Here is a 57,671-nt window from a genome sequence, read left to right as displayed (position 1 = left end):
GCGGCCAAGCACGGTACGGACGGACCGGATCCTTACGGCACGCCGTTTTATCAGCGGGTAAGACGTTGGGTGGAGTGGTGCGTACGCCGACGCAAGACAGTGATCGTGCTGACCCTGCTGTTGTTTATCGGCTCGGTGGCGCTGTTCCGTTTTGTCCCGCAGCAATTCTTCCCGGCCTCCGGGCGGCTGGAATTGATGGTCGACCTGAAACTGGCCGAAGGTGCGTCTTTGAGTAACACCGCCGAGCAGGTCAAGCGTTTTGAGGCGCTGCTCAAGGACCACGCGGGTATCGATAACTACGTGGCCTACGTCGGCACCGGATCGCCGCGCTTCTACCTGCCGCTTGACCAGCAATTACCCGCGGCCAGCTTTGCCCAGGTTGTGGTGTTGGCCAAGACCATCGAGGAACGTGAAAGCCTGCGCACCTGGCTGATCGAAACCCTCAACGAGCAATTCCCGGCGCTGCGTTCACGGGTCACGCGCCTGGAAAACGGTCCACCCGTAGGCTATCCGGTACAGTTCCGGGTCACCGGCGAACACATCGAAGAGGTGCGGGCGCTGGCACGTAAAGTCGCGGCCAGGGTTCGGGAAAATGCCCATGTGGTCAACGTGCACCTGGATTGGGAAGAGCCCAGCAAGATTGTTTACCTCAATATCGATCAGGACCGTGCACGGGCCTTGGGCGTGAGCACCGCCAACCTGTCGACATTCCTCCAGAGCTCTTTGACCGGCTCCAGCGTCAGCCAATACCGGGAGGACAACGAGTTGATCGAAATCCTCCTGCGCGGCACCGTGCATGAGCGCACCGAACTGTCGCTGCTGCCGAGCCTGGCGGTGCCGACGGATAACGGAAAAAGTATTGCGTTGTCACAAATTGCGACCCTCGAATACGGCTTTGAGGAAGGCATCATCTGGCACCGCAATCGCCTGCCGACCGTGACCGTGCGCGCCGATATCTACGGTAAGGAACAACCGGCGACGCTGGTGCAGCAGATCCTGCCGACATTGGAAGATGTACGCGCCGAACTGCCGGATGGCTACTTGCTGGAAGTGGGCGGCACGGTCGAGGATTCCGCGCGCGGGCAGAACTCGGTCAAGGCCGGCGTGCCGCTGTTTATCGTGGTCGTGCTGACCTTGTTGACGCTGCAACTGCGCAGTTTCTCGCGCACGATCATGGTGTTCCTGACAGCGCCATTGGGCTTGATCGGAGTGACCCTGTTTCTCCTGATATTCCGCCAGCCTTTCGGCTTTGTCGCCATGCTGGGGACCATCGCGCTGTCGGGGATGATCATGCGTAACTCGGTGATCCTGGTGGATCAGATCGAGCAGGACATCAAGGCCGGACTGGCGCCGTGGCAGGCGATTATCGAAGCCACCGTGCGTCGCTTTCGCCCGATTGTGCTGACAGCCCTCGCGGCGGTGCTGGCAATGATTCCATTGTCGCGCAGTGTGTTCTTCGGGCCGATGGCCGTGGCGATCATGGGCGGCTTGATTGTGGCGACAGCGTTGACGTTGCTGTTCCTGCCGGCGTTGTATGCGGCGTGGTTCAAGGTCAAGAAAGACGTGGTGTAGCCAGAGAGAAGGCTTGCCCTGTGGCGAGGGGGTTTATCCCCCGTTGGGCTGCGCAGCAGCCCTCAAACCTGCCATCCCGGTTTGACTGGACGAACGGGGGGAGGCCTTTTTGGGGCTGCTGCGCAGCCCAACGGGGGATAAACCCCCTCGCCACAGGACAAGCCCACTACCACGGGGCGGTGTTCGGCACGCGACTTTACTTAGCTGAGCGGCATTACCCTGATTTCAGCCGCGTTGTACGAGGTGCTAGTGCACGCCTACAGCGCCCCGAAGACCTTCTTCGCCAGACTGGTCGCGGCCGCCGCCGGGTTCTGGCGAATGCTTTCTTCCTGCTTGGCAATCATCTCGAACAGGCCATCCAGGGCTTTCTCGGTCACGTAGCTTTCGATGTTGGCGCTGTTCTTGTCGACCACGCCCAGGGCCGCTGCTTGCCCTGCGAAACCGTTGTACTGCTGGGCCAGGCCGATCTTGTCGGTGGAGGCCTTGACGATAGGCAGGAATTTGGCGCGAATCTGCTCACGGCTGCTCTTGTTCAAATACTGGGTCGCCGAGTCCTGACCGCCGCTGAGGATACCTTTGGCATCCGTCACGCTCATGTTTTTGACCGCGTTCACGAGGATTGGCTGGGCTTGGGTCACGGCCGATTCCGCGGCCTGGTTCATGCTGTTTTCGAGCTGCGTGACCTGATCGCCCATGCCGAGCATTTTCATTTTGCCGGCAACTTTGCCCAGCTTGCCCGGCAGTTCGATTTTTACCTGCGGGTTATTGCTGAAACCACCGGGTGTCCCCAGTTGCTTGACGGCAATCTGTGCGCCTTGGGTCAGTGCGTCTTTGAGGCCGCCGGTGGCGTCGCCTTGGGACAGGTCGCCAAGGGATAGGGCCATGGCGTTGGCGCCAAGCAGCAGGCCGGCGCAGAGCGCGGTGAGGCGAAGAGAGTTACGGAGCATGGACGCTTCCTCAGGTGGGTGAAACAGGGATTTGAAGGGTTCAGCGGGCGACAGCGTCAACGCGCAGGCGCAGCGGTTGTTGATCCTGGCCGTTCAACTGCACGGCATGGCGCTCGGTGGTGATAAACATGAGTTTGCCATCCAGCTCGATGCGCGCGCTGACCGAATAGGTATGGCCAGGCTTGACCTGGGCTGGGTCGTAGCTCAGGTGAAACGGCAATGGCACCTGGCCTTTGATCGGGCCTTTCTGCTCGGCCAGGGTCACGGCGGGAGCGTCCGCCAGGGACACGTCCTGCAAGCTGACGCTTAGGGTGGCGGTCGGCGGCAGCGCGATGCGTTGCAGATAGAACACTTCGCCATCAAGGCTGGCTTTAGGGGCAGGTTGCATGGATTGGCAAGCTCCGAGCAGGGCAGTCAGGCCCAGGAGAATGATTTTTTTCATGGTGCAGCTCCTTGTCAACGGCGCCAGAAATAGCCTGGCGCCAGGTTCAATCTAGTGGGTTTCTTCAGCCGGGCCCGGTTGTTCGGCCGCGCCATCAACGCGGTGCAGGGCTACTTGGCGAATCGACAGGCGAATATCAGCCGGCAACACACGCTTGGCAGCGCCTTCGGCCAGTTCGCCGAGCAAGTCGTGATAACTCAATTTGCCGGCTTCATCACGCCGCAACACATCTTGTTCCAGCAACGTCTGAATAAAATGTCGGAAAAGGCTCTTGTCAAAAAACTCCGGTGCGTTGAGGCCATGCAAGATCGACAGGCGCTGGGCCATGATCGTACACAGGTCTTCCAGTTCCTCGGCGCTGATGCTGTTCTGGCCGCTGTTGAGTAGCAGCGAGATGGCCATATAGAAACGCTGCAGGGTCTGGGCGATGCTCTTGGACAGCAGGGTCAGCAACACGAAGTGGCGCGAACTTGGTGCCGGGCGCAGGAACAGGTTTTTTTCGAAGCGCAGCAGACCTTGTTCGACAAAGGCCTCCAGCCATTGGTCGATGACGTTGTCCAGCTCTTCCAGCGACCAGCGGATAAACAGCTCCGATTGCAGGTACGGGTAGAGCGCGTGGGTGTAGCGCAGAATCTGCTCGCGGCTCATGCGCGAGGTGCTTTGGAAGAAACTGGCCAACAGCGCCGGCAGGGCGAAGATATGCAGCACGTTGTTGCGGTAGTAGGTCATCAGGACGGCGTTCTGCTCGTCCAGGTACAGAATCTTGCCCAACGCGTCGCTCTGCTCCGACAGCAGGTTCATGTCCTTGACGTGTTTGATCAGCGCCAAGCCGTCACCCTCGGGCAACGTGGTATGGGGCGAGTAGGGCACGCGACGCAACAGCGTCAGGTACAGTTCAAGTTGGCGCGCCATGGCCTGTTCATCCAGCGCCAGGCGCGTGGTCGACAGCAACGCCAGGGCCACCAGGTTGACCGGGTTGATGGCCGCCGCTTCGTTCAAGTGGCGCGCCACCTGCTCGCCGAGGCGGTTGGTGGTTTCGTTGAGCCAGGCCGGCTTGTAGTTGGGCCCCAGCTCCTGGGTGCGCCAGTCCGGTTGCTCCTGATCCAGGAACTGCGCCAACTTGATCGGTTCGCCGAAGTTGACCGCGACCTGACCAAAGCGCTGCTTGAGCGCGCCGATGACTTTGAAGATGTCGAAGATCGACTCCTTCTTTTTGCTCGCGCCCCGCAACTCGCCAAGGTAGGTACGGCCTTCGAGGACGCGCTCATAGCCGATGTACACCGGCACGAACACGATAGGCATGCGCGAGGAACGCAGGAAGCTGCGCAGGGTGATCGCCAGCATTCCGGTTTTCGGTTGCAGCATGCGCCCGGTGCGCGAGCGCCCACCTTCGACGAAATACTCCACCGGGAAGCCCTTGGTAAACAAGGTGTGCAGGTATTCGTTGAACACCGAGGTGTACAGCGGATTGCCCTTGAATGTGCGCCGCATGAAAAATGCCCCGCCACGGCGCAGCAGGCTGCCGATCAGCGGCATGTTGAGGTTGATCCCGGCGGCGATGTGCGGCGGGGTCAGGCCGTTCTTGAACAGCAGATAGGAGAGCAACAGGTAGTCGATATGGCTGCGATGGCAGGGCACGTAGATCACCTCGTAACCCTGGGCGACCTTTTGCACACCTTCGATGTTGTTGACCTTGATCCCGTCGTAGATCTTGTTCCAGAACCAGCTCAGCACCACTTCCAGGAAACGGATCGCGGTGTAGGTGTAGTCCGAGGCAATTTCGTTGCCGTAACGCAGGGCCTGGGCCTTGGCTTTTTCCGGGGCGATATTTTCCCGTTCGGCTTCGTCGAGGATCGCCTGACGCACCAATGGCATATTCACCAGGCCCTTCACCAGGTTGCGTCGGTGAGACAGGTCGGGGCCGATCACCGCGGTTTTCAGGTTGCGAAAGTGAACCCGCAGGATGCGTTGGGCCATGCGTACGGTGCGTTCGTGGCCTTTATTGTGCTCGATCAATTCGCGCAGGTTGATTGGCGCGGAGAATTGCACGCGGGTCTTGCGCCCCAGGATCAGGATGCTCAGCAGTCGACGCAGACGCCCGGTGACCGCCCAGCTATCGGCGAACAGCAGCTTCCAGGGGCTCGATTCGCTGGCGGGCGACTGGCCCCAGAACACGCTGACCGGAATGATTTGTGCATTCTCTTCGACGCGGTCGGTCAAGGCGTTGACCAGCCGCGTCAGGGTTGGCGGCGCGCCGCGCTTGTCCTGGCGACCAAGCCAATCCGGGTCGGGCGTGAGGTAAAAGAACGCCGCGGGCTCCAGCAACGGACCAACCGAAACGGGCAGCACCGGGCGTGGCAAGCCGGCCTTGGTGCATTCGGTGTCGACCACGGCCAATTCAGTCAGGGAAGGCGATTGCAGAACGTAAAACACCGGCCGGCTGCGGTCGAGATTCAGGGTAAGGGACGATTGGTTGATCGTCTCGGAGCGAACCCAGAGGTACAACAGTCGGCGCAAGGTGCCAAACACCAGACGGCGGAACGGGGAGCGGGTCATAGGCGTGCTGCTTCAGGTGGAAAAAACCGAGCGGGCGCTCGGGTGGGTAGTGTGCCGTATTCATCGAAAATCGGCAAAAAAGCGCCGAAGTAAACTTGAGTTGAAGGTTTTTGAGCCTGTCATATACTCGGCAGTTCAATTGCACTGACTCAACAATAAAATGCAAGTGGGAGTAAACCGATGACAACGCGCGAGACCGGCAATGTGAAGTGGTTCAACGACGCCAAGGGTTATGGCTTTATCCAGCGGGAAGACGGCAAGGATGTATTTGTGCACTACCGCGCCATTCGTGGTGAAGGGCATCGCTCTTTGGTCGAGGGCCAGCAGGTGGAGTACGCTGTGGTGAGCGGCGAGAAGGGCTTGCAGGCCGAGGATGTAGTGGGCCTGTAGACAGCCGCACCGTTTTATCAATGTGGGAGCGGCGGTGCGACGGTTCGACTTGCTCGCGATGCAGGCACCTCGGTGTATCAGTCACACCTGGGTGATGCTATCGCGAGCAACCCCGCTCCCACACTGACGGTGTTGGGTCAGGCGGTTTTCCAGGTGATCTGCTCTTCACCGTCTTCGCTGATACGAATCCAGGTGTCGGCGTTTTCTTCACCTTCTGCCTCGACCCAGCTGCCCGGCGCGCAACGCACTTCAACGTTCAGCGCGGCAAAGGCTGCGCGGGCGCAGGCGATGTCGTCGTCCCACGGGGTCCGGTCACTTTCCAGGAACAGGCTGTTCCATTTGCCGACGGCTTTGGGCAGCCAGGTGACCGGCACGTCGCCCGCCTTGCATTTGTAGGTCTGGCCTTTCTGCACCCAGTCGGTGCAAGGACCCAGCGCGGCGCCCAGCCAGGCGGCGATGGCCTTGTAGTCGACGTCGGCGTCTTTGAGGTAAATCTCGATATCAGGTTGGCGCATGGATATTCCGGTGGAGCCCTGAGGCTCGAAAAGAGGTTATTGAAGCACGAAATAATCGTAGCGCATCGACACGGTGACCCGCAGCGGTTGGGCATGCTCGATGACCTCGGTCCGCCGTTCAGCACTGGCGCGCCAGCCGTGGGGCGTCATCGCCAGCAGGTTGGCGCGGTCCTTGGGATCGGCCAGGCTGAGGGTGAACTCGAGGATTTCGCTGTGTTGCAGGCTCATGCCGTCCGGCACCAGGGCCAGGTGTTTGTCGTCAGTGTACTCACGCACTTCGTCGTACAGGCGCTCGCGCAGTTCCATCAGGTGGCCGCTGGTCGGCCCGACCTTCATCAAGCCTCCTCCGGGGCTGAGCAGGCGCTTGGCTTCCTGCCAGTCCAGCGGGCTGAATACGCTGGCAAGAAACTGGCAGCTCGCATCGGCCAATGGCACACGGGCCATGCTGGCGATCAACCAGGTCAGCGCCGGGTTGCGTTTGCAGGCGCGCTTGACCGCTTCCCGGGAAATATCCAGGGCATAGCCATCGGCGCGGGGCAGGGCATCGGCGATTTGCGCGGTGTAGTAACCCTCGCCGCAACCGATGTCCAGCCAACGTTGGGGTGCGCGTTCAGCGGCCAGTTCCGCCAGGCGCCTGGCCACTGGCGCGTAGTGCCCGGCGTTGAGGAAGTCGCGACGCGCTTGCACCATGGCCAGGTTATCGCCCGGGTCGCGGCTGTTCTTGTGCTGCACCGGCAACAGGTTCAGATAACCCTGGCGCGCCCGGTCGAAACGGTGCCCGGCCGGGCAGGCCACGCCATTCTCCACTGCGTTCAGCGGCGCACTGCAAAGGGGACAGGCGAGCATCAGGCGAGCAACTTGATCAGGGTCTGGTAATAGATTTCGGTCAGCACATCGAGGTCGCTGGCGAGGATGCGCTCGTTGACCTGGTGGATGGTCGCGTTGACCGGCCCCAACTCAACCACCTGGGTGCCGAGGGTAGCGATGAAACGTCCGTCGGAGGTGCCGCCGCTGGTGGATGCCTGGGTCTCGCGCCCGGTGATCGCCTTGATGCTGGCTGATACCGCATCCAGCAACGCGCCCGGTTCGGTGAGGAACGGCAGGCCCGACAACGCCCACTCCACGTGCCAGTCCAGGCCGTGTTTGTCGAGAATCGCCGCGACCCGCTGCTGCAGGCCTTCGACGCTGGACTCGGTGGAGAAGCGGAAGTTGAATACCGCCGTCAGCTCACCGGGGATCACGTTGGTGGCGCCGGTGCCGGAGTTGAGATTGGAAATCTGGAAACTGGTCGGCGGGAAGAAGGCGTTGCCATCGTCCCAATGCTCGGCGGCCAGCTCGGCCAGCGCCGGGGCGGCCAGGTGAATCGGGTTTTTCGCCAGGTGCGGATAAGCCACATGACCTTGCACGCCGCGCACGCTCAAGGTGGCGCCGAGGGAACCACGACGCCCGTTTTTCACCACATCGCCCACCAGGCTGGTGCTCGATGGTTCGCCGACGATGCACCAGTCCAGCCGTTCCTTGCGCGCCGCCAGACGTTCGATCACCGCCTTGGTGCCATGGTGCGCTGGACCTTCCTCGTCGCTGGTGATCAGGAAGGCCACCGAGCCTTTGTGGTCCGGGTAATCTTTCACGAAGCGTTCTGAAGCCACCAGCATCGCGGCCAGGCTGCCTTTCATGTCCGCCGCGCCACGGCCGCAGAGCATGCCGTGTTCGTCGATCAACGCATCGAATGGATCGTTCTGCCAGGCCTGTACCGGACCGGTCGGGACCACATCGGTGTGGCCGGCGAAACACAGGACCGGGCCTGCGTGTTTGCCGTGGGTGGCCCAGAAGTTGTCTACCTCTTCGATGCGCATCGGCTCAAGCTTGAAGCCGGCGTCGCCCAGGCGCTGCATCATCAGCTTCTGGCAATCGGCATCGATCGGCGTCACCGACGGGCGGCGGATCAGGTCGATGGCGAGTTGGAGGGTCGGCGAAAGGTCGGCATGGGCCGTCATGGGGAAACTCCGGAAATCGAGGCGGCAACAGTTCTAACTGTAGGAGCGAGCTTGCTCGCGAAAAACGCAAGAGCGTCGCGTTCATTCAGGATGCTCGCATAATCGTTGACGATCTTCGCGAGCAAGCTCGCTCCTACGGTGATGGGCGTAAAGCACACAAAACGGCCGTTATCTTATAGCAAAACGGCGACCTGAGGCCGCCGTTTAGTGGATTGCGCAAGATTTTACGCCGTCGGGGCCGGCTTCGGCTCGAGCACTGCAGGTTTGGGCAGCGAGGACAGGAACGCCATGATCAGCGCCGCCACATACGGCAGCGATTGCACCAGCAGCATCACCACCCAGAAGCGCATGTCATTGCTTGGCAGGCCTTGCACCAGGTAAATCCCCAGCGCCGCGCCCCACAACAGCAGCATAATGAACATCTCTTCCCGGGCTTCGGAAATCGCCACCCAAAAACCGTGGTTATCGGCGTTTTTCGGTGTGCGAAAGAACGGGATGCTGGTGGTGAAGAAACCGTACAACACCGCCTTCGCGATGGTGTGGGACAACGCGAGGCCAGCCAAGGCGGCGCAGAACGCATCCTTGAGGTTCACGCCCACCGCGCGACGGTAGAGGAAGATGATCTTGCCGACCTTGAAGAAGAACAGCGCCAATGGCGGGATCGCAAAGATCAGCAGCGGCGGGTCGACCCGCGTCGGCACGATGATCATCGCCGCCGACCACAGCAATGCACCGACCGTGAAGAAGATGTTCATGCCATCGGCCACCCACGGCAGCCAACCCGCCAGGAAGTGGTAACGCTGGCCACGGGTCAGTTCAGTGCCCTTGCCGCGCAGCAGGCTGGCGGTATGGCGCTTGATGATCTGAATCGCCCCGTAGGCCCAGCGGAAACGCTGTTTCTTGAAGTCGATAAAGGTATCGGGCATCAAGCCCTTGCCGTAGCTGTCGTGGTAATACGCCGCCGACAGGCCTTTCTCGAATACCCGCAAGCCCAACTCGGCATCCTCGCAGATGCACCAATCGGCCCAGCCCAGTTCTTCCAGCACCGAGCGGCGGGTCATGGTCATGGTGCCGTGCTGAATGATGGCGTCACGGTCGTTGCGGGTGACCATGCCGATGTGGAAAAAGCCTTTGTATTCCGCATAACAGAGTTTTTTGAAGGTGCTTTCGTGCTGGTCGCGATAATCCTGGGGCGATTGCACCACGGCAATCTTCGGATCGGCGAAGTGCGGCACCATGTGCTTGAGCCAGTTCTTGGATACACAGTAATCCGAGTCGATTACCGCAATCACTTCGGCATCCTTGGCGGTATGCGGCAACAGGTAGTTCAGCGCGCCACCCTTGAAACCGGCCAGGGGCGAGACGTGGAAGAACTTGAAGCGCTCGCCCAACGTGGTGCAGTAGTCACGCACCGGCTCCCAGACGGCCGGGTCCTTGGTGTTGTTGTCGATGATCAGGACTTCGTAGTCCGGATAGTCGAGGGCTGCCAGGGCGTCGAGGGTCTGTTTGACCATCTCCGGCGGCTCGTTGTAGCACGGCACATGGATGGAGACTTTCGGCCGGTAGTTCGAATCCCCTTCCACCGGCAGGAATTCACGCCGACGCTTGTGAGTCCAGACCGCTTCCGCCAGTTCATGGGCTTCGGTCAGCAGCACAATAAAGACGCCCAGGGCACCGAGCGCCAACAGGAAACCCACGGTCAGGCTGAACCAGGTGCTGTATTGCTGGCTGTAGTCGTAACCGATCCAGACCAGTACCGACCCGCAGAGAAACGCGATAAATGTCAGGAAGGTCCGCCCACGCTGGCGCAGGGCCGAGCCGTCGATCATCAGCAGGGTCAGCGATAACAGCGCCAGCACCACTGAACCGATGGCCAGCACCCGCCACTGGGGAATGGCCACGACCGGCCCTTCGAAGTTGAATTTCTGCTGGCGCGCGGCGTTGAACACGCCCCAGTAGGCGCCTACCGAACCCTCGTCACTGGCTTTCCAGGGCTGATCGAAGGCTTCGATCACAAAGTAGTTGTAGCCTTCACGGTTCAGCTCGTTTACCAGCGTCCGCAGGTAGATCGCCTGATCGGCCGGGGACGCGTCCGAGCCGCCACGCATCCGTCCGTTGCTCGGCCAGCCGACTTCCGACAGCAGCAGCGGTTTTTTCGGGAACGTCTTCTTCAGATCCTTGGCGCGGTCGAGGACGAACTGCCCGGCCTGGCCCACCGGGATATGTTCCCAATACGGCAGAACGTGCGCGGCGATCAAGTCGACGTGCTTGCCCAGCTGCGGGTTGTGTTCCCAGATATGCCACTGCTCGGAGGTGGTCACCGGCACTTTGACCGCCGCACGTACACGGTCCAGCAAGACAATCAGTGCTTCGGGGGTGATTTCTTCACGAAACAGGGCTTCGTTGCCGACCACCACACGCACCACGCTGCGCGAGGTATTGGCGATTTCGATGGCGCGCTGGATTTCGCGTTCATTGCGCTCAAGGTCCGGGCTGATCCAGATTCCCAGCGTGACACGCAAGCCGAACTCTTCCGCCAGCTTGGGAATGTCGCCCAGCGGACCGTCGACCGAGTAGGTGCGAATGCTGTCCGTCAGATGACTGATGATCTCCAGGTCCCGGTGCATTTGTGCGTCGGTCGGGTATTGGCTTTTCTGTGGATACTGGCCCTGTTGGAAGGGCGAGTAGGAGAAACCGGAGATTTGCTGGGGCCAGTTGGGAGTAGTGACCGGGCGATTGATGAGCGCCCAGAAACCGGTGAACAGCGCGGCAATCGCCAGCACCACCACCAGGTTGAGACCAAATTTACGCGAAGACATAGCTATTTCGGGTTCCAAAGGGTGTGGAACGATAAGAAGTGTCGGCCTACGCCGGACGGCGCGCATCCTACACTGGCCTTTCCATGACCGTACAGCAAGCCGGGAAAAACCGGACATTGGGCTGCGAAACTACACCTAAGTTCTTTACTTGTAGCTGCAAGCTTCGAACTTGTCGCTCTTGTAGTCCATAATGCGCGCCGGTTTTTGGGGTAATGGTCATGAGTACAGAAGATCCGCGGTTTGCTGGCGTCGCCCGGTTATATGGCATTGAAGGCCTGGAGCGCTTGAAAGCGGCTCATGTGGCTATCGTCGGCGTGGGTGGCGTCGGTTCCTGGGCGGCGGAAGCCATGGCCCGGTGTGGGGTCGGCGAAATTTCGCTGTTCGATCTGGACGATGTCTGTGTCAGTAACAGCAATCGCCAATTGCACGCCCTGGACAGCACCGTCGGCAAGCCCAAGGTCGAGGTGATGGCCGAGCGACTGCGTGGGATCAATCCGGACTGCAAGGTGCACGCGGTGGCGGATTTCGTCACCCGCGAGACCATGGCCGAGTACATCACCCCTGAGATTGATTGCGTGATCGACTGCATCGACAGCGTCAACGCCAAGGCGGCGCTGATTGCCTGGTGCAAGCGGCGCAAGATCCAGATCATCACCACGGGCGGCGCAGGCGGGCAGATTGATCCGACGTTGATTCAGGTGTGTGATCTGAACCGCACCTTCAACGACCCGCTGGCGTCAAAAGTGCGCTCCACCCTGCGTCGCGATTATGGCTTTTCGCGTACCGTGACCCGGCATTACAGCGTGCCTTGCGTGTTTTCCACCGAGCAACTGCGTTACCCCAAGCCCGATGGCAGCATCTGCTTGCAGAAGAGTTTCGTCGGCGACGGTGTGAAGCTGGATTGCGCCGGCGGGTTTGGCGCGGTGATGATGGTCACCGCGACCTTCGGCATGGTGGCGGCGACCAAGGCGGTGGACAAGATTGTGGCGGGGGTGCGCAGGCCTTCGGAGCGGGTCAAACCTGCTTAAACTTCAGGTCCTTACACCGCTCCCCATTTAGTGTTGTGTGCAGCTTAATTCGCGCATGCGCTGCAGGACCGCATTCAGGCCGTTGCTGCGCGATGGTGACAACTGGCGCGACAACCCCAGTTGTGCAAACCAATCGGGCAAGTCGACGGTTTGCAGCTCGGCGGCTGACAAACCGTTGACCCGCGCCAGCAGCAACGCCACCAGCCCGCGGATCAGCCGCGCCTCGCTGCTGGCGGCAAATTGCCAATGCCCGTCCTGTAAATGTCCGACCAGCCACACCAGACTTTCGCAACCCTGTACCAGATTGGCGTCGACCTTGTCCGCCTCGGGCAATGCCGACAGGCGCTCACCCCATTGCATCAGCAAGCGGGCACGTTGCTCCCAACCGCCTATGGCCTGAAAAGCCTGCAGCGCCGTCACTGCATCAGTTGGCAAACTCATCGCAGCATATCCAGTGCCTGATCCAGCGCTTCAAAAAACCGCTCCAGATCATCCGAGTCGTTGTACAGCGCCAGCGAAACCCGGATCGCGCCCGAAAGCTGCAGGTTTTTCAGCAAGGGCATCGCGCAGTGATGGCCGGCGCGTACGGCAATACCCTGCTCGGTCAGCAGGTGGGCGAGGTCGGCGTTGTGCACGCCGTCCACCACGAAGCTGGCCAGCGCCACTTGCGGTGAACCCAGCAGGCGCACACCGTTGCGTGACTGCAAGCCCCGCAACAGATAGTCGTGCAGCGCCGCTTCGTGGGCGTCTACCGTCGCCTGGTCCAGTGAACTCAGGTAATCCAGCGTGGCGCCCAGGCCAATCACTCCGGCAATCGGCGGTGTGCCGGCCTCGAAACCCAAGGGTGCCGGGCGAAAGCTGGCGCTTTGATAATCAGCCTGTTGCACCATCTCGCCGCCAAATTGCCAATGGCGCACATGGTGCAGGGATTCGGCGCTGCCATACAGCACGCCAACGCCGTCCGGGCCATAGAGTTTATGGCTGGAGAACACATAAAAGTCGCAGCCCAGCGCGTGTATATCATGCCGACCATGAACGATCCCTTGAGCGCCATCAACCACCGTCAGGGCCCCGTGGGCCTTGGCCATCGCGAGCAAGGGCGACAGCGGCTGCCAGACGCCGAGCACGTTGGACAATTGGCTGACGGCCAGCACACGAGTGCGTGGGCCGATCAGTCGGGCAGTGACTTCAAGATCGATGACACCGAGGGGATCGAGTGGCAGCACCACCAGTTTAAGCTCGCGGCGTTTGGCCAATTGTTGCCAGGGCAGCAGGTTGGCGTGATGTTCCAGGGCGCTGATGACAATCTCGTCGCCCGGGTTGAATAAGTGCTCGAGGCCGTAGGCCAGGAGGTTCAGCGCGGATGTCGCGCCATGGGTGAAGATGATGTGCCCGCTGTCACCGACGTTGAGCCACTGCGCCACTTTGCTGCGACTGTCCTCAAAGGCCTGGGTCGCATGAGCCCCCGGCAAATGCTGGGCACGGTGCACGTTGGCGGCGCCATTGGCGTAGTAATGGCTGATGGCGTCCAGCAGGGCTTGAGGTTTTTGCGTGGTCGCGGCGTTATCCAGATAGGTCTGGTCCTGCCGCTGCAGGGTGGCAATGGCCGGAAAGTCGGCGCGCCAGGGAGAGGGCACAAGCATGGTGATCAAGACTCGTATAAGCGAGCCGCCCGGTGAAGGCGCGGCTCGCTAGGGGCATCGAGTCGCTGCTTAGTTGTGAGCGTGCAGCGCTGCGTTCAGTTCGATGGCCGATTTGTGGGTTTTGCACTCCACTGCACCGGTCTCGGAGTTGCGGCGGAACAGCAGGTCCGGTTGACCCGCCAATTCACGGGCCTTGACCACCTTGACCAGTTGGTTCTGCTCATCGAGCAACGCCACTTTGGTCCCTGCGGTCACGTACAGGCCCGATTCCACGGTGTTGCGGTCGCCCAGCGGAATGCCGATACCGGCGTTGGCACCGATCAGGCAGCCTTCGCCGACCTTGATCACGATGTTGCCGCCGCCCGACAGGGTACCCATGGTGGAGCAGCCGCCGCCGAGGTCCGAACCCTTGCCGACGAACACACCGGCCGATACACGACCTTCGATCATGCCCGGGCCTTCGGTACCGGCGTTGAAGTTGACGAAACCTTCGTGCATCACGGTAGTGCCTTCGCCCACGTAGGCACCCAGTCGCAAGCGTGCGGCATCAGCGATACGCACGCCGGCCGGTACGACGTAGTCGGTCATTTTCGGGAATTTATCCACCGAGAACACTTCCAGCAGGTCGCCACGCAGACGCGCTTCCAGTTGGCGTTCGGCCAGTTCACCGATGTCGATCGCGCCCTGGCTGGTCCAGGCCACGTTTGGCAACTGCGGGAACACACCGGCCAGGCTCAGGCCGTGGGGTTTGACCAGGCGGTGGGACAGCAGGTGCAGTTTGAGGTAGGCCTCGGGCGTGGAGGTCAGCGCGGCGTCTTCGGCCAGCAGCGTGGCGACCAGCGGGGTATGGCTTTCAGCCAGGCGGCTCAGCAGGGCGGCCTGCGTGGCATCGACGCCTTTGAGCGCGTCAGCCATTTGCAGGGCCTGGGTGACGGTAAACGTGATTGCCTGGTTACCTTCGCTGTAACCGAGGATCGGCGCGATGGCGGCAACGATTTCAGGCGCCGGATTGAGCAGCGGTTGCGCGTAAAACACTTCCAGCCAAGCACCTTGGCGGTTCTGAGTGCCGACGCCGAAGCCCAGGCTGAACAGGGAATTGGACATGCTGTTACCTCTAAAAATGAAATGGGCTGGCCTACTTGAGGGCCGCCGAATAACTATCTGGCTTGAAGCCAATCAGGGTTCTGTCACCGAGATCAAGCACTGGGCGCTTGATCATCGAGGGTTGTGCGAGCATCAATTCAATGGCTTTCGACTGATCGAGATCGGCTTTGCGTTCGTCTTCGAGTTTGCGAAAGGTGGTGCCCGCACGGTTCAAAACCACCTGCCAACCGTGCTCGTCGCACCATTGGGTCAAGTGTTCGCGGTTGATACCGGCCGTTTTGTAGTCATGAAACTCATAGTTGACGCTATGCTCTTCGAGCCAGGTGCGCGCCTTTTTCATGGTGTCGCACGCTTTGATGCCGAAAAGGCGCAATGGTTTGCTTGAAACGGTCAAGGAATTGCCCCCCTTTGGGCGACTGGAAAGCGCTGCTGGAAACGAAAGACCCCGGATTATGCCACGACCGGAAGGATTCGGCGCCGCTCGTCAGCCCTTTGGTTCAGGTGCGTGCGACTTATGTGCAAAAGCCAGCCAGCAGCATAGGCGGCTAATATGGCACTACGACGGCAAATTGTTGCCTGATATGTGTCGTTGCAAGTCGATTGTCTGGGAATCCTGCGTTATGCAAACTGCCTACACCGTTCTTATCCTGCTGATGCTGGTCAGCATGTCGCGCCTGGTCGGGCGTGTTATTCCGCTGCCGCTGCCGTTGCTGCAGATTGCCGCCGGCGCCTTGCTGGCCTGGCCTACCCTGGGGCTGCATGTGGCGCTGGATCCTGAATTGTTTCTGTTTCTGTTTCTGCCGCCGTTGCTGTTCTCGGACGGTTGGCGCATGCCCAAGCGCGCTTTCTGGCGCTTGCGCGGGCCGATCCTGACCCTGGCGGTGGGCCTGGTGTTGTTCACTGTGGTGGGGGCCGGTTATTTCATTCACTGGTTGCTGCCGAGTATTCCGTTGCCGGTGGCGTTCGCCCTGGCGGCCGTGTTGTCGCCGACGGATGCGGTGGCGGTGTCGGCGATTTCCCAGAACCGCTTGCCCACACCCTTGATGCATATGCTCCAGGGCGAAGCCTTGATGAATGATGCCACGGGCCTGGTGACCTTCAAGTTCGCCCTCGCGGCGGCATTGACCGGCGTATTTTCCCTGGCCGATGCCAGCCTGGTCTTTGTGCTGGTGGCGGTCGGCGGTTTGGCCATTGGCGTGGGGTTGAGCTGGTTGGTGGGGCGCCTGCGGGCGTGGATGATCGCCCGGGGCTGGGATGACCCGGCGACTCACGTGGTGTTCATGCTGCTGCTGCCTTTCGCCGCTTATGTCCTGGCTGAGCGTCTCGGCGCTTCGGGCATTTTGTCCGCGGTGGCGGCGGGGATGATGCAAAGCTGGCTGGACCTGCTGCCGCGCCAGACCAGCACGCGCTTGCTTAATCGCAGTGTCTGGTCATTGTTGGAATTTGCCTTTAATGGCCTGATTTTCTTGCTGCTCGGCTTGCAACTGCCGGACATCGTCAAGGCTGTGACCAGCCATGAAGTGACGTTGTGGCCCTCCTTGTTTTACCGCTGCCTGGAGGTGATCGCGATCTTCCTGGTGTTGCTGGTCCTGCGTTTTATCTGGGTGCAAAGCATTTGGCGCCTGTCGGGCCTGTTGCGGCGCCTGCGCGGAAAAAGCCAACTGACCCTGGTGCCGACGGCGCGCTCCTGCTGGTTGTTGACCGTCGGTGGCGTGCGCGGGGCGGTGACCCTGGCGGGTGTGATGTCGGTGCCATTGCTGATGGCGCCCGGCGCAGCGTTCCCGGAGCGGGACCTGCTGATCTTCATCGCCGCCGGAGTGATTCTGTTATCACTGGTGGCCGCCTGTATCGCCTTGCCGCTGTTGCTGCGCGGGATCGAAAAAAGTCCGGACGACAAGCGCCATGCTGAAGTGCGCGATGCCTGGAGGAAAACCGCGGAAGCGGCGATTCATGCCCTCGAGATCGAGGATCCGGCGGATGCCGCGCCCCAAGAGGCCGCGCAGGCCGCGCTGGCGACCGAACTCAAGGCGCGGCTCATGGCTGAATATCGCCATCAACTGGAGGTGTTCAATGATTCCGCCGAAGCGCAGGCGTTGGCATTGCAGATGGATCAACTGGAGCGCAAGTTGCGCCTCAAGGCCCTGCGCGCGCAGCGCCTTGAACTGTACAACCTCAGCCGTCAGCGCCAGATCGGCGATGACGTATTGCGTGAGGTATTGGCGGACCTGGATATGAGTGAAGCGAATCTGGGTCACCTGAAGTGACCCCTGACGCACTTACCGGCGACGCTGGATGAAATCGCGAATCCGCTCGGCCGCTTCCACACATTCGGCCAGCGGCGCAACCAGTGCCAGGCGCACGCGGCCAGCGCCGGGGTTGAAGCCGTCGACTTCTCGCGACAAGTACGAGCCGGGTACCACGGTCACGTGTTCTTGCGCGAACAGCTCGCGGCAGAACGCGGCGTCGTCACCTTTTACGTTCGGCCACAGATAGAAGCCGCCGTCGGGGTTTTGCACATCCAGCACCGGTTTGAGAATCGCCAGCACGGCGTCGAACTTTTCCCGGTACAGATCACGGTTGGCCCGTACGTGTGCCTCGTCTTGCCAGGCGGCGATACTTGCCAGTTGGGTTTGTACCGGCATCGCGCAACCGTGGTAGGTGCGATACAGCAGGAACGCCTTCAGAATCTCGGCATCACCGGCCACGAAACCGGAGCGCAGGCCTGGCAGGTTGGAGCGTTTGGACAGACTGTGGAACACCACGCAACGCTTGAAATCTTTGCGCCCCAGTTCGACGCAGGCGCTGAGCAAGCCCGGCGGCGGGGTCTGTTCGTCGAAGTACAGCTCGCTGTAACACTCATCGGCAGCGATCACGAAGTCATGTTCGTCGGCCAGGGCGATCAGTTTTTTCAGGGTATCGACGGGAATCAGCGCGCCGGTCGGGTTGCCCGGGGAGCACAGGAACAGAATCTGGCAGCGTTTCCAGATGTCCGGCGAGACGGCAGTGAAATCTGGGTTGAAGCCGTTTTCGTCCAGGCAGGGCAGGTAGTGCGGCGTGGCCCCGGCGAGAAACGCTGCGCCTTCGTAGATCTGGTAGAACGGGTTCGGGCTGATCACCAGCGCATCATCGCCACGGTTGACCACGGTCTGGGTGAAGGCAAACAGCGCTTCACGGGTGCCGTTGACCGGCAGGATATGACGCGCCGGGTCCAGCCAGCCCTGGGGCACGTTGAAACGCCGTTCGCACCAATGGCCAATGGCCTCGCGTAAGGCGGGAATGCCCAGCGTGGTCGGATACACCGCCATCTGCTGCAGATTCTCGGCCAGGGCCTGGGCGACGAAGTCCGGAGACCTGTGCTTGGGTTCGCCAATGGACAGCGCAATCGGTCGCTTGTCCGGGTTGGGTGTGACGCTGCCCAGCAGGGCGCGCAATTTCTCGAACGGGTAGGGCTGCAGCTGGTTCAGGGCGTTGTTCATCGCAAGTCTCGTTCAATTCGGTTGTAAGCATGCAGTCTGCCTGGCGCAGCAGAACTAAATGTGGGAGCGAGCAAGCCCGCTCCCACAAGGGAGGCTACAGGTTCATATGGACAGTCGCATTGAACCGCCCGCTGGCTCCTGGTTCACGCTTAATTGCTGGACAATTTCGTCCTGCAGGCGGCGGCACAGTTCAGGGTCGGAAAGCGGCTGGTTGTCTGCATCGGTAATGAAAAACACGTCTTCGACGCGCTCGCCGAGGGTTGCAATCTTGGCGTTCTGCAGCGACAGGTCGAACTCCAGGAAGATCGTGCCGATTCGCGCCAACAGGCCTGGACGGTCCGGTGCGCTGAGTTCCAGCACCGTGACCGGACGCTGGGCATCGTTGTGAATGGTGACCTGGGGCGCGAAGGCAAAGTGCTTGAGTTGGCGCGGTACCCGGCGCTGGATGATGGTCGGATAGTCGTCAGGGTTGCGCAGGGCTTCGGTGAGGCCTTCACGGATCTTTTTCACCCGCTCCGGGTTGTCACCGATGGATTCGCCTTCGGTGTCCAGCACGATATAGGTATCGAGGGTGAACTGGCTGCTGGAGGTAATGACGCGGGCGTCGTGAATGTTCAGGTTGAGCTGGTCCATCGCCGCCACGGTGACCGCGAAAAAGTCATGTTGGTCCGGGGCATAGATGAAGATTTGGGTCCCGCCCTCGAATTCGCGCTGGGTGGTTTCCTTGATCAGCACCAACGAGCCGCCATCGGCCGGTTGCTGGAGGATCGCATCGGTATGCCAGGCCACGTCGCCTGCGGTGTGGCGCAGGAAGTAGTCATCGCCCAGTTGCGACCAGAGCTGCTCGACATCGTCGGGGTCGTTGCCGCCGCGTACCAGGATATCCAGCGCCGCGCTTTGGGTGCGCCGGATCTGCTCTTCGCGGTCGACCGGATTCTCCAGGCCGCGGCGCAGCGCGCGTTTGGTCTCGGTGTAGAGTTGACGCAACAAGCTGGCGCGCCAGGAGTTCCACAGCGTCGGGTTGGTGGCGTTGATGTCGGAGACGGTCAGCACGTACAGATAATCGAGGCGGGTTTCGTTTTCCACGATCTGCGCGAAGTCATGGATCACTTGCGGGTCGGACAAGTCCTTGCGCTGGGCCGTGGTGGACATCACCAGGTGGTTTTGCACCAGCCAGACGATCAGGCGGCTGTCCCAGAGTGGCAACTGATGACGTTGGCAGAACGCTTCGGCGTCCACCGCACCGATTTCCGAATGATCGCCATGGCGACCCTTGCCGATGTCGTGGTACAGCCCGGCCAGGTAGATCAACTCGGGCTTGGGCAGCTTGGCCATCAGTTTGCTTGCCAGCGGGAATTTCTCTGATACCTGGGTGTACTGCACTTTGCGCAAGTGTTTGATCAGGTTCAGGGTGTGGGCGTCGACCGTGTAGATATGGAACAGGTCGTGCTGCATTTGCCCGACGATAAAGCCGAACTCCGGCAGGTAGCGTCCAAGGATGCCGTAGCGGTTCATGCGACGCAGGTTGCGATGGATGCCGATCTTGCACTTGAACAGCTCGATAAACAGGCTGGTATTGCGGATGTCGGTACGAAATTCGTCGTCAATCAGGTGGCGGTTTTCCCGCAACAAGCGAATGGTATCGGCCCGCACGCCCTTGATTTCCGGTTGCTGGGCCATCAGCACGAAGATTTCCAGCATGGCGAAGGGGGTGCGCGTGAACACGTTATCGTGGCGCGCCTCGATATAGCCGTCGTGCAGCTGGAAACGCGCGTTGATGGGGCGTGGCGGTGCTTCGTCGTCCGGGGCCAGGATCACTTCTTCGAAGTGCTGGATGATCAGGTCGCTGAGCTGGGCGATGCTCATCACCACCCGGTAATACTGCTGCATGAAGCTTTCAATGCTGGTCTTCGCGTCTTCGCCCTCGAATCCGAGGAGGACGGCGATGGCGCGCTGGTGATCGAACAGCAGACGATCCTCGGCGCGACCGGCCAGCATGTGCAGGGCATAGCGCACCTTCCACAAAAACTCCTGGGAGGAGGCGAGCAGCGCGTTTTCGCTTTCCACCAGGAACCCTTCACCCGCGAGGGCGCGCAGATTCAGCGTGCCATATTGGCGCCGCGCGACCCACAGGATGGTCTGGATATCCCGCAGCCCGCCAGGCGAACCTTTGACGTTGGGCTCAAGGTTGTATTCAGTGTCGTTGTACTTGTGGTGCCGTGCTTTCTGTTCGGCGCGCTTGGCGAGGAAGAAATTCTTACTCGGCCACATATGCGCGGTGCTGGTGACTTCCAGCATGCGTTGGCGCAGGCGTTCCGGACCGCAGATGGTGCGGCTTTCCATCAGGTTGGTGACCACCGTCAGGTCAGCGCGGGCTTCTTCGGCGCATTCATCCACCGAGCGCACGCTCTGGCCAACTTCCAGGCCGATATCCCACAACAGCGTCAGAAAGCGCTCTATGGAGTCGCGAAATATCTCATGATCAGCGCTGTCCAGCAGGATCAGCAGGTCAATGTCGGAGTAGGGATGCAGTTCGCCCCGGCCGTAGCCGCCGACCGCCACCAGGGCAATATCGGCGTCTTCGCACCAAGTGAACTGTTCCCAGGCCTTTTGCAGGATGTTATCGACGAACCAGGCGCGATCCTCAATCAGTCGGCGAATGTCCCGGCCGCTGCGAAAGCGCGCATCCAGCACTTCGCGGGCCTGGCGGATGGCCTTCTTGAAGGCGGCGATGGGGCTGGCCTTCAGTGCGAGTTCGGCCTGGAACTGGCCTCGGTCGAAGAGTTCGGGATCCACCTGGGGCATCGATCGGCTTTCCTTTCTATCTATCTGGAGATCACAACAGGGCTGGCTGGAAAGCGCGCTGCAAGCATCAGGCCGAAACGCGGGGAATCGTGTCGTCGGCGCGCAGGGTGAAGATCTCGTAACCTGTCTCGGTGACCAACAGGGTGTGTTCCCACTGCGCGGAGAGCTTGCGATCCTTGGTGATGGCGGTCCAGCCGTCGCCCAGCACCTTGGTATCGGCCTTGCCCTGATTGATCATCGGTTCGATGGTGAACGTCATGCCAGCCTTGAGTTCCATGCCGGTACCCGCGCGACCGTAGTGCAGGATCTGCGGTTCTTCGTGGAATACTTTGCCGATGCCATGGCCGCAGAACTCGCGGACCACCGAAAAACCGTTCTTTTCGGCGTGTTTCTGGATGACTTCGCCGATGTCACCAAGGCGGCAGCCGGGCTTGACCAGTTCAATCGCCTTGTACATGCATTCCTGGGTGACCTGGGACAGACGCTCGGCCCAGACCGGAACTGTACCGACGTGGAACATGCGGCTGGTGTCGCCGTGGTAGCCGTCCTTGATGACGGTGACGTCGATGTTCAGGGTGTCGCCGTCCTTCAGTGGTTTGTCACCCGGAATGCCGTGGCACACCACGTGGTTGATCGAGGTACAGATCGACTTGGGGAAGCCCTTGTAATTCAGCGGGGCGGGGATAGCCTTTTGCACGTCGACGATATAATCGTGGCAGATGCGGTCCAGTTCTTCAGTCGTGACGCCTGGCTTGACGTGTCCGGCAATCATTTCCAGCACTTCGGCGGCCAGTTTGCCGGCAACGCGCATGCCGGCGATGTCTTCGGCGGTTTTAAGGGTAACGGTCATACAGGCTCTCTCTAGCGCGACGCGCTGAAATCAATACGGTTTACGGGCGAGCAACAAAAAGGTGCAAAATGTGCACGCGCCCAAAAAAATGCGATTCTAACAGACGCGGCGGGCAAACCATGAGCGTCTGGCGATCGCTTCTGTCTATAAGCTCTACACAACTCTCAGAAACTGACGAATTCCCCTGTGGCGAGCGGGCTTGCCCCGCGCTGGGCTGCGAAGCAGCCCTAAAGCCAGCCGCTACGAAGTATCTGATACACCGCATTCGGCTTACTGGGACTGCTGCGCAGTCCAACGCGGGGCAAGCCCGCTCGCCACAGCAGCCCGATCTGCTAGCGTCTATAAGTGTGGGTATTTTTACCGGATTCAACAGCTTGGATGACAGTGCTGGTGAGCAGATGCGATTGCGTGTTTCGTTTTCGTGCTTCTTGTGGTATAAAATGCGCCGCTTTCCGGGGATGCCCCGCAGAGCTTAAATCCACACACGTGTCGACACGATGACCTGGGTGCCGGAGGCTTTGAAGCCGCTGGTTGGTCATTGGGATACGTGGAGGCCAAACCCGACTTATCAAGGAACTATCATGTCCCAAGTCAATATGCGCGATATGCTGAAGGCCGGTGTGCACTTCGGTCACCAGACCCGTTACTGGAACCCGAAAATGGGTAAGTACATTTTCGGTGCGCGTAACAAGATCCACATTATCAACCTTGAAAAAACCCTGCCAATGTTCAACGAAGCACTGACTTTCGTAGAGCGTCTGGCCCAGGGCAAAAACAAGATTCTGTTCGTCGGCACCAAGCGTTCCGCTGGCAAGATCGTTGCTGAAGAAGCAGCACGTTGCGGTTCGCCGTACGTCGATCACCGCTGGTTGGGCGGCATGCTCACCAACTTCAAGACCATCCGTGCTTCCATCAAGCGTCTGCGTGACCTTGAAGTGCAAGCCGAAGACGGTACTTTCGCCAAGCTGACCAAGAAAGAAGCGCTGATGCGCTCCCGCGATCTTGAGAAGCTGGACCGCTCCCTGGGTGGTATCAAGGACATGGGCGGTCTGCCAGACGCACTGTTCGTTATCGACGTTGATCACGAGCGCATCGCGATCACCGAAGCCAACAAGCTGGGCATCCCGGTTATCGGCGTAGTCGATACCAACAGCAGCCCGGAAGGCGTTGACTACATCATCCCAGGCAACGATGACGCAATCCGCGCCATCCAGTTGTACATGGGTTCGATGGCTGACGCTGTTATCCGTGGCCGCAACCACGTTGCTGGTGGTACCGAGCAGTTCGTTGAAGAAGCTCCGGTAGCCGCCGCTGAGTAATTGACGCCCTGGCGTTGACTCAGTAAGCAAAAAGGGGGCTTGGCCCCCTTTTTGCCACCTCGAAAACCATTTGTTGGCTGTGCGGCACCATCATCTGTAACGTGCAGCGGCCTACAAGGGTGATTCGGGAAGAATTGATCGCCCGTTTGCTCGGGTGGAATGGTTGAAAACCTATCCAAGAGGATTTTGAAATGGCAGAGATTACTGCAGCGTTGGTCAAAGAACTGCGTGAGCGTACTGGCGAAGGCATGATGGATTGCAAAAAGGCCTTGACCAAGGCTGGCGGCGACATCGAAAAAGCCATTGATGACATGCGTGCTTCGGGCGCCATCAAGGCTGCCAAGAAAGCCGGCAACGTAGCTGCTGAAGGTGCTATCGCTCTGGTTGAAGACGGTAAAGCCGCCGTTCTGCTGGAAGTGAACTCGCAGACCGACTTCCTGGCCCTGCAAGACGACTTCAAAGCATTCGTTGCTGCCAGCGTCAAAAAAGCATTTGACGACAAGTTGACTACCGTTGAGCCGTTGATCGAAGCTCAAGAAGCTGATCGCCTGGTACTGGTCGGCAAGGTTGGCGAAAACGTCAACATCCGTCGCCTGGTACGTGTTGAAGGTGATGTGGTTGGTGGTTACCTGCACGGCAACAAGATCGGTGTTGCCGTTGTCCTGAAGGGCGGCAACGTTGAGCTGGCCAAGGACATCGCTATGCACGTGGCGGCCAGCAACCCTGAATTCCTGCTGCCATCGGAAGTCTCCGCTGATGCAATCGAGCGCGAGAAAGCCGTGTTCCTGAGCCTCAACGCTGACAAGATCGCCGGCAAGCCGGAAAACATCGTTGAAAACATGATCAAGGGCCGTATCAGCAAGTTCCTGGCTGAAGCGAGCCTGGTTGAGCAGGCGTTCGTCAAGAACCCTGAAATCAAGGTTGGCGAACTGGCCAAGAAAGCCGGTGCTGAAATCGTTTCCTTCACCTACTTCAAAGTAGGCGAAGGCATCGAGAAGCCGGTCGACAACTTCGCTGAAGAAGTTGCTGCCCAGCTGGCTGCCGCCAAGCAATAAGACAGTTTTCAACTGTCGCCCGAAAGAGGCTGCCCGCTTACGCGCGCGGCCTCTTTTCAAATGGGATGACCAATTTATTTGGTTTCCCTTCGGAACTGGCTTACAAAGTCGTGTTCCGATGGCGCTGTAGCAGCGTCCAGCTAGAGTGAACGCAAGCCGTAAACGGCTCGCCAAGATTTTTTAAAAATACGCCGCAGGAGAGATTCGCAATGGCTCAGCAGGGCAGTGGTTATCAGGCTCGCTATAAACGCATTCTACTCAAGCTTAGCGGCGAGGCCCTGATGGGCTCGGAAGAGTTCGGGATCGATCCCAAGGTACTCGACCGCATGGCGCTGGAAGTCGGCCAACTGGTGGGCATCGGCGTCCAGGTCGGGCTGGTGATCGGTGGCGGCAACCTGTTCCGCGGCGCTGCGCTCAGTGCGGCTGGCATGGATCGGGTTACCGGCGACCACATGGGCATGCTGGCCACTGTAATGAACGCCCTGGCCATGCGCGATGCCCTGGAGCGTGCCAATATCTCGGCTATCGTGATGTCGGCCATCTCCATGGTTGGCGTGACTGATCATTATGATCGTCGCAAAGCCATGCGCCACCTGAACGCCAAAGAGGTGGTGATCTTTGCCGCCGGCACCGGCAACCCGTTCTTCACCACTGACTCGGCAGCTTGTTTGCGTGCGATCGAGATCGATGCGGACGTGGTGCTCAAGGCCACTAAGGTGGATGGTGTCTACACCGCAGATCCATTCAAAGACCCGCATGCCGAGAAGTTCGATCATCTGACTTATGATGAAGTGCTGGATCGCAAGCTGGGCGTGATGGACCTGACGGCTATCTGTCTGTGCCGCGACCATAAGATGCCGCTGCGCGTATTTAACATGAACAAGCCCGGCGCCTTGCTGAATATCGTACACGGCGGCGCGGAAGGGACTCTGATCGAGGAAGGCCAACAATGATCACCGAAATCAAGAAAGACGCCCAAGCGCGTATGCACAAATCCCTGGAGTCTCTGAGCCATGCGTTCGGCCAGATTCGTACCGGCAAGGCGCACCCGAGCATCCTCGGCAGCGTGATGGTGCCGTATTACGGCGCGGACACTCCGTTGAGCAGTGTTGCCAACGTTACCGTAAAGGATTCCCGCACCCTGCAAGTGGTGGCCTTCGAGCGCAACATGCTCGCGGCAGTCGACAAGGCGATCCAGAGCGCCGGCTTGAACCTCAACCCGACTAACCTCGGCGAGTTGTTGCTGATCTCCATGCCTGCCCTGACCGAAGAAACCCGCAAGGGCTTCACCAAGCAGGCGCGCAGTGCCGCCGAAGACGCCCGTGTCGCAGTGCGCAACATTCGTCGCGATGCCCTGGGCGAGCTGAAGAAACTGGTCAAGGACAAGGAAATCAGCGAAGACGAAGAGCGCCGCGCCGTCGCCGATATCGACAAGCTGACCAAGGATTCCGAGGTCCAGATCACCAAGGCCACCGAAGATAAAGAAAAGGACCTGATGGCCGTATAAGGGTCAGGGCGCTTTCATGGAAAAGACCAAGCAGACTGTACCCGTCGCGGTGCCGCGCCATGTCGCGATCATCATGGACGGGAATAATCGCTGGGCGAAAAAACGCTTTATGCCGGGTGTCGCCGGGCATAAGGCGGGTGTCGATGCGGTAAGGGCGGTTATCGAGGTGTGTGCCGAGGCCAAGGTCGAAGTATTGACCTTGTTTGCCTTCTCCAGTGAAAACTGGCAGCGGCCAGCCGAGGAAGTCAGTGCCTTGATGGATCTGTTCTTCAAGGCCTTGCGTCGTGAGGCCAAGCGCCTGAACGACAACAACATCACTCTGCGCATCATCGGCGACCGCTCGCGGTTCCGTCCGGAGCTGCAAACGGCCATGCGTGAGGCCGAGGCGATCACCGCCGGCAGCAATCGCTTTGTACTGCAAATCGCAGCCAACTATGGCGGCCAGTGGGATATTGCCCAGGCCGCGCAGCGTCTGGCCCGTGAAGTACAGGCCGGCCACTTGCAAGCGGAAGACATCACGCCTGAACTGTTGCAAACCTGCCTGGTGACCGGCGATCTGCCGTTGCCGGACTTGTGCATCCGTACCGGTGGCGAACACCGCATCAGCAACTTCCTGTTGTGGCAGTTGGCCTATACCGAATTGTACTTTTCCGACCTGTTCTGGCCGGACTTCAAACACGATGCCATGCGCCGCGCGCTGGCCGATTTTGCTTCCCGTCAGCGTCGCTTCGGTAAAACGAGCGAGCAGATCGAAGCTGGGGCCCGGGTTTAATGCTTAAACAACGAATCATCACGGCACTGATCCTGCTGCCGATCGCCCTGTGCGGTTTTTTTCTGCTGGAAGGTTCCGGTTTCGCGCTGTTCATTGGTGTGGTCGTGAGCCTGGGCGCCTGGGAATGGGCGCGGCTGGCCGGTTTCACTGCGCAGCTGCCTCGCGTGGTGTATGCCGCTGGCGTGGCGCTGCTGCTGTTTCTGATGTACATCCTGCCGTACGTGGCGCCTTGGGTGTTGGGGGCTGCCGTACTCTGGTGGGCGCTGGCGACATTCCTGGTGCTGACCTACCCGCGTACCAGTGGTCATTGGTCTAGCGTTGCCTGCAAGCTGGTGATTGGTCTGTTGATTCTGTTGCCAGCCTGGCAAGGCCTGGTTTACATCAAGCATATGGCGTTGGGCAACTGGCTGATCATGGCGGTGATGGTGCTGGTCTGGGGCGCGGACATCGGCGCGTACTTCTCCGGTCGAGCGTTCGGCAAGCGCAAGCTGGCGCCTGCCGTCAGTCCTGGGAAGAGCTGGGAAGGGGTGTATGGCGGACTGGCGCTGACCCTGGTGATTACCGCTGTGGTGGGTTTGGTGCGTGACTGGAGTGTCAAGCAGATGCTTCTGGCGCTGGTGGGGACTGCTGTGGTGGTGTTGATCTCGGTGGTCGGGGACTTGACCGAAAGCATGTTCAAGCGCCAGGCCGGGATCAAGGACAGCAGTAATCTGCTGCCGGGGCATGGCGGCGTGCTGGACCGTATCGATAGCCTGACGGCAGCGATCCCGGTGTTTGCCGTATTGTTGTGGATGGCGGCTTCGTGAGCCGGCTGCAGCAGGTCACTGTGCTGGGTGCTACCGGCTCGATCGGGCTGAGTACGCTGGATGTGATTGCCCGTCATCCCGAGCGCTACCAGGTGTTTGCGTTGACCGGTTTCAGTCGCTTGAGCGAATTGCTGGCCTTGTGTGTTCGTCATCTGCCGCAGTTTGCGGTGGTGCCGGATACTGTCGCGGCGCGAGGTCTGCAGGATGATCTGCGGGCTGCCGGACTGTCGACCCAAGTGTTGGTGGGCGAGCAAGGCTTGTGTCAGGTATCCGCCGATCCGGCTGTCGACACAGTGGTTGCCGCCATTGTCGGTGCAGCAGGCTTGCGTCCGACCCTGGCGGCTGTCGATGCCGGGAAGAAAATTTTGTTGGCGAATAAAGAAGCCCTGGTCATGTCCGGGACGCTCTTTATGCAGGCGGTACGCAAAAGCGGTGCCGTGTTGTTGCCGCTGGACAGCGAGCACAATGCAATCTTCCAATGCATGCCTGGGGATTTTGCCCGTGGCTTGAGTCAGGTGGGTGTACGTCGTATCTTGCTGACCGCCTCTGGTGGCCCGTTCCGACAAACGCCGCTGGCCGAGTTGGAGCATGTTTCTCCTGATCAGGCGTGTGCCCATCCCAACTGGTCGATGGGGCGCAAGATTTCGGTGGATTCGGCCAGTATGATGAACAAGGGGCTGGAGCTGATCGAGGCGTGCTGGTTGTTTGATGCGCGGCCTGAACAGGTCGAGGTAGTGATTCATCCACAAAGTGTGATTCATTCCCTTGTCGATTATGTGGACGGTTCCGTCCTGGCCCAATTGGGCAATCCGGATATGCGCACGCCGATTGCCAATGCCTTGGCATGGCCCGAGCGCATTGACTCCGGTGTCGCGCCGCTGGATTTGTTTGCCATTGCGCGTCTGGATTTCGAAGCACCTGACGAGCAGCGTTTCCCGTGCCTGCGTTTGGCGCGTGAAGCTGCGGAGGTGGGCAGCAGTGCGCCGGCGATGCTTAACGCGGCCAATGAAGTCGCGGTGGCAGCGTTTCTTGAACGGCGGATTCGTTTTCCGCAAATCGCGAGTATCATCGACGACGTCCTGAATCTCGAGCCGGTGGTCGCAGTGAATGATTTAGGTGCTGTATTCGAGGCCGATGCAAAGGCCCGGGGCTTGGCTGAACAATGGTTGAAGCGCCACGCACGTTAGCCTGTAGGCACTGGATTGGAATGCGGAGAAATTAGATGAGTGCGCTCTACATGATTGTCGGCACCCTGGTTGCTCTGGGTGTGCTGGTCACTTTCCATGAATTCGGCCATTTTTGGGTCGCGCGCCGTTGTGGCGTCAAGGTCCTGCGTTTTTCCGTTGGTTTTGGCATGCCGCTGGTGCGGTGGCATGATCGCCATGGCACCGAGTTCGTGATTGCTGCCATTCCCCTGGGTGGCTACGTCAAGATGCTCGACGAGCGCGAAGGCGAAGTGCCGGCTGATCAGTTGGAGCAATCGTTCAACCGCAAGTCCGTTCGCCAGCGTATCGCCATTGTGGCCGCCGGCCCCATCGCAAACTTTCTACTGGCCATGGTGTTTTTCTGGGCCCTGGCGATGCTCGGCAGCCAGCAGGTACGGCCGGTCATCGGTGCGGTCGAGGCTGGCAGTATTGCGGCCAGGGGCGGCCTGGTAGCCGGGCAGGAAATTGTTGCCATTGATGGTGAGCCAACCACCGGTTGGAGCGCGGTCAATTTACAGCTGGTCCGCCGCCTGGGTGAAAGCGGCACCGTGAACTTAATGGTGCGCGAGCAGGACTCCACTGCCGAAACCCCGCGGGAACTGGTCTTGAATGATTGGCTCAAGGGCGCCGATGAGCCTGATCCGATCAAGTCCCTGGGTATCCGGCCATGGCGTCCAGCGTTGCCGCCGATCCTGGCCGAGCTGGATCCGGAGGGGCCGGCGCAGGCCGCAGGGCTGAAAGCCGGCGATCGGTTGCTGGCGCTTGATGGTCAGTCACTCAATGACTGGCAGCAGGTAGTCGATCTGGTTCGTGTACGTCCGGATACCAAAATTGTGCTGAAAGTTGAGCGCGACGGTGCTCAAATCGACGTCCCGGTGACGCTGGCGGTGCGCGGCGAAGTCAAGGGGGCCGGCGGCTACCTTGGGGCTGGAGTAAAAGGTGTCGATTGGCCGCCATCGATGGTGCGCGAGGTCAGTTTCGGGCCTCTGGCTGCGATTGGCGAGGGCGCGCGACGCACTTGGACCATGAGTCTGCTGACCCTCGATTCACTGAAGAAAATGTTGTTCGGCGAGCTCTCGGTAAAAAACTTGAGTGGACCGATAACCATTGCTAAAGTGGCGGGCGCTTCTGCCCAGTCGGGCGTTGCTGATTTCCTGAATTTCCTGGCTTATCTGAGTATTAGCCTCGGGGTTCTGAATTTGTTGCCCATTCCGGTATTGGATGGGGGGCATCTGTTGTTTTATCTGGTCGAGTGGGTGCGTGGTCGCCCCCTGTCGGATCGGGTGCAGGGTTGGGGGATACAGATCGGTATCAGTTTGGTGGTCGGGGTCATGTTGTTAGCCCTGGTCAACGATCTGGGACGTCTGTAACGCTTCGCTGAATTGCGAATCTGCCGCATTTTGCGGCAGTTTGTTTATTGCCAGTTGGAATAAGAAAGGACTTCATGAAACGTCTGCTGCTAACTGCGGTTCTCACCGTATTGATGATCGCCGAAGTTCACGCCGAGTCCTTCACCATCTCCGATATTCGCGTCAACGGCCTCCAGCGGGTTTCCGCAGGTAGCGTCTTTGGTGCCTTGCCGTTGAACGTTGGGGAACAGGCTGACGACCGTCGCCTGGTGGAATCCACTCGTGCGCTGTTCAAAACCGGTTTCTTTCAAGACATCCAGCTGGGGCGTGAAGGCAACGTCCTGGTCATCACGGTCGTCGAGCGGCCGTCCGTCGCCAGTATCGAGATCGAAGGCAACAAGGCGATCTCCACTGAAGACTTGATGAAAGGTCTGAAACAATCCGGTCTGGCCGAAGGCGAGATCTTCCAGCGTGCCACCCTTGAAGGTGTGCGTAACGAGCTGCAACGTCAATACGTTGCCCAAGGTCGTTATTCCGCTTCCGTCGAGACTGAAGTGGTGCCGCAACCGCGCAACCGTGTGGCGCTGAAGGTCAACATCAATGAAGGCACCGTGGCGGCCATCCAGCATATCAACGTGGTGGGCAACACCAAGTTCGCTGATGAAGACCTGATCGACCTGTTCGAGCTCAAGACCACCAACTGGCTGTCGTTCTTCAAGAACGATGACAAGTATGCCCGGGAAAAACTCTCCGGTGACCTGGAGCGTCTGCGTTCCTATTACCTGGACCGTGGCTATATCAACATGGATATCGCCTCGACCCAGGTGTCGATCACTCCGGACAAGAAACACGTCTATATCACCGTTAACGTCAACGAAGGCGAGAAGTACCGTGTTCGCGACGTGAAGCTGAGCGGCGACTTGAAAGTGCCTGAAGACCAGGTCAAGTCCCTGCTGCTGGTACAGAAAGACCAAGTGTTCTCGCGCAAGCTGATGACCACCACGTCCGAACTGATCACTCGCCGCCTGGGTAACGAGGGTTACACCTTCGCCAACGTCAATGGCGTGCCGACACCGCACGATGATGATCACACCGTGGACATCACCTTTGTCGTCGATCCAGGCAAGCGTGCCTACGTAAACCGTATCAACTTCCGTGGCAACACCAAGTCCGAGGACGAGGTGCTGCGTCGTGAAATGCGTCAGATGGAAGGCGGCTGGGCTTCGACCTACCTGATCGACCAATCCAAGACCCGCCTTGAGCGCCTGGGCTTCTTCAAGGAAGTCAACGTCGAGACACCGGCTGTGCCGGGTGTCGATGACCAGGTCGACGTGAACTACTCCGTTGAGGAGCAGGCGTCCGGCTCCATCACCGCCAGCGTTGGTTTCGCGCAGAGCGCCGGCCTGATCCTCGGTGGCTCGATTACCCAGAACAACTTCCTGGGTACCGGTAACAAGGTTTCCATCGGCCTGACTCGCAGCGAATACCAGAGCCGCTATAACTTTGGCTACGTCGACCCCTACTGGACTGCCGATGGCGTGAGCCTGGGCTACAACGCTTTCTATCGCACCACTGACTACGATGACCTTGATGTCGACGTGGCCAGCTATGCGATCGATAGCCTGGGTGCGGGTGTCAACGTCGGTTACCCGATCAGTGAGACCTCGCGCCTGACCTTCGGCCTGACCGCGCAGCAGGACGAGATCAAGACCGGTGTCTACACCGTGGATGAAATCTTCGACTTCACCCGTCGTGAAGGTGACAAGTTCCTGAACTTCAAGGCGTCGGCCGGCTGGTCCGAGTCGACTCTGAACAAAGGTGTGCTGGCGACCCGTGGGCACTCCCAGAGCCTGACCCTGGAAGCCACTACGCCAGGCAGCGACCTGTCGTTCTTCAAGCTCGACTACCGTGGCCAGTTGTTCACGCCGTTGAGCGATAACTACACCATGCGCCTGCACACGGAACTGGGCTATGGTGATGGTTATGGTTCGACCGACGGCCTGCCGTTCTACGAGAACTACTACGCCGGTGGCTTCAACTCGGTACGTGGCTTCAAGGACAGCACTTTGGGCCCGCGTGGCACACCGAGCCGCGGCTTCAAACAGACCGGTAACCAAGGCACCATTGCCGATACCGACGATGATCCGTTGCCATTTGGTGGTAACGTGCTGATCCAGGGTGGTGCAGAAATTCTGTTTCCGCTGCCATTCGTCAAGGATCAACGCTCGCTGCGTACTTCGGTCTTCTGGGACGTGGGTAACGTGTTCGACTCCAAATGCGAGCAGATCCGTAACCCTACCGGCTTGAAGTCCAATACCCAGTGCAACGACGTAAGCCTGAGCAATCTGGCCAGTTCGGTGGGTGTTGGCGTGACCTGGATCACTGCACTGGGTCCATTGAGCTTCGCCTTGGCGATGCCGATCAAGAAGCCGGATAATGCTGAAACCCAGATTTTCCAATTCTCCCTCGGCCAGACGTTCTAAGCGTCTGACCCAAGATAACGACAACGGATTCTGTAGGAGTGCATCGTGCGTAAGTTGACTCAATTGGTTCTCCTGGCAACTGTGCTGGTAGCGACCCCGGCGTTTGCCGAAATGAAGATTGCCGTTCTGAACTATCAAATGGCCCTGCTGGAATCCGATGCGGCCAAGAAATACGCAGTGGATGCCGAGAAGAAGTTTGGTCCGCAACTGACCAGGCTCAAGACCCTGGAAAGCAGTGCCAAGGGTATCCAGGATCGTCTGGTAGCCGGTGGCGACAAAATGAAGCAAGGCGAGCGCGAGCGTCTGGAGCTTGAGTTCAAGCAAAAGGCCCGTGACTATCAGTTCCAATCCAGGGAGCTGAACGAAGCCAAGGCCGTAGCCGACCGCGAAATGCTCAAGCAGTTGAAGCCGAAACTCGACAGCGCTGTGGAAGCCGTCATCAAGAAAGGTGCTTTTGACCTGGTCTTCGAGCGCGGCGCGGTGATTGACGTGAAACCTCAGTACGACATCACCCGCCAGGTGATCGAGCGCATGAATCAGCTGAAGTAAACCATGACAGCGACTATCAAACTCGGTCAGTTGGCCGAGTTCCTGGGAGCCACCTTGCGCGGCTCCCCGGAGAAAGAAATTACTGGGCTAGCCACTTTGCAGGAGGCTGGCCCAGCTCAGTTGAGCTTCCTCGCAAACCCCCAATATCGTAAATATCTGGGCGAAAGCCAGGCCGCAGCCCTATTGCTGAAGGCCGCTGACGCCGAGATGTTTGTCGGGGATGCGCTGGTGGTTGCTGATCCTTACGCGGCGTATGCACGAGTGTCCCATCTGTTCGATCCGAAGCCGAAGGCCGCAGCAGGTATTCACCCTTCGGCGGTGATTGCCGATGACGCCCAGGTAGACCCTGCGGCAAGCATCGGGGCTTTTGTGGTGATCGAAAGTGGCGCGCGTATTGGCGCCGGTGTGACCATCGGCGCCCATTGCTTTATCGGGGCTCGCAGTGAGATTGGCGCGGGTGGCTGGCTCGCCCCACGCGTAACCCTGTACCACGATGTACGGATCGGGCAGCGTGTAGTGATTCAGTCGGGTGCGGTGATCGGCGGCGAAGGCTTCGGCTTCGCCAATGAAAAAGGCATCTGGCAGAAGATCGCCCAGATCGGTGGTGTGTTGATCGGCGATGACGTGGAAATTGGTGTCAATACCGCTGTGGATCGCGGAGCCTTGGCCGACACGGTGATTGGCAATGGTGTGAAGCTGGACAACCAGATTCAGATCGCCCACAACGTGCAGATTGGCGATCACACGGCCATGGCGGCGTGTGTCGGCATCTCCGGCAGCACCAAAATTGGCAAGCATTGCATGCTTGCAGGCGGCGTCGGGTTGGTAGGTCATATTGAGATTTGCGACAACGTATTCATTACCGGCATGACCATGGTCACCCATTCGATTACCGAATCCGGGGCCTATTCATCCGGCACGGCGATGCAGCCTGCGGCCGAATGGCGCAAGAGCGCGGCGCGTCTGAGGCAACTCGACGACATGGCTCGGCGCCTGAAACATCTGGAAAAGCGTGTTGGGGACGTGACCCCTGGCAGTAATGTTTCATCAGATGGCTGATACCATTTCCATATCAAGTGTACGCAGCAGCTAGACTGCCTTCTTGATTTGCTAGAGGGGCGCGCGTTAGTCCGCACGCTTCCAATCTTTATTACAGGCTTCCCCCCGAAATGATGGACATCAACGAGATTCGCGAATATCTGCCTCACCGTTACCCGTTCCTGCTGGTGGACCGTGTAGTGGAACTCAATGTCGAGGAAAAGCGCATTCGTGCCTACAAGAATGTCAGCATCAACGAACCATTCTTCAATGGTCACTTTCCCGCGCATCCAATCATGCCGGGTGTGCTGATCATTGAAGCGATGGCCCAGGCTGCCGGTATCCTTGGTTTCAAAATGCTTGACCTGAAGCCTGCCGACGGCACGCTTTACTATTTCGTTGGCTCCGACAAGCTGCGCTTCCGTAACCCGGTGACACCTGGCGACCAGTTGATCCTTGAAGCCAAGTTCATCAGCTGTAAGCGCCAGATCTGGAAGTTCGAATGCCAGGCCTCGGTCGATGGCAAGCCTGTGTGCTCCGCTGAAATCATTTGTGCGGAACGCAAACTATGAGTTTGATTGACCCTCGCGCAATCATCGATCCGACGGCCATCCTGGCCGCCGACGTCGAGGTCGGCCCATGGTCGATCGTCGGCGCAGGTGTGGAAATCGGCGAGGGAACAGTCATCGGGCCACACGTGATCCTCAAAGGTCCGACCCGAATCGGCAAACACAATCGCATCTACCAGTTTTCCTCGGTAGGCGAAGACACACCTGACATGAAGTACAAGGGTGAAGAAACACGCCTGGTAATCGGTGATCACAACATCATCCGTGAAGGCGTGACCATTCATCGCGGTACCGTGCAGGATCGAGCAGAGACCACCCTGGGTGACCACAACCTGGTGATGGCCTACGCGCATATCGGTCACGACAGTGTCATCGGCAACCACTGCATTCTCGTCAACAACACCGCGTTGGCAGGCCATGTACACGTTGATGATTGGGCGATCCTCTCCGGTTTTACCCTGGTTCATCAGTACTGCCATATTGGCGCCCACAGCTTTTCCGGCATGGGCACCGCCATCGGCAAGGATGTTCCTGCGTTTGTCACGGTGTTCGGCAACCCAGCCGAAGCCCGTAGCATGAACTTTGAGGGGATGCGCCGGCGTGGTTTCAGCGAAGACGCGATCCACGCGCTGCGCCGTGCCTACAAGGTGGTCTATCGTCAGGGGCTGACGGTTGACCAGGCGCTGAACGAGTTGGCGGATCCAGCAGCGCTGTTCCCGGAAGTGGCGGTGTTCCGTGATTCGATCCAGGCATCGACTCGCGGCATCACGCGTTAATCATGGCCAAGTTGCGTATAGCGCTGGTGGCCGGAGAAGCTTCCGGCGACATTTTAGGCGCAGGTCTGATGCGAGCCCTCAAGGTTCAACATCCCGCTGTTGAGTTTATTGGCGTCGGCGGTCCGCTGATGCAAGCCGAGGGCCTGGTTTCCTACTTCCCCATGGAGCGATTGTCGGTCATGGGGCTGGTGGAGGTCCTGGGACGTCTTCGCGAGTTGCTGGCACGTCGCAAGCTATTGATCCGGACCCTGATTGAAGAAAAGCCCGATGTCTTTATCGGTATCGATGCGCCGGACTTCACCCTGACTATTGAACTCAAGTTGCGTCAGGCCGGAATCAAGACCGTGCATTACGTCAGCCCGTCCGTCTGGGCGTGGCGGCAGAAGCGCGTGCTGAAGATCCGCGAAGGCTGTGACCTGATGCTCACGCTGTTGCCGTTCGAAGCGAAATTCTATGAAGAGAAGGGTGTGCCGGTGCGGTTTGTCGGGCATACCCTGGCTGATGCTATTCCGCTGCAGGCTGACCGAGCCGCGGCCCGTGCCGAGTTGGGCTTGCCCGACGGGCCGTTGGTCGCATTGATGCCGGGCAGCCGGGGGGGCGAGGTCGGACGTCTGGGGGCGTTGTTTTTCGACGCGGCCGAGCGTTTGCTGGCCTTGAAGCCCGGCATCCGTTTTGTGTTGCCATGTGCCAGCCCGCAGCGTCGTGCACAGATCGAAAGCTTGCTGGTGGGGCGCAACTTGCCGCTGACACTGCTCGACGGTGGATCGCACCTGGCCCTGGCGGCTTGCGATGCGGTGTTGATCGCCTCTGGGACCGCGACGCTCGAGGCGCTGCTGTACAAGCGCCCGATGGTGGTGGCCTATCGCTTGGCGCCGCTGACCTACTGGATTCTCAAGCGCATGGTCAAAAGCCCTTATATTTCCTTGCCCAACTTGCTGGCCCAGCGTCTCCTGGTGCCCGAGTTGTTGCAGGACGATGCAACGCCCGAGGCCTTGGCGCAGACCCTTCTACCTTTGATCGACGACGGCAGGGAGCAGACCGGGGGGTTTGACGAAATCCATCGCGTATTGCGCCGCGATGCGTCAAACCAGGCGGCCGATGCGGTCTTGACCTTGATTGGCCAGAAGCAGGGAGCCTTATGAAAACGCAAATAGGCCTGGATTTCAGCCTGGTCGCCGAGACTCACGCGTTGGTCGCGGGCGTCGACGAAGTCGGGCGCGGTCCGCTGTGTGGTGCGGTGGTCACAGCTGCGGTCATTCTTGACCCGAACCGCCCGATTCTTGGGTTGAACGACTCGAAAAAGCTCACTGAAGCGCGTCGTGAAAAACTCTTCGATGAAATCTGCGAAAAAGCGCTGAGCTGGCATATTGCCCGAGCCGAAGTCGAAGAAATCGATAGGTTGAATATTCTTCACGCCACCATGCTGGCCATGCAACGTGCCGTCGAAGGCCTGCACATTGTGCCTAAGCTGGCAATGATCGACGGTAACCGCTGCCCGCAGCTGTCGATGCCCGCTGAAGCGGTGGTCAAGGGTGACAGCAAGGTCCCAGCGATTGCTGCTGCGTCGATTCTGGCCAAGGTCAGTCGCGACCGGGAAATGACCGCCTTCGAATTGATCTATCCGGGCTACGGCATCGGCGGTCACAAAGGCTACCCGACCCCCGTTCATCTAGAAGCCCTGGCCCGTCTTGGGCCCACGCCTATCCATCGGCGCTCCTTCGCGCCGGTGCGGCTCGCTTTTGAAGCTCATGAAGGCTTGGCCACGGCTGTCTTCGTTTAAATCGAGCAGGTTGATCGGCAACCTTCAGTCGATTCGCATCAGCGGATCAGTCCTCATGGGCGTCTTTATGCAGGCCAGGCTTGCGGTCAAGGCGTCATCGCACGCGATAACCTTGATTTTTTGTAGCGCTACTCTGAACGGTTCGTACGGGATCGCCGTGGCGTGAGCGGAAGGCTATGGTCCTTGGCGGGGAGCCAATGGACGTAACCAGTCGCTGCTCACGCAAGGAATTCACTACCTGATTAAGCATTCCCCGTCGGCGCTACCTTGTACGTGCCGCATCCAGCGCACCTGCAGATTGGTTATAAGTCTCACGTAAATTATCAGGAAACAAACTAGAGAACTGTCAGTCTTCACAGGTGCGCAAAAGGTCAGCGTTTCGTAGTGTTTATAGGCCTGGAAGAAAGTTTAATGATTTCTTGAGCACCCCTTAAAAAGTCAATGGTGTCGCTTGAGTTTGAACTAATAGGCAACTGATCGGGGGGCGAATTATGCTGTGCCTATCGGGTCGAACTTGGTCTCATCGCTGTTTGCGGCGAACCACTCACCATTGTGATTTTTAAAGGAAGATTGCTATGAAAACAGCTAAAGAAAAAACCGGCGCAAAATCCCGCACCGCAGGTGAGCCCGCCAAAGTTACTATTGGAGCCCACGAACCACTAGTCGTAGGAATAAGCACTGATTTTGAGCGTGCTTCAGCGGCAGGGGTGTTTGATGAAAATGGCTGGGACGTTCCCGGTGCCACAGTGAGCTGGACCGTCTCAACAAGCGATTCGGCGTACCCCGCTACAGTTAGAGAGTCAGGTCCTTTAACTTGTATTGTCTCTGGCAGCGGAGGTCCAGCCGAGGGGCATGTGTACACGGTAAGGTTGACGGCAACTTCCTCGACTCATCCCCATCTTTCCGGCCAGGGCGAGTATGAAGTTAAGACCCTGGATATTGGGGGGCCTGATCCGGAAATAAAAATAGAGCCAGCGTCACCTCCGCACGGCAGCACATACAACATGTATGACAGTTTGACATTAAAAGTGAAGGTGACTGGAATTCCTGCCGAAGAAGGCTCGGATTATCAAGTTAAATATACATCGAGTACGGGCCCCTCCTATGGGACTGGAACTGTTTTCCCCGACTATCCGGTCAGTACGACAGCAAACCCGCGCCAGCCGGGGGAGGTAACAGTCGGGGCGGTTCTGATGCGAAACGGAAGCGAGGTTACGCGGACGAATATCACCTATACCGTCGTAGGGGAGCCAAAAGACTCCTCAGCGACGCCTAAAAAACAACAAAAGTAGGAGCGCTGATTTGAGTGGCTGGCCAGCAATCGCCGGCCGATTGCACCCCTGTGACTGCTGTCGCAGAGGTGGCCTGAATCAGACAACCTCCCAGATGCTGCTGATGTTTTAGCCAAGGCCCGGTACAATCCGGGCCTTGTTGTTTTCATGACTTAACGCAGGATCTTTATGCCGGCTTCATTCGTTCATCTACGCCTGCACACTGAATACTCCCTGGTCGACGGCCTGGTACGGATCAAACCGCTGGTCAAAACCCTGGCGGGCATGAACATGCCCGCCGTGGCGGTGACTGATCAGAACAACATGTGTTCGCTGGTCAAGTTCTACAAAAACGCGATGGGCGCCGGGATCAAGCCGATCTGCGGCGCCGATCTGTGGCTGTCCAACAAAGACCCGGATAACGCTCTGAGCCGCATCAGCCTGTTGGCGATGAGTGGCGTCGGTTATCGCAACCTGACTGAACTGATTTCCCGTGGCTTTATCGAGGGCCAGCGCAACGGCTCGATCATTATCGAGCGTGAGTGGGTGGCCGAAGCCAGCGAAGGGCTGATCATGCTGTCGGCGGCGAAAGAGGGCGAGATCGGCATCGCACTGCTGAGTGGCAATCCGCAGGAGGCCGAAGTACTGGCCCGTGAGTGGATGGACGTTTTCCCCGACCGCTTCTATCTGGAAGTCCAGCGCACCAATCGCCCCAACGATGAAGAGCATCTGCACGCGGCGGTGGCCCTGGCGCAAAAGCTCGGTGCGCCGCTGGTAGCGACCAACGACGTGCGTTTCATCAAGAAGGAAGACTTCGAAGCCCACGAAACCCGCGTGTGCATCGGCGAAGGACGCGCGCTGGACGATCCGCGCCGCTCGAAAAACTACAGCGAAGAGCAGTACCTGAAAAGCGCCGAGGAAATGGCCGAGCTGTTCAGCGACCTGCCCGAGGCGCTGGAAAACTCCGTCGAAATCGCCAAGCGCTGCAATATTGAAGTGAAGCTGGGCAAACACTTTTTGCCCAACTTCCCGATTCCCGATGGCATGACCATCGATGAATATTTCCGCAAGGTGTCCTTTGATGGCCTGGAAGAGCGCCTGGCGGTTCTTTTGCCCCAAGACACCACCGAAGACTATGAGGCTAAGCGCCAGGTGTATGTCGATCGGTTGAATTTCGAGCTGGATATCATCATCCAGATGGGGTTCCCCGGCTACTTCCTGATCGTGATGGACTTCATCCAGTGGGCCAAGAGCAACGGCGTACCGGTAGGGCCGGGCCGGGGCTCAGGTGCGGGCTCGCTGGTGGCCTATGTGCAGAAGATTACCGACCTCGATCCGCTGGAATATGATCTGCTGTTCGAGCGGTTCCTGAACCCGGAACGGGTCTCGATGCCCGACTTCGACGTCGACTTCTGCATGGACGGTCGCGACCGCGTGATCGAATACGTGGCCGAGAAATACGGTCGCAATGCCGTGAGCCAGATCATTACCTTCGGTTCCATGGCGGCCAAGGCAGTTATCCGTGACGTGGCGCGGGTGCAGGGCAAGTCTTACGGCCTGGCTGATCGTCTGTCGAAGATGATCCCCTTCGAAGTCGGCATGACCCTGGAGAAAGCCTACGAGCAAGAAGAAATCCTGCGCGATTTCATCAAGGTCGATGAAGAGGCCGCCGAAATCTGGGACATGGCCCGCAAGCTTGAAGGCGTGGTGCGTAACGTCGGCAAACACGCCGGTGGCGTGGTGATCGCGCCGACCAAGCTGACCGACTTTTCGCCGATCTATTGCGATGAGGAAGGCGACGGCCTGGTGACTCAGTTCGACAAGGATGATGTGGAGGCGGCCGGCCTGGTGAAGTTCGACTTCCTCGGCCTGCGTACCTTGACCATCATCGATTGGGCCCTCAAGACCATCAATCGTGATCGCGCCAAGGTCGGCGAAGAACCGCTGGATATCGCGTTTATCCCGCTGGACGACAAGCCGACCTACAGCCTGCTGCAAAAAGCCGAAACCACCGCGGTGTTCCAGCTCGAATCCCGTGGCATGAAAGAGCTGATCAAAAAGCTCAAGCCCGACTGTCTGGAAGACTTGATCGCACTGGTGGCGCTGTTCCGTCCGGGCCCGCTGCAATCGGGCATGGTGGACGACTTCATCAACCGTAAGCACGGGCGTGCCGAACTCGCCTACCCGCACTCCGACTACCAGTACGAAGGCCTCAAGCCAGTATTGGCGCCGACCTACGGCATCATTCTGTATCAGGAACAGGTGATGCAGATCGCTCAGGTGATGGCCGGCTACACCCTGGGTGGCGCGGACATGCTGCGTCGGGCCATGGGTAAGAAAAAGCCCGAGGAAATGGCCAAGCAACGCGGTGGTTTCATTGAAGGTTGCGCCACCAACAATATCGACGCCGACCTCGCCGGCAACATTTTCGACCTGGTGGAAAAATTCGCCGGTTATGGCTTCAACAAATCTCACTCCGCCGCGTACGGCCTGGTGTCGTACCAGACCGCCTGGCTCAAGGCCCACTACCCGGCGCCGTTCATGGCGGCGGTGCTCTCGGCCGATATGCACAACACCGACAAGGTCGTGACCTTGATCGAAGAAGTGCGGACCATGAAGTTGCGCCTCGACGCACCGGACGTGAACGCCTCCGAATTCAAGTTCACGGTCAACGATGAAGGCCGCATCATTTATGGCCTGGGCGCCATCAAAGGCGTGGGCGAAGGCCCGGTGGAAGCGATTACCGAGGCGCGTCAGGACGGCCCGTTCAAGGATCTGTTCGACTTCTGCGCGCGGGTTGACCTCAAACGCATCAACAAACGGACCCTCGACGGCTTGATCCGCAGCGGCGCACTCGATCGTCTTGGCCCGTACTTCCATGACGAGCCGAAAGCCTACCAAGCTAATATCGACCGTAACCGTGCGGTGTTGCTCACGGCGATGGAAGAGGCGATCAAGGCCGCCGAACAAACCGCCCGCACCCACGACAGCGGCCACGCCGACCTGTTTGGCGGGTTGTTCGTCGAAGCCGACGCGGACGTCTACGCCAATCACCGCAAGGCCAAGGAGCTGACCCTCAAGGAACGCCTCAAGGGCGAGAAGGACACCCTGGGCCTGTACCTCACCGGTCACCCGATTGACGAATACGAAGGCGAAATCCGCCGCTTCGCCCGCCAGCGCATCATCGACCTGAAACCGGCGCGCGATACCCAGACCGTTGCCGGGATGATCATTGCGCTGCGGGTGATGAAAAACAAAAAGGGCGACAAGATGGGCTTTATCACCCTCGACGACCGCTCTGGTCGGATCGAAGCGTCGCTGTTTGCCGATGCCTTCCATTCCGCCCAGTCACTGCTGCAGACCGATGCGATGGTGGTGGTGGAAGGGGAGGTCAGCAATGATGATTTTTCCGGTGGGCTACGCCTGCGCATCAAGCGCGTGATGAGCATGGAAGATGCGCGCACCAACCTGGCGGAAAGCCTGCGCTTGAAGTTGCGCAGTGAAGCGCTCAAGGGCGATCAGCTACGCTGGTTGGGCGACCTGCTCAAGCGCCATCGCGGTGCGTGCCCGGTGACCATGGAGTATACCGGCGCGGACGCGAAGGCGATGTTGCAGTTCGGCGAGACATGGCGTATCGACCCGGCGGATGGCTTGATTCAGGCATTGCGTGACCAGTTCGGGCGTGACAACGTCTTCCTCCAATACCGTTGACGGTCAGGGCTGGGTTTTTACCCCTGACCTCGACTCGACATTTAATCTCGACCTTGACGCGCCTCTCCCTTAAGGTAGGGCGCGAATAGACAACCGGCTGGCCAGGCACTCCTTGGCCGTCGACCCAAGACGGACGCTTATGAACCCGAATTTTCTTGATTTCGAACAGCCGATCGCTGACCTGCAAGCCAAGATCGAAGAACTGCGCCTGGTCGGCAATGACAATTCGCTGAACATCAGCGATGAAATCTCCCGCCTGCAAGACAAGAGCAAGTCGCTTACCGAAGACATCTTCGGCAAGCTGACCAGCTGGCAGATCGCGCGCCTGGCCCGCCATCCACGTCGTCCGTACACGCTGGACTACATCGATCACATCTTCACCGAGTTCGATGAATTGCACGGCGACCGTCACTTCTCCGACGATGCCGCGATTGTCGGCGGTATCGCGCGCCTGGACGACCAGCCGGTAATGGTCATCGGTCACCAGAAAGGCCGCGAAGTGCGCGAGAAAGTACGGCGCAACTTCGGCATGCCCCGTCCCGAAGGCTACCGCAAGGCTTGCCGACTGATGGAAATGGCCGAACGTTTCAAAATGCCGATCCTGACCTTCATCGACACGCCGGGCGCCTATCCGGGCATCGACGCCGAAGAGCGTAACCAGAGCGAGGCGATTGCCTGGAACCTGCGGGTCATGGCGCGCCTGAAGACGCCGATCATCGCCACCGTGATTGGTGAAGGCGGTTCCGGCGGCGCCTTGGCGATTGGCGTCTGCGACCAGCTGAATATGCTGCAATATTCGACCTACGCGGTGATCTCGCCGGAAGGTTGTGCCTCGATCCTGTGGAAGACCGCCGAAAAGGCGCCGGATGCAGCCGAAGCCATGGGCATCACCGCCGATCGCCTGAAAGGCCTGGGGATCGTTGATAAAGTCATCGCCGAACCGTTGGGCGGCGCACACCGCGACCCGGCTGCTGCGTCTGCGAATATCCGTGCCGAACTCAGCGCGCAATTGGCGATGCTCAAGGACTTCGACAATGAAGCCCTGTTGGCTCGTCGTTACGAACGTCTGATGAGCTACGGTCTGTAAGGCTACGCAGGACTAAATGTGGGAGCGGGCGTGCTCGCGAATGCAGGGTGTCAGTCACTGAAAAGGTTGACTGATACGCCGCATTCGCGAGCAAGCCCGCTCCCACATTTGCTTTGTGTATGCTGAGTCATCGCATTCCCGATAGATGGCGGTACTTTCTATGAAGCCTTCCTTAGCCGCCAAACTCTTGCAAGTTCTGTCACCCTGGCGCAATGCTCCCGCCTGGCATATCGCTTTCTCTGGTGGCCTTGATTCCAGCGTCCTGCTGCACCTCCTTGCCACCTTGGCCCGTATCGAAACCCTCCCGCCGCTCAGCGCCGTGCATGTCCATCATGGCCTGCAAACTGCCGCCGACGCCTGGCCAGACCATTGCCAATCGGTTTGCGACAGCCTGGGCGTGCCCTTGCGAATTGTGCGTGTGCAGGTGCAACCCGGCGCGAGCCTTGAGCGTGCCGCCCGCGATGCGCGTTATCGGGCATTTGCCGACGGCACCGGGGCTGGGGAGATCCTGTTGACTGGCCAGCACCGTGACGATCAAGCGGAAACGCTGTTGTTTCGCCTGTTGCGGGGCGCGGGTGTGCGAGGACTGGCGGCGATGCCTGGGGCTCGTCCGCTGGCGGCAGGCTATCTGGTGCGGCCGTTGCTGGATGTGTCGCCCGCTGAGTTGCAAGCCTATGCCCATGATCACCGGCTGGCCTGGATCGAAGATCCTTCCAATGCCGACCTGCGCTTTTCCCGCAATTACCTGCGCCACCAGGTATTCCCGCGACTGACCGAGCGCTGGCCTCAAGCCGCTACTCGTCTCGCGCGCACCGCGGAACATCTGAGCGAAGCTCAGGGCTTGCTTGATGAGTTGGCGAATATCGACCTGCACATCGCCCGTCAGCCATCGGGGTTTCCCTGGCTGGCGTTGCCATCGTTGGCACTTGAACCACTCAGCGGGCTCTCTGAAGCTCGGCAGCGCAACGCAATGCGCCATTGGTTGTCAGCGCTGACTCGCCTGCCCGACAGCGAGCATTGGGCCGGTTGGGTCAGCCTGCGGGACGCCAAGCCTGACGCACAACCCTTGTGGTCCCTGGCTGACGGTCAACTGCAGCGGTGCGCTGAGCGGATTTGGTGGTTGCCGGCGACGTGGTCGGACTTTTCCGGCGCGTCACTGGACTGGTCGCATCCGCAAAACCCACTACAGTTACCCTGCAACGGGCATGTGTACTTTAAAGGGCAGGCGCCGAAGGGGGCTTTGAGCATCCGTTACCGTCAGGGCGGGGAAGTCATGGCGGTGCCGGGACGCGGCCGTCGCGACCTCAAGCGTTTGCTGAATGAGAGCGGCGTACCGGGTTTCGTCCGTGGCAGATTGCCGCTGTTGTACCGGGACCAGCAATTACTGGCGGTGCCCAACGTACCGGGGCTGGCGACAAGTGCCCAAGGCGATTGGGAATTACATTGGATGCCGCTAACCTGCGATCAAGGTTTGAGCTGATAGCGCCTTTCCGGTAGACTACGCTCCCTTCTTGATACAACTTCTGTGGATTCACCTGAATCGCAGCAGTTGCCGATTACCAAGCAGTCTTTGCTGGGCGATTCCAAAAAATGTGTAGCGATCAACGTACCGGTGTTCCATTGCTGGTCTGTCACAACGCGGCGGTTTTTTTGAAAGGTGCACTGTGATTAATGCAGGTGATCGGGGGCTTCGGCCTTCCTTCGCTTTCCCCGGCGGCTCGGACCGCTTTAACGCAGACTTCTAGGGTTTTTCATGACGCGCTACATATTCGTCACGGGCGGTGTTGTTTCTTCATTGGGGAAAGGCATTGCCTCCGCTTCATTGGCGGCCATCCTGGAGGCGCGGGGACTTAAGGTCACCATGCTCAAGCTGGACCCATACATCAACGTTGACCCGGGCACCATGAGCCCGTTCCAGCACGGTGAAGTGTTCGTCACCCACGACGGCGCCGAGACCGACCTGGACCTGGGCCACTACGAGCGGTTCATCCGCACGACCATGACCCAGAACAACAACTTCACCACCGGCCGTGTCTACGAGCACGTGCTGCGCAAAGAGCGCCGTGGTGACTACCTGGGTGCAACCATCCAGGTGATCCCGCACATCACCGACGAAATCAAGCGCCGCATCATCAAGGGCGCAGGCGATGCCGACGTGGCAATGGTCGAGATTGGTGGCACCGTGGGTGACATCGAATCCCAACCGTTCCTCGAAGCCATCCGCCAGTTGCGTTTCGAAGTCGGCGCCAAGCGCGCGATGCTGATGCACCTCACGTTGGTGCCGTACATCGCCACCGCCGGCGAAACCAAAACCAAGCCTACCCAGCACTCGGTCAAGGAACTGCGTTCCATCGGCTTGCAGCCGGACGTGCTGGTCTGCCGCTCCGATCACCCGATCGATATTTCTTCGCGTCGCAAGATCGCGCAGTTCACCAATGTTGAAGAGCGTGCGGTGATTGCCCTGGAAGACGCCGACACCATCTACAAGATCCCGGGCATTCTGCATTCGCAAGGCCTGGATGATTTTGTGGTCGAGCGTTTTGGCCTGCAATGCGGCGGTGCGGACTTGTCCGAGTGGGAAGCCGTGGTCGATGCCAAGCTCAACCCAGAGCACGAAGTCACCATCGCCATGGTCGGCAAGTACATGGAGCTGCTGGATGCGTACAAGTCGCTGATCGAAGCGATGAGCCACGCCGGCATCAGCAACCGTACCAAGGTCAACCTGCGCTATATCGATTCCGAAGATATCGAGAACCAGGGCACTGCGCTGCTCGAAGGCGTTGACGCGATCCTCGTTCCAGGCGGTTTCGGCCTGCGTGGCGTGGAAGGCAAGATCACTGCCGTGCAGTACGCTCGTGAGAACAAGGTGCCATACCTGGGTATCTGCCTGGGCATGCAAGTGGCGGTTATCGAGTTCGCCCGTAACGTGCTGGGCTGGAAAGACGCCAACTCCACCGAGTTCGATCACACCAGCGGCCACCCGGTCGTCGGCTTGATCACCGAATGGGAAGACGCCACCGGCGCCGTTGAAACCCGTACCGAAACCTCCGACCTGGGTGGCACCATGCGCCTTGGCGCGCAGGATTGCCTGCTGGAAGCTGGCTCCCTGGTACACGACTGCTATGGCAAGGACGTGATCGTCGAGCGTCACCGTCACCGCTACGAAGTGAACAACAACCTGCTGCCGCAGATCAAAGAAGCCGGCCTGAAAATCTCCGGCCGCTCCGGTGATGGCAAACTGGTTGAAGTGGTCGAGGCCCCGGATCACCCGTGGTTCGTGGCCTGCCAGTTCCACCCTGAGTTCACCTCGACTCCACGTGACGGTCACCCGTTGTTCAGCGGTTTCGTCAAGGCTGCACTGACGCAACACCAGAAGAAGGCGTAAACCTGATGGCCCAGAAGATCATTCGCGTCGGCGACATCGAGATTGCCAACGACAAGCCCATGGTGCTGTTCGGCGGCATGAACGTACTGGAAAGCCGCGACATGGCGATGCAGGTCTGTGAAGAGTACGTGCGCGTTACCCAGAAACTGGGGATCCCGTACGTATTCAAGGCCAGTTTCGACAAGGCCAACCGTTCGTCCGTGACCTCCTACCGTGGCCCGGGCCTTGAAGAAGGCATGCGGATCTTCCAGGACATCAAACAAGCCTTCGGCGTGCCGATCATCACCGACGTCCACGAGCCTGAGCAGGCTGCGGTGGTCGCCGAGGTGTGCGACATCATCCAGCTGCCGGCCTTCCTGTCGCGCCAGACCGACCTGGTGGTCGCGATGGCCAAGACTGGCGCGGTGATCAACATCAAGAAAGCCCAGTTCCTCGCACCCCAGGAAATGAAACATATCCTGAGCAAGTGCGTGGAAGCGGGTAACGACCAGTTGATCCTCTGCGAGCGCGGCTCGAGCTTTGGCTACAACAACCTTGTAGTGGACATGCTCGGCTTCGGCATCATGAAGCAGTTCGAATACCCGGTGTTTTTCGATGTGACCCACGCGCTGCAAATGCCCGGTGGTCGTTCGGACTCCGCCGGCGGGCGCCGTGCCCAGGTCACGGATCTGGCCAAGGCAGGCATGAGCCAGTCGTTGGCTGGCCTGTTCCTGGAAGCTCACCCGGACCCGGACAATGCCAAATGCGACGGTCCATGCGCGCTGCGCCTGGATAAACTGGAGCCATTCCTGGCCCAGCTCAAGCAGTTGGACCAACTGGTCAAGAGTTTTCCGACGGTAGAGACCGCATAACTGCCGTTTCTCCGGTAAACTTTCCCACGCTTTACGCTCAGGCCCACGGGCCTGGGCCTTGTCCCCTGCAAGCCTGCCCCGTTGTTCCACCCTTGCGGTCGGTCAAAAGATTCCCTTCAGCTGCGTCGTTTTCGTCAACTTTGGAGTGTTTACAACAATGGCAAAAATCGTCGACATCAAAGGTCGTGAAGTTCTCGACTCCCGTGGCAACCCCACCGTCGAAGCCGACGTGCTTCTCGACAACGGCATCATCGGCAGCGCCTGCGCGCCGTCGGGTGCTTCCACCGGTTCCCGTGAAGCACTGGAACTGCGTGATGGCGACAAGAGCCGTTACCTGGGCAAGGGCGTGCTCAAGGCTGTAGCCAACATCAACGGGCCGATTCGTGACCTGTTGCTGGGCAAGGACCCGCTGGACCAGAAAGCCCTGGACCAGGCGATGATCAAGCTCGACGGTACCGAAAACAAAGGCAGCCTGGGCGCCAACGCCATCCTCGCCGTGTCCCTGGCTGCCGCCAAGGCTGCTGCGCAGGATCAGGACTTGCCGCTGTACGCGCACATTGCCAACCTGAACGGCACTCCAGGTGTCTACTCGATGCCGGTCCCGATGATGAACATCATCAACGGTGGCGAGCACGCGGATAACAACGTCGACATCCAGGAATTCATGGTGCAGCCGGTTGGCGCCAAGTCCTTCTCCGAAGGCCTGCGCATGGGTACCGAAATCTTCCATCACTTGAAAGCTGTGCTGAAGGCCCGCGGCCTGAGCACTGCGGTCGGTGACGAAGGTGGTTTCGCGCCGAACCTGGCGTCCAACGAAGATGCGCTGAAAGTGATCTCCGAAGCCGTGGCCAACGCCGGTTACACGCTGGGCAGCGACGTGACCCTGGCCCTGGACTGCGCGGCCAGCGAATTCTACGAAGATGGCAAGTACAACCTGTCCGGCGAAGGCCAGGTGTTCAACGCCGAAGGTTTTGCTGATTACCTGAAAGGCTTGAGCGAACGCTACCCGATCATCTCCATTGAGGATGGCCTGGACGAGTCCGACTGGGATGGCTGGAAGATCCTCACCGACAAGATCGGCGAGAAAGTCCAGTTGGTGGGCGACGACCTGTTCGTGACCAATACCAAGATCCTGAAAGAAGGCATCGACAAGAAGATCGCCAACTCGATCCTGATCAAGTTCAACCAGATCGGCACTCTGACCGAAACCCTGGAAGCCATTCAGATGGCCAAGGCCGCAGGTTACACCGCCGTGATCTCCCACCGCTCCGGCGAAACCGAAGACTCGACCATTGCCGATCTGGCCGTGGGCACTTCGGCGGGACAAATCAAGACCGGCTCCCTGTGCCGTTCCGATCGCGTTTCCAAGTACAACCAATTGCTGCGTATCGAAGAGCAATTGGGTGCTAAAGCCAAGTACAACGGTCGCGGCGAGTTTCGCGGCTGAGTCGTTAGTGGTAAAAAGACAACAGGTCATGTGTGGAAAAAAGACGCTAGGCGGTGAATTTTCCCACTAATCTGATGCCTATCAAGCACAAGCCTGGTTCTTCCAGGCTTCGTGCTATCAGTTGTTTCAAAAGTTTTGCATGGCTGTCTTTTTCCACTGGATACCCGATATTCGATGCGCAGTCCCAATTGGTTGTTCCTCGTCTTGCTCTTGCTACTGGCTGGCCTGCAATACCGCCTTTGGGTGGGTGATGGCAGCCTGGCGCAGGTCACCGACCTGACCCAGCAAATTGCCGAGCAGCACGCCGAAAACGAGCGTTTGCTGGAGCGCAACCGTGTGCTCTATGCGGAAGTGCTTGAGTTGAAAAAAGGCATGGAGACCGTCGAAGAGCGGGCTCGTCATGAGTTGGGCATGGTCAAGGAGGGTGAAACCCTCTACCAGTTGGCTCAATGAACTCCTGTTTGCCGGCCTTCTGGGCCGTGATTCCTGCCGCGGGCGTCGGTGCCCGTATGGCTGCGGACCGTCCCAAGCAGTACCTGCAATTGGGTGGGCGCACAATTCTTGAACACAGCCTAGGCTGTTTCCTCGATCATCCCGCCCTGATGGGGCTGGTGGTCAGTCTTGCTGTCGATGATCCTTATTGGCCGAACCTTGCGTATGCCAACGACCCGAGAATTACCCGTGTCGAAGGTGGCGACGAGCGCTCGGGCTCGGTGCTGAATGCGCTGCTGCATCTGCATGCCCAAGGCGCCAGTGACGACGACTGGGTGCTGGTCCATGATGCGGCAAGGCCCAACTTGAGTCGTGATGATCTGGATAAGCTGCTATCCGCGCTTGCGGATGATCCTGTCGGTGGATTGCTGGCGGTGCCGGCGCGCGACACCCTCAAGCGTGTGGATAAGCACGGGCGGGTGGTGGAAACGGTGGATCGCAGCCTGATCTGGCAGGCTTATACGCCGCAGATGTTTCGTCTGGGGGCTCTGCACCGGGCATTGGCCGACAGCCTGGTGGCTGACGCGCTGATCACCGACGAAGCCTCCGCGATGGAGTGGGCCGGCCAGGCGCCGCGGCTGATTGAAGGGCGTTCGGACAATATCAAGGTGACGCGGCCGGAGGATCTGGATTGGCTGAGGTTGCGCTGGACCAATCGACGGTAGGAGCGAGCTTGCTCGCGAAAGTCGTTAACGATGACACGGGGAAACGGGTGCCCCGTGATGCCCTCAGGTTTTTCGCGAGCAAGCTCGCGCCTACGAAAAGTGGTTAATCTTTAGAACCATACTCCGGCCGCCCAGCCAACCCCTCCTTCAAGAACTCCACCAACTTGCGCACCTTCGGCGATAAATGCCGCTGCTGCGGATACAGCGCCCACACCGCCGTATTCGGCGGTTGATGGCCCTCCAGCAATGAAACCAGCGCGCCGCTGTGCAAATGCTCCAGCACGTAATAGTCCGGTAACTGACACAGCCCCACCCCTTGCAGCGCGGCGTCCAATACAGCTTGCCCACTGTTGCAGCGCCAGTTTCCCTGCACCCTTTGGGAAAACTCCCGACCGTCCTGCGCCAACTGCCAGATATCCGAGCTGCCAATCAAGCAATTGTGCCGGCTCAATTCCGACAAACTATGTGGTCGTCCATACCGCTCAAGGTAGGAGGGTGAAGCGCACAGGTACATGCGCCGGGGTGCAAGGCGGCTGGCGACCATGCGGGAGTCTTGCAGTCGGCCCAGGCGAATCGCCAGGTCCAGCCCCTCATGGACCAGGTCGAGTGGGCGGTTGCTCAATTCGATATCGACCCGTAGTTGCGGATAAAGCCCCATAAAACGCGTTACCAGTGGCACGATAAAGCGTTCGCCGTACGCCACGGCACAGGTCATGCGGAGCATGCCTTTGGGCTCGCTGGTCAGGTCGCCGACCGCTCGCAAGGCTTCTTCGCGGCCATCCTGCAAGCGCTGGCAATGCTGCAGAAAAGTTTGCCCCGCTTCAGTCAGCGCTACGCGGCGGGTGCTGCGATAGAGCAGACGGGTCTGCAGTCGTTCCTCCAGTCGTACGACCTGGCGACTGATGTGGGAGGAAGACACCCCGAGACGTTCAGCCGCGGCGGTGAATTGGCTGCATTCGGCGACGGCGACAAACTCATCGATACCTTCCCAGCGGTTTTCGGACATCGGGATTATCCCTGTATGGCAATAATGTTTTGCTTTTGACCTGATTATTCATCGTAAGGCGCTGTATTACACTCGTTGTCTCGTTTTTATTCACTGGAGAGTCAGCATGATCAAGTCGCGCGCCGCCGTTGCCTTCGAGGCCAAGAAGCCGCTGGAAATCGTTGAGGTCGATGTGGCCCTGCCCAAGGCTGGTGAGGTTCTGCTGCGTGTCGTTGCTTCCGGTGTTTGCCACACTGACGCCTACACACTGTCGGGCGCCGATCCGGAAGGGATCTTCCCGTCGATCCTTGGCCATGAAGGCGGCGCAGTGGTCGAGGCGATTGGCGAAGGCGTGACTTCGGTGGCGGTTGGCGATCACGTGATTCCGCTGTACACCCCGGAATGCGGCAAGTGCAAATTCTGTCTGTCAGGCAAGACCAACCTCTGTCAGGCGATTCGCGCAACGCAGGGTAAAGGCCTGATGCCGGATGGTACTTCGCGTTTTTCCTACAAGGGCGAAACGATTTTCCACTACATGGGCACCTCGACCTTTTCCGAGTACACCGTGTTGCCGGAAATCTCCGTAGCCAAGATCTCCAAAGAGGCGCCGCTGGAAAAAGTTTGCCTGCTGGGCTGCGGCGTCACCACCGGCATCGGTGCGGTACTCAACACAGCCAAGGTCAAACCCGGCGACACCGTGGCCATCTTTGGCCTGGGCGGCATCGGTTTGTCGGCGGTGATCGGTGCGGTGAAAGCCAAGGCCGCTCGCATCATTGCCATTGATATCAACCCCGCCAAGTTTGAAATCGCCAAGCAACTGGGTGCTACAGACTGTGTAAACCCGAAAGACTTCGATCGTCCGATTCAGGAAGTCATTGTTGATATGACCGATGGCGGCGTCGACTTTTCCTTTGAGTGCATCGGCAATGTGCAACTGATGCGTGCCGCCCTTGAATGCTGCCACAAGGGTTGGGGTGAGTCGGTGATCATCGGTGTGGCTGGTGCTGGCCAGGAAATCGCGACCCGTCCGTTCCAACTGGTCACCGGTCGCGTCTGGCGCGGTTCGGCTTTTGGTGGCGTACGTGGGCGCAGTGAGTTGCCAAGCTATGTGGACATGGCCCAGAGCGGCGAAATCCCGCTGGATACGTTCATCACCCACACCGTGGGGCTGGAAGATATCAACAAGGCGTTTGATCTGATGCATGAAGGCAAAAGCATTCGTACCGTCATTCATTTTTGAAGCAGCGGCGAGCTGCACGCTATAAGCGGCATGTGGGGTGTACGCCTTCTTGCCGCTTGAAGCTTGCTGCTTGTAGCTGGGAGCATTCCCATGACCTTGGAAAACATCTCTTGCCAGAAGAGCTTTGGTGGCTGGCATAAGCGTTACAAACACAGTTCGCAGGTGCTGGGCTGCGATATGACCTTCGCCGTCTACCTGCCGCCTCAAGCCGAGCAGGGCGGCAAGCTGCCGGTGCTGTACTGGCTGTCGGGGCTGACCTGCACCGACGAGAACTTCATGCAGAAGGCCGGCGCGATGCGCATGGCGGCGGAGTTGGGCTTGATTATCGTCGCGCCGGATACCAGCCCGCGTGGAGCCGGCGTGCCGGATGATCCGGAAAACGCCTGGGACTTTGGCCTGGGGGCCGGGTTTTATCTGAATGCGACCCAGGAACCCTGGGCCAAACACTATCGGATGCATGACTACGTCGTGCAGGAATTGCCAGCGCTGGTCGAAGCGCATTTCCCGGCGTCGGACAAGCGCGGTATCAGCGGTCACTCCATGGGCGGTCATGGCGCGCTGGTATGTGCGCTACGCAACCCGGGGCGTTATCAGTCGGTATCGGCATTTTCACCGATCAATAACCCGATGGATTGTCCTTGGGGGCAGAAGGCATTTTCCCATTACCTTGGCGACGAGCGCTCGAAGTGGCGGGAGTGGGATGCGTGTGTGTTGATCGGCGAAGCCTCGGAAAAACTGCCATTGTTGGTAGATCAGGGTGATCGTGACGACTTTATCGCCACGCAACTCAAGCCCGAAGCCTTGCAGCAAGCGGCCAAGGCCGCTGGTCATCCGTTGGAGTTGCGCCTGCAACCGGGTTATGACCACAGCTACTTTTTTATCGCCAGCTTCATTGATGACCATTTGCGGCATCATGGACGTGCTTTGCTCGGTTAATGTGAGGCAAAAGTAGGTAGAATCACGCCCTGAATTAAATCGGGGCGTTTTTTTATGCGTATTGGCCATGGCTATGATGTGCATCGTTTCGCCGAAGGCGACTTCATCACCTTGGGCGGCGTACGGATCGCACACCACCACGGGTTGCTGGCTCATTCCGACGGCGACGTTGTCTTGCATGCCTTGAGCGATGCTTTGCTCGGCGCAGCAGCGTTGGGGGATATCGGCAAACACTTTCCGGACACCGATCCCACTTTCAAGGGTGCGGACAGCCGCGTGCTGTTGCGGCATGTGGTCGGCCTGATCCACGCCAAGGGCTGGAAGGTGGGCAATGTCGATAACACCATCGTTGCCCAGGCGCCCAAGATGGCCCCACATATTGAATCGATGCGCGCATTGATTGCCGCGGACCTGCAAATAGAATTGGACCAAGTGAACGTGAAAGCCACCACCACCGAGAAGCTCGGCTTTGCCGGTCGTGAAGAGGGCATTGCCGTGCATTCCGTTGCTTTGTTGTTGCACGCATGAATGATCTGCAACTGTTAGGCCCGCGAGCCTATGGCGATGCACTTGGCAGCGCGGTACTCAAGGCGACAGCCGAAGACTTTCAGGTCGATGAAGTGCTGGATATCCCGCTGACCGGCGAGGGTGAACACTTGTGGCTATGGGTGGAAAAGCGTGGGCTGAACACCGAGGAAGCTGCGCGGCGCATTGCCAAGGCTGCCGGTGTGCCATTGCGTACCGTCAGCTATGCCGGGCTCAAGGATCGCCAGGCGTTGACGCGCCAATGGTTCAGCGTGCAGCTGCCGGGCAAGGCTGATCCCGATTTGAGCGGGGCGGAAAACGACACCCTCAAGATTCTGAAAATTGCTCGGCATAAACGCAAGTTGCAGCGCGGTGCACATTCGGCCAACGGTTTTACTTTGCGCCTGACCCAGCTGTCCGGCGATAGCGCCGCCCTTGATGCGCGCCTGCAACTGATTGCCCTGCACGGGATCCCCAATTATTTCGGCTCCCAGCGTTTTGGGCATAACGGCGGTAACGTCGTTGATGCCCGTGCCTGGGCAGTACGCAAGGCCTTGCCGGAGCAGCGCAACGTGCGTTCGCGCCTGCTGTCGACTGCACGCAGCTTGCTCTTCAACAAAGTCCTGGCGGCACGGGTCGCCGATGGCTCATGGCAGCGTGCCCAGGTCGGTGACCTGCTGGCGTTTACCGACAGCCGCAGCTTTTTCCCGGCCGGCGAGGCCGAGTGCAGTGACCCGCGCCTGGCGATCCTCGACCTGCATCCCACCGGGCCGCAGTGGGGGGAGGGCGATTCGCCTGCCAGCGGCGCGACCCATACGCTGGAACAAGCCGTCGCAGAGAGCGAGGCGGACTTGCGCGATTGGCTGGTGAATGCCGGGATGAGTCAGGAACGTCGCATTCTGCGACTGCCCATTAGCGGGTTGACGTGGCATTATCCCGAACCTGACATTCTGCAATTGGAATTCGTCCTGCCGGCCGGATGCTTCGCCACTGTCTTGGTGCGCGAGCTTGTTGATCTGGTGCCGGTGGGGCAGACGGACAGCCCATGCGTATTCTGATATCAAACGACGACGGGGTCACCGCACCCGGCCTTGCCGCGCTTCATGCTGCGCTGGCGGATTACGCCGAGTGCGTGGTGGTTGCCCCGGACCAGGACAAAAGTGGCGCCAGCAGTTCGCTGACCCTCGACCGTCCGCTGCATCCGCAGACGTTGGCCAATGGCTTCGTCAGCGTTAACGGCACCCCGACCGATTGCGTGCACCTGGCGCTCAACAGCCTGCTGGAGCACGAGCCGGACCTGGTTGTCTCCGGTATCAATCTGGGGGCTAACCTGGGTGACGATGTGTTGTATTCCGGCACCGTGGCGGCGGCTCTTGAGGGGCGTTTTCTGGGGCGCACTTCGTTCGCCTTTTCATTGGCTTCACGTCAATTGGACAACTTGCCGGCAGCGGCGTATTTCGCCCGCAAGCTGATAGAGGCCCATGACACTCTGGACTTGCCGCCGCGCACAGTGCTTAACGTCAACATCCCCAATCTGCCCCTGGATCATATTCGCGGCATCCAGCTGACCCGCTTGGGCCATCGCGCGCGCGCGGCAACTCCGCTAAAAGTCGTCGATCCCCGTGGCAAGGAAGGCTATTGGATCGCCGCGGCAGGCGATGCCGAGGACGGTGGGCCAGGTACGGATTTCCATGCGGTGATGCAAGGTTATGTTTCGATTACCCCGTTACAACTCGATCGCACCTTCAGTGATGCCTTCAATAGTCTCGACGGCTGGCTGGAGGGGCTGCGCTGATGGCTCGTGAACAAGACGATCTGCTGCGCCGGGGCATAGGCATGACTTCCCAGCGCACACGTGAGCGGTTGATCCAGCGGCTGTATGAAGAAGGCTTGTCCAACGCCCAGGTGCTGGAAGTCATTCGCCGTACTCCGCGGCATTTGTTCGTTGATGAGGCGCTGGCGCACCGCGCCTATGAAGACACGGCGCTGCCCATCGGTCACAACCAGACGATCTCCCAGCCGTATATGGTGGCGCGGATGAGCGAACTGTTGCTCGCCGCGGGTCCGTTGGACAAGGTGATGGAAATCGGCACCGGCTCGGGCTATCAGACCGCAGTGTTGTCGCAACTGGTGGAGCGGGTTTTTTCCGTCGAGCGGATCAAGGTATTGCAAGACCGGGCCAAGGAGCGCCTGGTCGAATTGAACCTGTGCAACGTGGTTTTTCGCTGGGGCGATGGTTGGGAAGGCTGGCCCGCGCTGGCGCCCTACAATGGCATCATTGTCACGGCCGTAGCGACCGATGTGCCGCAGGCGCTGCTGGATCAGCTCGCGCCGGGTGGACGCCTGGTCATTCCGGTGGGATCCGGCGAAGTGCAGCAATTGATGCTGATCGTTCGCGAGGAAGAAGGTTTTTCCCGGCATGTCTTGGGGGCCGTGCGTTTTGTCCCGCTGCTCAATGGCCCGCTGGCCTGATCATTTAATAGCATGTACTGAATTCTATTGCCGGGCATGTGTCTTACAGCGAAGTCCATCGAGTCAATATGATTCATGCCGATTGGCAAGCGAGATGAATTTTTCGTTTCCAGGTTGTTGCCGGTTAACGTTCGGCAGCCAGTTATACTGGCGACACACTTCAAGCCTGTTACAGGTGTTCATGTTCAGCCAGCACAAAGGGAGCGGCGGGTGAGTCTTACGGTCAATGCACAGCGTATGAGTAAAAACAGCTTTCAGCGACTGGTGATTGGCCTTGTCTTGAGTTCCTTGCTGGTGGCTTGCTCCAGCACGCCCGGCGGCGGAGCGCGGGTTATCGATCGCAACAAGGCGGCGCCACAACGGCCGACGGTCACCACTGGGCAATATGTGGTGCGCAAGGGCGACACGCTGTTCTCGATCGCCTTTCGTTATGGATGGGATTACAAGGCGTTAGCAGCTCGTAACAATATTCCTGTGCCTTACACGATACACCCAGGCCAAGCCATTCGTTTTGATGGACGCTCCGGTTCAAGGCCTACGGCAGTAGTGACAAAATCCGGTTCCTCGGCGTCGTCATCCAGCAAGACCACGATCATCACCAAGCCTGCAGGCACCGCGACAACCACCGTCGTGAAAAAGCCAGCACCTGCGCCGTTGCCACCTGCCGGGCCCGCGCCGAGTGGTTGGGGATGGCCCTCGAACGGTGTCCTTATTGGAAAATTCTCTTCAAGCGGTAGTTTGAATAAAGGCATTGATATCGCCGGGGATTTGGGACAGCCTGTTTTAGCTGCGTCAAATGGGACAGTGGTATACGCCGGGAGTGGTTTACGGGGCTACGGCGAGCTGATCATCATTAAGCACAGCGATACCTACGTCAGTGCCTACGGTCATAACCGCAGGTTGTTGGTTCGGGAGGGGCAGCAGGTCAAGGTTGGGCAGACAATTGCCGAAATGGGGTCGACGGGCACAGACCGGGTGAAACTTCACTTTGAGATTCGCCGCCAAGGTAAACCTGTTGATCCATTGCAATTCCTTCCCCGACGTTGATGTGATGTCAGCCTGTTCCCTCACGTAGAAGGAACAGGCTCCAGCGTTGCCAAGGATAAAGGCGTCGCTTGAGCTTGAGGTCGAACTCACCAAAGGACTATAACAATGGCTCTCAGTAAAGAAGCGCCGGAGTTTGACATCGACGATGAGGTTCTCCTTATGGAGACCGGCATCGTGACGGATTCGATGTCGAATGAGGGATCCG

The 57,671-nt window shown here is 59.2% G+C and carries 51 protein-coding genes (2 of these 51 running past the window's edge); 36 read left to right on the top strand and 15 right to left on the bottom strand.

Going from position 1 to position 57,671, the window contains the following annotated elements:
• A protein-coding gene (locus BLU75_RS16920) for an efflux RND transporter permease subunit (protein ID WP_084377217.1) crosses the window boundary here: on the top strand, positions 1 to 1,572 show its 3' portion. 1,494 nt of this gene lie to the left of the window's left edge; the window shows 1,572 of its 3,066 coding nt (coding positions 1,495-3,066); the start codon falls outside the window, past its left edge; its stop codon occupies positions 1,570 to 1,572.
• Between the two features lie 257 nt (positions 1,573 to 1,829).
• On the opposite strand, the gene BLU75_RS16915 is transcribed toward BLU75_RS16920, so the two are convergent.
• Genes BLU75_RS16915 through plsB form a run of 3 tightly spaced genes read right to left on the bottom strand, consistent with a single transcriptional unit; the run spans position 1,830 to position 5,517 of the window.
• Entirely contained in the window at positions 1,830 to 2,519 is a 690-nt protein-coding gene (locus BLU75_RS16915; protein WP_084377215.1) for a DUF4197 domain-containing protein, read from the bottom strand.
• A gap of 40 nt (positions 2,520 to 2,559) precedes the next feature.
• Positions 2,560 to 2,961: a YbaY family lipoprotein gene (locus tag BLU75_RS16910; protein WP_084377213.1), complete on the bottom strand. Its 402-nt coding sequence runs from the start codon at positions 2,959 to 2,961 to the stop codon at positions 2,560 to 2,562.
• A gap of 51 nt (positions 2,962 to 3,012) precedes the next feature.
• On the bottom strand, positions 3,013 to 5,517 hold the full coding sequence (gene plsB / locus BLU75_RS16905; protein ID WP_084377211.1) for a glycerol-3-phosphate 1-O-acyltransferase PlsB: 2,505 nt from the start codon (positions 5,515 to 5,517) through the stop codon (positions 3,013 to 3,015).
• A 180-nt stretch (positions 5,518 to 5,697) separates the two neighbouring features.
• On the opposite strand from plsB, the gene BLU75_RS16900 reads away from it, so the two are divergent.
• The gene (locus tag BLU75_RS16900) at positions 5,698 to 5,907 is read left to right on the top strand and encodes a cold-shock protein (protein ID WP_084377209.1); all 210 of its coding nucleotides are present in this window, start codon (positions 5,698 to 5,700) and stop codon (positions 5,905 to 5,907) included.
• A 137-nt stretch (positions 5,908 to 6,044) separates the two neighbouring features.
• Here BLU75_RS16900 and BLU75_RS16895 read toward each other — a convergent pair whose 3' ends face one another.
• The 4 genes from BLU75_RS16895 to BLU75_RS16880 all read right to left on the bottom strand — a co-directional run bounded on the left by BLU75_RS16895 (position 6,045) and on the right by BLU75_RS16880 (position 11,238).
• Positions 6,045 to 6,422 carry a hypothetical protein gene (locus tag BLU75_RS16895; protein ID WP_084377207.1) on the bottom strand — a complete coding sequence of 126 codons (378 nt, stop codon included), beginning with the start codon at positions 6,420 to 6,422 and terminating at the stop codon, positions 6,045 to 6,047.
• 36 nt (positions 6,423 to 6,458) lie between these two features.
• On the bottom strand, positions 6,459 to 7,268 hold the full coding sequence (locus BLU75_RS16890) for a putative RNA methyltransferase (RefSeq protein WP_084377205.1): 810 nt from the start codon (positions 7,266 to 7,268) through the stop codon (positions 6,459 to 6,461).
• The gene (dapE, locus tag BLU75_RS16885; RefSeq protein ID WP_084377203.1) at positions 7,268 to 8,419 is read right to left on the bottom strand and encodes a succinyl-diaminopimelate desuccinylase; all 1,152 of its coding nucleotides are present in this window, start codon (positions 8,417 to 8,419) and stop codon (positions 7,268 to 7,270) included. The genes BLU75_RS16890 and dapE overlap by 1 nt, the downstream gene beginning before the upstream one ends.
• Positions 8,420 to 8,643: 224 nt before the next feature.
• Positions 8,644 to 11,238 (bottom strand): glycosyltransferase, encoded by a 2,595-nt coding sequence (locus BLU75_RS16880; RefSeq protein WP_084377201.1) that lies wholly within the window; start codon positions 11,236 to 11,238, stop codon positions 8,644 to 8,646.
• Between the two features lie 212 nt (positions 11,239 to 11,450).
• Between BLU75_RS16880 and tcdA the strand changes: the two genes are divergently transcribed.
• Entirely contained in the window at positions 11,451 to 12,266 is an 816-nt protein-coding gene (gene tcdA / locus BLU75_RS16875) for a tRNA cyclic N6-threonylcarbamoyladenosine(37) synthase TcdA (RefSeq protein ID WP_084377199.1), read from the top strand.
• Between the two features lie 27 nt (positions 12,267 to 12,293).
• On the opposite strand, the gene BLU75_RS16870 is transcribed toward tcdA, so the two are convergent.
• From BLU75_RS16870 to BLU75_RS16855, 4 genes are all read right to left on the bottom strand, one after another.
• Positions 12,294 to 12,707, bottom strand: a complete 414-nt coding sequence (locus BLU75_RS16870) for a SufE family protein (RefSeq protein WP_084377197.1) — start codon at positions 12,705 to 12,707, stop codon at positions 12,294 to 12,296.
• A complete protein-coding gene (locus BLU75_RS16865; protein WP_084377195.1) occupies positions 12,704 to 13,909 on the bottom strand; it encodes an aminotransferase class V-fold PLP-dependent enzyme in 1,206 nt (401 codons plus the stop codon). The genes BLU75_RS16870 and BLU75_RS16865 overlap by 4 nt, the downstream gene beginning before the upstream one ends.
• 69 nt (positions 13,910 to 13,978) lie before the next feature.
• Positions 13,979 to 15,013: a 2,3,4,5-tetrahydropyridine-2,6-dicarboxylate N-succinyltransferase gene (gene dapD / locus BLU75_RS16860; protein ID WP_084377193.1), complete on the bottom strand. Its 1,035-nt coding sequence runs from the start codon at positions 15,011 to 15,013 to the stop codon at positions 13,979 to 13,981.
• Positions 15,014 to 15,044: 31 nt separating this feature from the next.
• Complete coding sequence (locus BLU75_RS16855) at positions 15,045 to 15,353, bottom strand: arsenate reductase (protein WP_231982573.1); 309 nt, start codon at positions 15,351 to 15,353, stop codon at positions 15,045 to 15,047.
• Between the two features lie 280 nt (positions 15,354 to 15,633).
• On the opposite strand from BLU75_RS16855, the gene BLU75_RS16850 reads away from it, so the two are divergent.
• Positions 15,634 to 17,277, top strand: a complete 1,644-nt coding sequence (locus tag BLU75_RS16850; protein ID WP_084377189.1) for a Na+/H+ antiporter — start codon at positions 15,634 to 15,636, stop codon at positions 17,275 to 17,277.
• Positions 17,278 to 17,289: 12 nt separating this feature from the next.
• On the opposite strand, the gene dapC is transcribed toward BLU75_RS16850, so the two are convergent.
• The 3 genes from dapC to map form a co-directional block, all read right to left on the bottom strand.
• Positions 17,290 to 18,489: a succinyldiaminopimelate transaminase gene (dapC, locus tag BLU75_RS16845; RefSeq protein WP_084377187.1), complete on the bottom strand. Its 1,200-nt coding sequence runs from the start codon at positions 18,487 to 18,489 to the stop codon at positions 17,290 to 17,292.
• A gap of 102 nt (positions 18,490 to 18,591) precedes the next feature.
• Positions 18,592 to 21,294 (bottom strand): [protein-PII] uridylyltransferase, encoded by a 2,703-nt coding sequence (locus tag BLU75_RS16840; protein ID WP_084377185.1) that lies wholly within the window; start codon positions 21,292 to 21,294, stop codon positions 18,592 to 18,594.
• A gap of 67 nt (positions 21,295 to 21,361) precedes the next feature.
• The gene (gene map / locus BLU75_RS16835; RefSeq protein WP_084377183.1) at positions 21,362 to 22,144 is read right to left on the bottom strand and encodes a type I methionyl aminopeptidase; all 783 of its coding nucleotides are present in this window, start codon (positions 22,142 to 22,144) and stop codon (positions 21,362 to 21,364) included.
• Positions 22,145 to 22,725: 581 nt separating this feature from the next.
• Between map and rpsB the strand changes: the two genes are divergently transcribed.
• From rpsB to ispD, 24 genes are all read left to right on the top strand, one after another.
• A complete protein-coding gene (gene rpsB, locus BLU75_RS16830) occupies positions 22,726 to 23,463 on the top strand; it encodes a 30S ribosomal protein S2 (RefSeq protein ID WP_003189158.1) in 738 nt (245 codons plus the stop codon).
• 191 nt (positions 23,464 to 23,654) lie between these two features.
• On the top strand, positions 23,655 to 24,518 hold the full coding sequence (tsf, locus tag BLU75_RS16825; protein WP_084377181.1) for a translation elongation factor Ts: 864 nt from the start codon (positions 23,655 to 23,657) through the stop codon (positions 24,516 to 24,518).
• 209 nt (positions 24,519 to 24,727) lie between these two features.
• A complete protein-coding gene (gene pyrH / locus BLU75_RS16820) occupies positions 24,728 to 25,471 on the top strand; it encodes a UMP kinase (protein ID WP_003172271.1) in 744 nt (247 codons plus the stop codon).
• On the top strand, positions 25,468 to 26,025 hold the full coding sequence (gene frr, locus BLU75_RS16815; protein WP_084377179.1) for a ribosome recycling factor: 558 nt from the start codon (positions 25,468 to 25,470) through the stop codon (positions 26,023 to 26,025). The genes pyrH and frr overlap by 4 nt, the downstream gene beginning before the upstream one ends.
• A gap of 16 nt (positions 26,026 to 26,041) precedes the next feature.
• Entirely contained in the window at positions 26,042 to 26,797 is a 756-nt protein-coding gene (gene uppS / locus BLU75_RS16810; RefSeq protein ID WP_084377177.1) for a polyprenyl diphosphate synthase, read from the top strand.
• Positions 26,797 to 27,603, top strand: coding sequence for a phosphatidate cytidylyltransferase (locus BLU75_RS16805; RefSeq protein WP_084377175.1), 807 nt, complete (start codon positions 26,797 to 26,799; stop codon positions 27,601 to 27,603). The genes uppS and BLU75_RS16805 overlap by 1 nt, the downstream gene beginning before the upstream one ends.
• Positions 27,600 to 28,790: a 1-deoxy-D-xylulose-5-phosphate reductoisomerase gene (gene ispC, locus BLU75_RS16800; RefSeq protein ID WP_084377173.1), complete on the top strand. Its 1,191-nt coding sequence runs from the start codon at positions 27,600 to 27,602 to the stop codon at positions 28,788 to 28,790. The genes BLU75_RS16805 and ispC overlap by 4 nt, the downstream gene beginning before the upstream one ends.
• A gap of 35 nt (positions 28,791 to 28,825) precedes the next feature.
• Positions 28,826 to 30,178, top strand: a complete 1,353-nt coding sequence (gene rseP, locus BLU75_RS16795; protein ID WP_084377171.1) for an RIP metalloprotease RseP — start codon at positions 28,826 to 28,828, stop codon at positions 30,176 to 30,178.
• Positions 30,179 to 30,252: 74 nt separating this feature from the next.
• The gene (gene bamA, locus BLU75_RS16790) at positions 30,253 to 32,640 is read left to right on the top strand and encodes an outer membrane protein assembly factor BamA (RefSeq protein ID WP_084377169.1); all 2,388 of its coding nucleotides are present in this window, start codon (positions 30,253 to 30,255) and stop codon (positions 32,638 to 32,640) included.
• 45 nt (positions 32,641 to 32,685) lie between these two features.
• A complete protein-coding gene (locus BLU75_RS16785) occupies positions 32,686 to 33,189 on the top strand; it encodes an OmpH/Skp family outer membrane protein (protein WP_084377167.1) in 504 nt (167 codons plus the stop codon).
• 3 nt (positions 33,190 to 33,192) lie between these two features.
• On the top strand, positions 33,193 to 34,248 hold the full coding sequence (gene lpxD, locus BLU75_RS16780) for a UDP-3-O-(3-hydroxymyristoyl)glucosamine N-acyltransferase (RefSeq protein ID WP_084377166.1): 1,056 nt from the start codon (positions 33,193 to 33,195) through the stop codon (positions 34,246 to 34,248).
• A 110-nt stretch (positions 34,249 to 34,358) separates the two neighbouring features.
• Positions 34,359 to 34,799, top strand: a complete 441-nt coding sequence (fabZ, locus tag BLU75_RS16775) for a 3-hydroxyacyl-ACP dehydratase FabZ (RefSeq protein ID WP_084377164.1) — start codon at positions 34,359 to 34,361, stop codon at positions 34,797 to 34,799.
• Positions 34,796 to 35,572: an acyl-ACP--UDP-N-acetylglucosamine O-acyltransferase gene (gene lpxA / locus BLU75_RS16770; protein ID WP_084377162.1), complete on the top strand. Its 777-nt coding sequence runs from the start codon at positions 34,796 to 34,798 to the stop codon at positions 35,570 to 35,572. The genes fabZ and lpxA overlap by 4 nt, the downstream gene beginning before the upstream one ends.
• Before the next feature lie 2 nt (positions 35,573 to 35,574).
• Positions 35,575 to 36,714: a lipid-A-disaccharide synthase gene (gene lpxB, locus BLU75_RS16765; protein WP_084377160.1), complete on the top strand. Its 1,140-nt coding sequence runs from the start codon at positions 35,575 to 35,577 to the stop codon at positions 36,712 to 36,714.
• Positions 36,711 to 37,352, top strand: coding sequence for a ribonuclease HII (gene rnhB, locus BLU75_RS16760; protein WP_084377158.1), 642 nt, complete (start codon positions 36,711 to 36,713; stop codon positions 37,350 to 37,352). The genes lpxB and rnhB overlap by 4 nt, the downstream gene beginning before the upstream one ends.
• Positions 37,353 to 37,927: 575 nt before the next feature.
• Positions 37,928 to 38,644, top strand: a complete 717-nt coding sequence (locus BLU75_RS27315; RefSeq protein ID WP_130909267.1) for a hypothetical protein — start codon at positions 37,928 to 37,930, stop codon at positions 38,642 to 38,644.
• Between the two features lie 168 nt (positions 38,645 to 38,812).
• Positions 38,813 to 42,334, top strand: coding sequence for a DNA polymerase III subunit alpha (dnaE, locus tag BLU75_RS16755; protein WP_084377156.1), 3,522 nt, complete (start codon positions 38,813 to 38,815; stop codon positions 42,332 to 42,334).
• Between the two features lie 139 nt (positions 42,335 to 42,473).
• Positions 42,474 to 43,421, top strand: coding sequence for an acetyl-CoA carboxylase carboxyltransferase subunit alpha (locus BLU75_RS16750; protein WP_084377154.1), 948 nt, complete (start codon positions 42,474 to 42,476; stop codon positions 43,419 to 43,421).
• Positions 43,422 to 43,581: 160 nt separating this feature from the next.
• A complete protein-coding gene (gene tilS / locus BLU75_RS16745; protein WP_084377152.1) occupies positions 43,582 to 44,901 on the top strand; it encodes a tRNA lysidine(34) synthetase TilS in 1,320 nt (439 codons plus the stop codon).
• A 273-nt stretch (positions 44,902 to 45,174) separates the two neighbouring features.
• Positions 45,175 to 46,806, top strand: a complete 1,632-nt coding sequence (locus tag BLU75_RS16740) for a CTP synthase (protein ID WP_034126838.1) — start codon at positions 45,175 to 45,177, stop codon at positions 46,804 to 46,806.
• A gap of 5 nt (positions 46,807 to 46,811) precedes the next feature.
• Positions 46,812 to 47,657, top strand: a complete 846-nt coding sequence (gene kdsA / locus BLU75_RS16735) for a 3-deoxy-8-phosphooctulonate synthase (RefSeq protein ID WP_084377150.1) — start codon at positions 46,812 to 46,814, stop codon at positions 47,655 to 47,657.
• Positions 47,658 to 47,814: 157 nt separating this feature from the next.
• Positions 47,815 to 49,104, top strand: a complete 1,290-nt coding sequence (eno, locus tag BLU75_RS16730; RefSeq protein WP_084377148.1) for a phosphopyruvate hydratase — start codon at positions 47,815 to 47,817, stop codon at positions 49,102 to 49,104.
• Between the two features lie 174 nt (positions 49,105 to 49,278).
• A complete protein-coding gene (ftsB, locus tag BLU75_RS16725) occupies positions 49,279 to 49,557 on the top strand; it encodes a cell division protein FtsB (protein ID WP_084377146.1) in 279 nt (92 codons plus the stop codon).
• The gene (gene ispD / locus BLU75_RS16720) at positions 49,554 to 50,261 is read left to right on the top strand and encodes a 2-C-methyl-D-erythritol 4-phosphate cytidylyltransferase (RefSeq protein ID WP_084377145.1); all 708 of its coding nucleotides are present in this window, start codon (positions 49,554 to 49,556) and stop codon (positions 50,259 to 50,261) included. The genes ftsB and ispD overlap by 4 nt, the downstream gene beginning before the upstream one ends.
• A 103-nt stretch (positions 50,262 to 50,364) precedes the next feature.
• On the opposite strand, the gene BLU75_RS16715 is transcribed toward ispD, so the two are convergent.
• Positions 50,365 to 51,267: a LysR substrate-binding domain-containing protein gene (locus BLU75_RS16715; RefSeq protein WP_084377143.1), complete on the bottom strand. Its 903-nt coding sequence runs from the start codon at positions 51,265 to 51,267 to the stop codon at positions 50,365 to 50,367.
• A gap of 106 nt (positions 51,268 to 51,373) precedes the next feature.
• Between BLU75_RS16715 and BLU75_RS16710 the strand changes: the two genes are divergently transcribed.
• The 8 genes from BLU75_RS16710 to rpoS form a co-directional block, all read left to right on the top strand.
• The gene (locus BLU75_RS16710; RefSeq protein ID WP_084377141.1) at positions 51,374 to 52,486 is read left to right on the top strand and encodes an S-(hydroxymethyl)glutathione dehydrogenase/class III alcohol dehydrogenase; all 1,113 of its coding nucleotides are present in this window, start codon (positions 51,374 to 51,376) and stop codon (positions 52,484 to 52,486) included.
• A 90-nt stretch (positions 52,487 to 52,576) separates the two neighbouring features.
• Positions 52,577 to 53,422, top strand: a complete 846-nt coding sequence (gene fghA / locus BLU75_RS16705; RefSeq protein ID WP_084377140.1) for an S-formylglutathione hydrolase — start codon at positions 52,577 to 52,579, stop codon at positions 53,420 to 53,422.
• Between the two features lie 54 nt (positions 53,423 to 53,476).
• Positions 53,477 to 53,950: a 2-C-methyl-D-erythritol 2,4-cyclodiphosphate synthase gene (gene ispF, locus BLU75_RS16700; protein ID WP_084377138.1), complete on the top strand. Its 474-nt coding sequence runs from the start codon at positions 53,477 to 53,479 to the stop codon at positions 53,948 to 53,950.
• On the top strand, positions 53,947 to 55,005 hold the full coding sequence (truD, locus tag BLU75_RS16695) for a tRNA pseudouridine(13) synthase TruD (protein WP_084377136.1): 1,059 nt from the start codon (positions 53,947 to 53,949) through the stop codon (positions 55,003 to 55,005). The genes ispF and truD overlap by 4 nt, the downstream gene beginning before the upstream one ends.
• Positions 54,993 to 55,742, top strand: a complete 750-nt coding sequence (gene surE / locus BLU75_RS16690) for a 5'/3'-nucleotidase SurE (protein WP_084377134.1) — start codon at positions 54,993 to 54,995, stop codon at positions 55,740 to 55,742. The genes truD and surE overlap by 13 nt, the downstream gene beginning before the upstream one ends.
• A gap of 41 nt (positions 55,743 to 55,783) precedes the next feature.
• Positions 55,784 to 56,419: a protein-L-isoaspartate(D-aspartate) O-methyltransferase gene (locus BLU75_RS16685; protein WP_172832105.1), complete on the top strand. Its 636-nt coding sequence runs from the start codon at positions 55,784 to 55,786 to the stop codon at positions 56,417 to 56,419.
• A gap of 210 nt (positions 56,420 to 56,629) precedes the next feature.
• Positions 56,630 to 57,466: a peptidoglycan DD-metalloendopeptidase family protein gene (locus BLU75_RS16680; RefSeq protein WP_084377130.1), complete on the top strand. Its 837-nt coding sequence runs from the start codon at positions 56,630 to 56,632 to the stop codon at positions 57,464 to 57,466.
• Positions 57,467 to 57,571: 105 nt separating this feature from the next.
• Positions 57,572 to 57,671, top strand: the beginning of a protein-coding gene (gene rpoS / locus BLU75_RS16675; RefSeq protein ID WP_084377128.1) for an RNA polymerase sigma factor RpoS. The gene runs 905 nt beyond the window's last position; only the first 100 of its 1,005 coding nucleotides appear in the window; the start codon lies at positions 57,572 to 57,574; its stop codon lies beyond the right edge, outside the window.

Origin of the sequence: Pseudomonas mucidolens (assembly GCF_900106045.1) — a bacterium.
GTDB lineage: Bacteria > Pseudomonadota > Gammaproteobacteria > Pseudomonadales > Pseudomonadaceae > Aquipseudomonas > Aquipseudomonas mucidolens.
Note: the sequence above shows the minus strand (reverse complement) of the source record. Positions and strands in the feature narration are given on the sequence as shown.

Coding starts and splice junctions, on each gene's coding strand:
- fabZ (WP_084377164.1), top strand. CDS start 34,359: ATGATGGACATCAACGAGATTCGCGAATATCTGCCTCACCGTTACCCG.
- BLU75_RS16890 (WP_084377205.1), bottom strand. CDS start 7,268: ATGCTCGCCTGTCCCCTTTGCAGTGCGCCGCTGAACGCAGTGGAGAAT.
- ftsB (WP_084377146.1), top strand. CDS start 49,279: ATGCGCAGTCCCAATTGGTTGTTCCTCGTCTTGCTCTTGCTACTGGCT.
- BLU75_RS16805 (WP_084377175.1), top strand. CDS start 26,797: ATGCTTAAACAACGAATCATCACGGCACTGATCCTGCTGCCGATCGCC.
- lpxA (WP_084377162.1), top strand. CDS start 34,796: ATGAGTTTGATTGACCCTCGCGCAATCATCGATCCGACGGCCATCCTG.
- pyrH (WP_003172271.1), top strand. CDS start 24,728: ATGGCTCAGCAGGGCAGTGGTTATCAGGCTCGCTATAAACGCATTCTA.
- BLU75_RS16850 (WP_084377189.1), top strand. CDS start 15,634: ATGCAAACTGCCTACACCGTTCTTATCCTGCTGATGCTGGTCAGCATG.
- lpxB (WP_084377160.1), top strand. CDS start 35,575: ATGGCCAAGTTGCGTATAGCGCTGGTGGCCGGAGAAGCTTCCGGCGAC.
- bamA (WP_084377169.1), top strand. CDS start 30,253: ATGAAACGTCTGCTGCTAACTGCGGTTCTCACCGTATTGATGATCGCC.
- BLU75_RS16880 (WP_084377201.1), bottom strand. CDS start 11,238: ATGTCTTCGCGTAAATTTGGTCTCAACCTGGTGGTGGTGCTGGCGATT.
- rnhB (WP_084377158.1), top strand. CDS start 36,711: ATGAAAACGCAAATAGGCCTGGATTTCAGCCTGGTCGCCGAGACTCAC.
- plsB (WP_084377211.1), bottom strand. CDS start 5,517: ATGACCCGCTCCCCGTTCCGCCGTCTGGTGTTTGGCACCTTGCGCCGA.
- BLU75_RS16895 (WP_084377207.1), bottom strand. CDS start 6,422: ATGCGCCAACCTGATATCGAGATTTACCTCAAAGACGCCGACGTCGAC.
- truD (WP_084377136.1), top strand. CDS start 53,947: ATGAATGATCTGCAACTGTTAGGCCCGCGAGCCTATGGCGATGCACTT.
- kdsA (WP_084377150.1), top strand. CDS start 46,812: ATGGCCCAGAAGATCATTCGCGTCGGCGACATCGAGATTGCCAACGAC.
- BLU75_RS16685 (WP_172832105.1), top strand. CDS start 55,784: ATGACTTCCCAGCGCACACGTGAGCGGTTGATCCAGCGGCTGTATGAA.
- tsf (WP_084377181.1), top strand. CDS start 23,655: ATGGCAGAGATTACTGCAGCGTTGGTCAAAGAACTGCGTGAGCGTACT.
- eno (WP_084377148.1), top strand. CDS start 47,815: ATGGCAAAAATCGTCGACATCAAAGGTCGTGAAGTTCTCGACTCCCGT.
- BLU75_RS16865 (WP_084377195.1), bottom strand. CDS start 13,909: ATGCTTGTGCCCTCTCCCTGGCGCGCCGACTTTCCGGCCATTGCCACC.
- ispF (WP_084377138.1), top strand. CDS start 53,477: ATGCGTATTGGCCATGGCTATGATGTGCATCGTTTCGCCGAAGGCGAC.
- dnaE (WP_084377156.1), top strand. CDS start 38,813: ATGCCGGCTTCATTCGTTCATCTACGCCTGCACACTGAATACTCCCTG.
- rseP (WP_084377171.1), top strand. CDS start 28,826: ATGAGTGCGCTCTACATGATTGTCGGCACCCTGGTTGCTCTGGGTGTG.
- lpxD (WP_084377166.1), top strand. CDS start 33,193: ATGACAGCGACTATCAAACTCGGTCAGTTGGCCGAGTTCCTGGGAGCC.
- tilS (WP_084377152.1), top strand. CDS start 43,582: ATGAAGCCTTCCTTAGCCGCCAAACTCTTGCAAGTTCTGTCACCCTGG.
- tcdA (WP_084377199.1), top strand. CDS start 11,451: ATGGTCATGAGTACAGAAGATCCGCGGTTTGCTGGCGTCGCCCGGTTA.
- fghA (WP_084377140.1), top strand. CDS start 52,577: ATGACCTTGGAAAACATCTCTTGCCAGAAGAGCTTTGGTGGCTGGCAT.
- dapD (WP_084377193.1), bottom strand. CDS start 15,013: ATGTCCAATTCCCTGTTCAGCCTGGGCTTCGGCGTCGGCACTCAGAAC.
- BLU75_RS16715 (WP_084377143.1), bottom strand. CDS start 51,267: ATGTCCGAAAACCGCTGGGAAGGTATCGATGAGTTTGTCGCCGTCGCC.
- BLU75_RS16740 (WP_034126838.1), top strand. CDS start 45,175: ATGACGCGCTACATATTCGTCACGGGCGGTGTTGTTTCTTCATTGGGG.
- BLU75_RS16910 (WP_084377213.1), bottom strand. CDS start 2,961: ATGAAAAAAATCATTCTCCTGGGCCTGACTGCCCTGCTCGGAGCTTGC.
- BLU75_RS16855 (WP_231982573.1), bottom strand. CDS start 15,353: ATGAAAAAGGCGCGCACCTGGCTCGAAGAGCATAGCGTCAACTATGAG.
- uppS (WP_084377177.1), top strand. CDS start 26,042: ATGGAAAAGACCAAGCAGACTGTACCCGTCGCGGTGCCGCGCCATGTC.
- BLU75_RS27315 (WP_130909267.1), top strand. CDS start 37,928: ATGAAAACAGCTAAAGAAAAAACCGGCGCAAAATCCCGCACCGCAGGT.
- BLU75_RS16840 (WP_084377185.1), bottom strand. CDS start 21,294: ATGCCCCAGGTGGATCCCGAACTCTTCGACCGAGGCCAGTTCCAGGCC.
- map (WP_084377183.1), bottom strand. CDS start 22,144: ATGACCGTTACCCTTAAAACCGCCGAAGACATCGCCGGCATGCGCGTT.
- dapE (WP_084377203.1), bottom strand. CDS start 8,419: ATGACGGCCCATGCCGACCTTTCGCCGACCCTCCAACTCGCCATCGAC.
- frr (WP_084377179.1), top strand. CDS start 25,468: ATGATCACCGAAATCAAGAAAGACGCCCAAGCGCGTATGCACAAATCC.
- BLU75_RS16900 (WP_084377209.1), top strand. CDS start 5,698: ATGACAACGCGCGAGACCGGCAATGTGAAGTGGTTCAACGACGCCAAG.
- BLU75_RS16750 (WP_084377154.1), top strand. CDS start 42,474: ATGAACCCGAATTTTCTTGATTTCGAACAGCCGATCGCTGACCTGCAA.
- BLU75_RS16915 (WP_084377215.1), bottom strand. CDS start 2,519: ATGCTCCGTAACTCTCTTCGCCTCACCGCGCTCTGCGCCGGCCTGCTG.
- surE (WP_084377134.1), top strand. CDS start 54,993: ATGCGTATTCTGATATCAAACGACGACGGGGTCACCGCACCCGGCCTT.
- rpsB (WP_003189158.1), top strand. CDS start 22,726: ATGTCCCAAGTCAATATGCGCGATATGCTGAAGGCCGGTGTGCACTTC.
- BLU75_RS16710 (WP_084377141.1), top strand. CDS start 51,374: ATGATCAAGTCGCGCGCCGCCGTTGCCTTCGAGGCCAAGAAGCCGCTG.
- dapC (WP_084377187.1), bottom strand. CDS start 18,489: ATGAACAACGCCCTGAACCAGCTGCAGCCCTACCCGTTCGAGAAATTG.
- BLU75_RS16870 (WP_084377197.1), bottom strand. CDS start 12,707: ATGAGTTTGCCAACTGATGCAGTGACGGCGCTGCAGGCTTTTCAGGCC.
- ispD (WP_084377145.1), top strand. CDS start 49,554: ATGAACTCCTGTTTGCCGGCCTTCTGGGCCGTGATTCCTGCCGCGGGC.